Annotated in this window: 37 protein-coding genes and 1 pseudogene; 6 read left to right on the forward strand and 32 right to left on the reverse strand. The window is 62.8% G+C overall.

Features of this window, described 5'->3' with window-relative positions; genetic code table 11:
- The 3 genes from RTI28_RS27150 to RTI28_RS27160 all read left to right on the forward strand — a co-directional run.
- The coding region (locus tag RTI28_RS27150) for an RHS repeat-associated core domain-containing protein (RefSeq protein WP_316923364.1) at positions 1-1,224 on the forward strand (1,224 nt) is incomplete at its 5' end.
- 4 nt (positions 1,225-1,228) lie between these two features.
- Positions 1,229-3,925 (forward strand): RHS repeat-associated core domain-containing protein, encoded by a 2,697-nt coding sequence (locus RTI28_RS27155; RefSeq protein WP_316923365.1) that lies wholly within the window; start codon positions 1,229-1,231, stop codon positions 3,923-3,925.
- Positions 3,922-6,735 (forward strand): RHS repeat-associated core domain-containing protein, encoded by a 2,814-nt coding sequence (locus RTI28_RS27160; RefSeq protein ID WP_316923366.1) that lies wholly within the window; start codon positions 3,922-3,924, stop codon positions 6,733-6,735. Before RTI28_RS27155 ends, RTI28_RS27160 begins: the two co-directional genes overlap by 4 nt.
- Before the next feature lie 27 nt (positions 6,736-6,762).
- Here RTI28_RS27160 and RTI28_RS27165 read toward each other — a convergent pair whose 3' ends face one another.
- Together RTI28_RS27165 and RTI28_RS27170 are read right to left on the reverse strand one after the other, a co-directional pair.
- Complete coding sequence (locus RTI28_RS27165; protein ID WP_316923367.1) at positions 6,763-10,845, reverse strand: neuraminidase-like domain-containing protein; 4,083 nt, start codon at positions 10,843-10,845, stop codon at positions 6,763-6,765.
- Entirely contained in the window at positions 10,842-13,787 is a 2,946-nt protein-coding gene (locus RTI28_RS27170; protein WP_316923368.1) for an Ig-like domain-containing protein, read from the reverse strand. Before RTI28_RS27170 ends, RTI28_RS27165 begins: the two co-directional genes overlap by 4 nt.
- Before the next feature lie 279 nt (positions 13,788-14,066).
- Here RTI28_RS27170 and RTI28_RS27175 point away from each other — a divergent pair, with 279 nt between their 5' ends.
- Positions 14,067-14,288 carry a hypothetical protein gene (locus RTI28_RS27175; RefSeq protein ID WP_316923369.1) on the forward strand — a complete coding sequence of 74 codons (222 nt, stop codon included), beginning with the start codon at positions 14,067-14,069 and terminating at the stop codon, positions 14,286-14,288.
- Between the two features lie 29 nt (positions 14,289-14,317).
- Here RTI28_RS27175 and RTI28_RS27180 read toward each other — a convergent pair whose 3' ends face one another.
- The 11 genes from RTI28_RS27180 to RTI28_RS27230 are packed head-to-tail and all read right to left on the reverse strand — an operon-like array spanning position 14,318 to position 24,315.
- Positions 14,318-14,533, reverse strand: a complete 216-nt coding sequence (locus tag RTI28_RS27180; RefSeq protein WP_316923370.1) for a hypothetical protein — start codon at positions 14,531-14,533, stop codon at positions 14,318-14,320.
- A gap of 13 nt (positions 14,534-14,546) precedes the next feature.
- Complete coding sequence (locus tag RTI28_RS27185) at positions 14,547-15,050, reverse strand: DUF2514 domain-containing protein (RefSeq protein ID WP_316923371.1); 504 nt, start codon at positions 15,048-15,050, stop codon at positions 14,547-14,549.
- Positions 15,047-15,478, reverse strand: a complete 432-nt coding sequence (locus RTI28_RS27190) for a lysozyme (protein ID WP_316923372.1) — start codon at positions 15,476-15,478, stop codon at positions 15,047-15,049. Before RTI28_RS27190 ends, RTI28_RS27185 begins: the two co-directional genes overlap by 4 nt.
- Before the next feature lie 59 nt (positions 15,479-15,537).
- The gene (locus RTI28_RS27195; RefSeq protein ID WP_316923373.1) at positions 15,538-16,092 is read right to left on the reverse strand and encodes a tail fiber assembly protein; all 555 of its coding nucleotides are present in this window, start codon (positions 16,090-16,092) and stop codon (positions 15,538-15,540) included.
- Between the two features lies 1 nt (position 16,093).
- The gene (locus tag RTI28_RS27200; RefSeq protein ID WP_316923374.1) at positions 16,094-16,843 is read right to left on the reverse strand and encodes a hypothetical protein; all 750 of its coding nucleotides are present in this window, start codon (positions 16,841-16,843) and stop codon (positions 16,094-16,096) included.
- Between the two features lie 20 nt (positions 16,844-16,863).
- A complete protein-coding gene (locus RTI28_RS27205; protein WP_316923375.1) occupies positions 16,864-17,907 on the reverse strand; it encodes a hypothetical protein in 1,044 nt (347 codons plus the stop codon).
- Entirely contained in the window at positions 17,907-21,968 is a 4,062-nt protein-coding gene (locus RTI28_RS27210; RefSeq protein WP_316923376.1) for a DUF1983 domain-containing protein, read from the reverse strand. The genes RTI28_RS27205 and RTI28_RS27210 overlap by 1 nt, the downstream gene beginning before the upstream one ends.
- A 44-nt stretch (positions 21,969-22,012) precedes the next feature.
- Positions 22,013-22,471, reverse strand: coding sequence for a hypothetical protein (locus tag RTI28_RS27215; protein ID WP_316923377.1), 459 nt, complete (start codon positions 22,469-22,471; stop codon positions 22,013-22,015).
- Between the two features lie 30 nt (positions 22,472-22,501).
- Positions 22,502-23,098 carry a tail assembly protein gene (locus RTI28_RS27220; protein ID WP_316923378.1) on the reverse strand — a complete coding sequence of 199 codons (597 nt, stop codon included), beginning with the start codon at positions 23,096-23,098 and terminating at the stop codon, positions 22,502-22,504.
- 56 nt (positions 23,099-23,154) lie between these two features.
- The gene (locus tag RTI28_RS27225; protein ID WP_316923379.1) at positions 23,155-23,499 is read right to left on the reverse strand and encodes a hypothetical protein; all 345 of its coding nucleotides are present in this window, start codon (positions 23,497-23,499) and stop codon (positions 23,155-23,157) included.
- Positions 23,500-23,541: 42 nt separating this feature from the next.
- Entirely contained in the window at positions 23,542-24,315 is a 774-nt protein-coding gene (locus tag RTI28_RS27230) for an Mbeg1-like protein (protein ID WP_316923380.1), read from the reverse strand.
- Between the two features lie 145 nt (positions 24,316-24,460).
- On the opposite strand from RTI28_RS27230, the gene RTI28_RS27235 reads away from it, so the two are divergent.
- On the forward strand, positions 24,461-25,111 hold the full coding sequence (locus RTI28_RS27235) for a hypothetical protein (RefSeq protein WP_316923381.1): 651 nt from the start codon (positions 24,461-24,463) through the stop codon (positions 25,109-25,111).
- Between the two features lie 152 nt (positions 25,112-25,263).
- On the opposite strand, the gene RTI28_RS27240 is transcribed toward RTI28_RS27235, so the two are convergent.
- From RTI28_RS27240 to RTI28_RS27290, 11 genes and pseudogenes are all read right to left on the reverse strand, one after another.
- Positions 25,264-26,019 carry a C40 family peptidase gene (locus RTI28_RS27240; RefSeq protein ID WP_316923382.1) on the reverse strand — a complete coding sequence of 252 codons (756 nt, stop codon included), beginning with the start codon at positions 26,017-26,019 and terminating at the stop codon, positions 25,264-25,266.
- A gap of 1 nt (position 26,020) precedes the next feature.
- On the reverse strand, positions 26,021-26,770 hold the full coding sequence (locus RTI28_RS27245) for a phage minor tail protein L (RefSeq protein ID WP_316923383.1): 750 nt from the start codon (positions 26,768-26,770) through the stop codon (positions 26,021-26,023).
- Positions 26,771-26,779: 9 nt separating this feature from the next.
- On the reverse strand, positions 26,780-27,118 hold the full coding sequence (locus tag RTI28_RS27250; protein ID WP_316923384.1) for a phage tail protein: 339 nt from the start codon (positions 27,116-27,118) through the stop codon (positions 26,780-26,782).
- Positions 27,118-30,585 (reverse strand): phage tail tape measure protein, encoded by a 3,468-nt coding sequence (locus RTI28_RS27255; protein ID WP_316923385.1) that lies wholly within the window; start codon positions 30,583-30,585, stop codon positions 27,118-27,120. Before RTI28_RS27255 ends, RTI28_RS27250 begins: the two co-directional genes overlap by 1 nt.
- A 3-nt stretch (positions 30,586-30,588) precedes the next feature.
- Positions 30,589-30,906 (reverse strand): DUF1799 domain-containing protein, encoded by a 318-nt coding sequence (locus RTI28_RS27260; RefSeq protein ID WP_410479048.1) that lies wholly within the window; start codon positions 30,904-30,906, stop codon positions 30,589-30,591.
- Positions 30,903-31,286, reverse strand: a complete 384-nt coding sequence (locus tag RTI28_RS27265; RefSeq protein WP_316923386.1) for a phage tail assembly chaperone — start codon at positions 31,284-31,286, stop codon at positions 30,903-30,905. Before RTI28_RS27265 ends, RTI28_RS27260 begins: the two co-directional genes overlap by 4 nt.
- Positions 31,287-31,295: 9 nt before the next feature.
- Positions 31,296-31,642 (reverse strand): annotated as a pseudogene (locus tag RTI28_RS27270) (phage tail tube protein).
- Positions 31,639-31,983, reverse strand: coding sequence for a phage tail tube protein (locus tag RTI28_RS27275; protein WP_316923387.1), 345 nt, complete (start codon positions 31,981-31,983; stop codon positions 31,639-31,641). Before RTI28_RS27275 ends, RTI28_RS27270 begins: the two are co-directional and overlap by 4 nt.
- A gap of 68 nt (positions 31,984-32,051) precedes the next feature.
- Positions 32,052-33,050 (reverse strand): hypothetical protein, encoded by a 999-nt coding sequence (locus RTI28_RS27280; RefSeq protein WP_316923388.1) that lies wholly within the window; start codon positions 33,048-33,050, stop codon positions 32,052-32,054.
- A gap of 13 nt (positions 33,051-33,063) precedes the next feature.
- The gene (locus tag RTI28_RS27285; RefSeq protein WP_316923389.1) at positions 33,064-33,573 is read right to left on the reverse strand and encodes a KilA-N domain-containing protein; all 510 of its coding nucleotides are present in this window, start codon (positions 33,571-33,573) and stop codon (positions 33,064-33,066) included.
- 129 nt (positions 33,574-33,702) lie between these two features.
- Positions 33,703-34,116: a phage tail terminator-like protein gene (locus RTI28_RS27290; RefSeq protein ID WP_316923390.1), complete on the reverse strand. Its 414-nt coding sequence runs from the start codon at positions 34,114-34,116 to the stop codon at positions 33,703-33,705.
- Between the two features lie 117 nt (positions 34,117-34,233).
- Between RTI28_RS27290 and RTI28_RS27295 the strand changes: the two genes are divergently transcribed.
- A complete protein-coding gene (locus tag RTI28_RS27295; RefSeq protein WP_316923391.1) occupies positions 34,234-34,773 on the forward strand; it encodes an NUMOD4 motif-containing HNH endonuclease in 540 nt (179 codons plus the stop codon).
- On the opposite strand, the gene RTI28_RS27300 is transcribed toward RTI28_RS27295, so the two are convergent.
- From RTI28_RS27300 to RTI28_RS27335, 8 genes are all read right to left on the reverse strand, one after another.
- On the reverse strand, positions 34,770-35,444 hold the full coding sequence (locus RTI28_RS27300) for a hypothetical protein (protein WP_316923392.1): 675 nt from the start codon (positions 35,442-35,444) through the stop codon (positions 34,770-34,772). The two genes, RTI28_RS27295 and RTI28_RS27300, sit on opposite strands and share 4 nt — an antisense overlap.
- Position 35,445: 1 nt before the next feature.
- Positions 35,446-35,838 (reverse strand): hypothetical protein, encoded by a 393-nt coding sequence (locus tag RTI28_RS27305; RefSeq protein WP_316923393.1) that lies wholly within the window; start codon positions 35,836-35,838, stop codon positions 35,446-35,448.
- A 3-nt stretch (positions 35,839-35,841) separates the two neighbouring features.
- The gene (locus RTI28_RS27310; protein WP_316923394.1) at positions 35,842-36,219 is read right to left on the reverse strand and encodes a hypothetical protein; all 378 of its coding nucleotides are present in this window, start codon (positions 36,217-36,219) and stop codon (positions 35,842-35,844) included.
- 3 nt (positions 36,220-36,222) lie between these two features.
- Positions 36,223-36,657, reverse strand: coding sequence for a hypothetical protein (locus tag RTI28_RS27315; RefSeq protein WP_316923395.1), 435 nt, complete (start codon positions 36,655-36,657; stop codon positions 36,223-36,225).
- A gap of 47 nt (positions 36,658-36,704) precedes the next feature.
- Positions 36,705-37,682, reverse strand: coding sequence for a major capsid protein (locus RTI28_RS27320; protein ID WP_316923396.1), 978 nt, complete (start codon positions 37,680-37,682; stop codon positions 36,705-36,707).
- A gap of 3 nt (positions 37,683-37,685) precedes the next feature.
- Positions 37,686-38,276: a hypothetical protein gene (locus RTI28_RS27325; protein ID WP_316923397.1), complete on the reverse strand. Its 591-nt coding sequence runs from the start codon at positions 38,274-38,276 to the stop codon at positions 37,686-37,688.
- 312 nt (positions 38,277-38,588) lie between these two features.
- Positions 38,589-39,680: a minor capsid protein gene (locus RTI28_RS27330; RefSeq protein ID WP_316923398.1), complete on the reverse strand. Its 1,092-nt coding sequence runs from the start codon at positions 39,678-39,680 to the stop codon at positions 38,589-38,591.
- Positions 39,607-41,055, reverse strand: coding sequence for a DUF4055 domain-containing protein (locus RTI28_RS27335; protein ID WP_316923399.1), 1,449 nt, complete (start codon positions 41,053-41,055; stop codon positions 39,607-39,609). Before RTI28_RS27335 ends, RTI28_RS27330 begins: the two co-directional genes overlap by 74 nt.
- Positions 41,056-41,106: the final 51 nt, after the last annotated feature.

The following is a 41,106-nucleotide window of genomic DNA, read 5'->3' on the forward strand; positions in this document are numbered from 1 at the left end:
CGCTGCGCGTTGCGCTGCCTGCTGTGGAGCGAAGGCAAGCCCGAGGGCATCGCCAATGGGCAACTGCGCTACAGCTTCGACGATCCCCACGGCAGCAGCGGCCTGGAGCTGGATGGCCAGGCGCGGATCATCAGCCACGAAGGCTGGTACCCGTTCGGCGGCACGGCCTGGTGGGCGGCGCATTCGGCACTGGAAGCGAGCTACAAGACGCGCCGCTACTCGGGCAAGGAGCGCGATGCCAGCGGCCTCTACGACTACGGCCTGCGCTACTACGCGCCATGGCTGGCACGCTGGATCAACCCGGACCCGGCGGGCGATGTCGACGGCCTCAACCGCTACCGTTTCGTGCGCAACAATCCGCCGACCCTGGTCGATCACCACGGCCTCAACGCCGACGAGCGTCGCTACGAGATCCAGCCGTTCAGCAAAATGCCCAAGGCACAGGGGTCGACCGGTCGCATGGTGCCGCCGGCCGCCGACAGCAGACTCGCCGCTTTCGTCTACGACACCCTGTGGAGTGTGAAGAGCTACCTGAACAAGGGCGCGGGCAATCAGTACGGTGACATCAAAGGCAGCGACTACCGCTCGATGATTTTCAACGCCATGGCCCGGCAGAAACTGGGCGACGACCTCAGCGACCGCAATCTGGTCGAGCATGCCATGGCCACCGAGGCTGGCCTGTGCGACGACTTCACCCTGACCGGACTGTTCCTGATGGGTTCGGCGAGCGAGCGACCAGGCAACGCCCCGCTGTTTTCCGCCTCGCGAGGCGCGCACCGCTTCGCGCTGGTAGGCGATCACCGCGAACGTGACCCGCTGCTGTTCGAGTCCTGGGTCACCCTGCCCGCCATCGTGCCCTGGTCGCGCAGCCTGCTGGCCGAAGGTGCGGACCTGCCCGTCGACTACACCCCGCGCATGCCCGGCGAGCCCGCCTACGCCATCAGCCGGCAGCGGGTGCGGGACCTGCGCCAGGCGTTCTACGCGCAATCCCCCGCCATCGCCCCGGAGTATCTGCAATCGAGCCTCGACGCCGCCGTACTCGGAGGCCAGGTCTGGTCCCAGGTGTCCGCGATCGACGCGCCAGCGAGCGATCGCCTGGACGGCACCGATTACGCTGCCGCCAGCGTGCCGCTGACCCATTGGGCCAGTACCCGGCGCGCCCTCGACCATGCCCTGGCGATCCGCGACGACAGCTTGCGCGCCCCCCGGTTGCTGCGGTTCTGAGGTCATGAGCAGCTCGATGCATGCCCTCACCCCGGACCTGGCGGTCATCGACAGTCGCCATCTGCCGCTGCGTCACGTCGCCTATTGGCGGGCCGCCGCGGACCAGTCGGCGCAAGGTCGCGTCACCCTCGGCAGGCACGATCCGGCCAGGCAATCGCATACGCAATGGGACCCACGGCTGTTCGAGCGACTGCAGCGCAGGCAGGGCGTTGCCCCGAGCCAGGCCACCCTGCTGTCGCTGTCCGGTCGCAGGGTGCTGAGCGAAAGCGCCGACGCCGGCTGGCAGTTGAGCCTGCCTGGCGAGGCGGGACAGGTCGTGGAGCACTGGGATAGCCGCGAGAGCCACTGGCAGACCGAGCACGACGAGTTGCTGCGCCCCGTGCAGGTTCGTGAAGCGGCCAGCGGCCAGCCGCCGCGCATCGCCGAGCGCTTCAGCTATGCCCGGGACGTCGGCCTGAACCGCCGGGGCCGGCTGGTCCGCCACGACGACGATGCCGGCAGCCGACTGCTCGACGGCTACAGCCTGCTTGGGCAGATCAGCAGCGAAACCCGCCACTTCCTCGCCGCCCTCGACCTGCCCGACTGGCCCGAGACCCCGGATGCCCTGCTCGAACCCGGTGAAGGCGCCACCACCACCTTCGTCCACGGCCCACTGGACCAGGTGCTGGAGCAGACCGATGCGCTCGGCCACCGTCAGGCATTTCACTTCACCCCGAGCGGCGAGTTGGCCGGTGTGCAACTGATCCTGCAAGACGGCACGCGACACACGCTGCTCCAGGCCACCCGCTACAACGCCTTCGGCCAGATCGAAACCCAAACCGCCGGCAACGGTGTCGTCAGTCACTGCGAATACGATCCGGCCAACGGCCGCCTGACCCGCCTGCGCGCCAGTCGTCCCGGTCGTGCCCAACTTCAGGACCTGCACTACGGCCACGACCCGGTGGGCAATCTGCTGCGGATCGAGGACCACAGCCAGCCGGTCAGCCACTTCGCCAATCAGCGCGTCGAGCCGGTCAGTACCTTTCTCCACGACTCGCTGTACCAACTGATCGAGGCCAGCGGACGCGAAGCCGCCGGCGCCATGGTCGGCCCCGAACTGCCGAACCTGGCACCCGACCCCGGCGACGGCAGCCGCCTGCTCAACTACCGCCAGCACTACAGCTACGACGCCAGCGGCAATCTGCTGACCCTCGATCATGTCGGCCAGCACACCTATACCCGGACCATGAACGTCGCCGCGCACAGCAACCACGCCGTGCCCGAACCGGGTGACCCGCTCACGGCTTTCGACCCCAACGGCAACCTCCTCGCCCTGCAGCCTGGCCAGCCACTGCAGTGGAATGCCCGCAACCAGCTGCACGCGACCCGTCAGGTGCAGCGCAACGACGGACCGAACGACGACGAACACTACCGCTACGGCGGCGACGGCCTGCGCGTGCGCAAAGTCGTCAGCCGCCTGGTGTCCGGTCGCGCGCAGCGTGATGAAACCCGCTACCTGCCGGGTCTCGAACTGCACACCCGCCAGGGTGAGTCCTTCGCCGTGATCGCTACCCAGGCCGGGCACTGCACGCTGCGCTGTCTGCTGTGGAGCGCCGGCAAGCCCGAAGGCATCGCCAACGGGCAACTGCGCTACAGCTTCGACGACCCCCACGGCAGCGCCGGCCTGGAGCTGGATGGCCAGGCGCGGATCATCAGCCACGGAGGCTGGTACCCCTTCGGCGGCAGCGCCTGGTGGGCCGCGCATTCGGCCGTCGAAGCGGGTTACAGGACGCGCCGCTACTCGGGCAAGGAGCGCGACGCCAGCGGCCTCTACGACTACGGTTTGCGCTACTACGCCCCATGGCTGGCGCGCTGGATCAATCCGGATCCGGCAGGGCCGGTGGACGGTCTGAACCTGTTCCGGGCCATGCGCAACAACCCGATGACCTGGAAAGACAGCGACGGCCGGGAGCCCACACCCGCCGAGCTGGACCAAGCGGCGAGACCTGACCGCGGCGATGCTTCGGCGCCGATGGGCTTGGCCAGCAGGCTGAATATCCACGCCCTGCCCCATCGCGCGGTGCCCTACCAGGACCCCTTCGGCCAGCACTTCGACTTCGTCGCGGCTGAACTGGGAGACCGCTATCGCATCTACTTCGACAGCAACGCGCCTTCGGACAACCTGATCATCACCGCCCACGCCGGATTCTTTCCATGGACCGGAGATACCCAGGTTCCAGACGGGATGACGCTCGGCTTCTTCAACCCGCATGGCACCGAGCTGGCCGATCCGGGGCTGAGCAATGTGGCGCGGGGCAGCAACAAGGTGTTCGTCCTGATGCAGGGCAAGGACTTCGTGCCCAGGAAGCAGATGGCGCAGGTATTGATCCAGCAAGGCAACACCAAGGCGTTGTCCGGCAGCGAAAAAGCGCAATTCGCGCGGGACTACAGCCTGGAGAAATATGAACTCGACGATACCTCGACCGTCACCCGGGTGCTCAGCCTCAACAGGTCGGACCCGCAGGCACTCCAGTTCGATGTGCTGACGGTGCGCAACCGCAAGAAACCCGCCACCCTCCTCCAACGCCCCAGCCTGGGTGGCGTGTTCCGCGCGCTGCAGAAACATGGCCTTCACTACCGCGCCATCTACTGCCTGATGTGCCGCGGCGCCATCCATGGCAAACCGGGCACCTTCGATCCCAAGCAGGCCCGCGACGCATGAACAACCACACCACCGCCGCGGGCACACACGCCCTGACCCCCGAGCTGTACGCTGTCGATGGCCGAGGTCTGCTTCTGCGCGGGGTAGCCTGGCATCGAACTGCGCCCGGGCAACCGGCGCAACGCCGCGTCGCCCTCGCCCGCTACGACCCGGCCGGGCAATGGCAGCGCCAGTGGGACCCGCGGCTGTTCGAGCGCCTGGACCAGGGTGAAGCCGTCACACCGAGCCAGGGCGCGCTGATGTCGCTGTCCGGTCGCGGACTGCTCAGCGAAAGCGCCGACGCCGGCTGGCAACTGATGCTGCGTGGCGAAGCGGGTCAGGAGGTGGAGCGCTGGGACAGCCGCGACAGTCACTGGCAGAACGTTCACGACGAGTTGCTGCGGCCACTGCGGATTCGCGAACAGGCCAACGGACAGGCCGCGCGGGTCGCCGAGCGCTTCACCTACGCCCGGGAAGATGGCCTGAACCGTCGAGGCCGGTTGGTCCGTCATGACGACGATGCCGGCAGCCGACTGATCACTGGCTACAGCCTCACCGGCGAGGAACGCGGCGAAACCCGCCATTTCCTCGCCAGCCTCGACCTGCCCGACTGGCCCGACACCCCGGATGCCCTACTCGAACCCGGTGAAGGCGCCACCACCACCTTCGTCCACGGCCCACTGGACCAGGTGCTGGAGCAGACCGATGCGCTCGGCCACCGTCAGGCGTTTCACTTCACTCCAGGCGGCGAGTTGGCCGGGGTGCAACTGATCCTGCAAGACGGCACGCGCCACACGCTGCTCCAGGCCACCCGCTACAACGCCTTCGGCCAGATCGAAACCCAAACCGCCGGCAACGGTGTCGTCAGTCACTGCGAATACGACCCGGCCAACGGCCGCCTGACCCGCCTGCGCAGCAGCCGTCCGGGTCGTGCCCAGCTCCAGGACCTGCACTACGGCCACGACCCGGTGGGCAATCTGCTGCGGATCGAAGACCACAGCCAGCCGGTCAGCCACTTTGCCAATCAGCGCGTCGAACCGGTCAGTACCTTTCTCCACGACTCGCTGTACCAGTTGATCGAGGCCAGCGGACGCGAGGCCGCCGGTGCCATGGTCGGCCCCGAACTGCCGGACCTGGCCCCCGCCCCCGGCGACAGCAGCCGCCTGCTCAACTACCGCCAGCACTACAGCTACGATGCCAGCGGCAATCTGCTGACCCTGAGTCATGTCGGCCAGGAATCCTATACCCGGACCATGAACGTCGCCGCGCACAGCAACCACGCCGTGCCCGAACCGGGCGACCCGCTCACGGCCTTCGACCCCAACGGCAACCTGCTCGCCCTGCACCCCGGCCAGCCGCTGCAGTGGAATGCCCGCAACCAGTTGCACAGCACCCGTCAGGTCACACGCAACGACGGACCGAACGACGAAGAACACTACCGCTATGGCGGCGACGGCCTGCGCGTGCGCAAGGTCGTCACCCGCCGGGTGTCCGCACGCACACGACAGGCGGAAACCCGCTACCTGCCCGGTCTCGAACTGCACACCCGGCAAGGCGAGTCCTTCGCCGTGATCACCAACCAGGCCGGCCGCTGCGCGTTGCGCTGCCTGCTGTGGAGCGAAGGCAAGCCCGAGGGCATCGCCAATGGGCAACTGCGCTACAGCTTCGACGATCCCCACGGCAGCAGCGGCCTGGAGCTGGATGGCGAGGCACGGATCATCAGCCACGAAGGCTGGTACCCGTTCGGCGGTACGGCCTGGTGGGCGGCGCATTCGGCACTGGAAGCGAGCTACAAGACGCGCCGCTACTCGGGCAAGGAGCGCGATGCCAGCGGCCTCTACGACTACGGCCTGCGCTACTACGCGCCATGGCTGGCACGCTGGATCAACCCGGATCCCGCGGGCGATGTGGACGGGCTCAACCGCTACCGTTTCGTGCGCAACAATCCGCCGACCCTGAGCGATCCCCATGGCCTGAACCCCGAGGAGAGCGCCTATCATGTCGAGCCCTTCAGCCGCTACCCGCTGGTGCCGCACTCGGGAAGTACCCTGGACCCCGTCGGCACGCGCGCGCTGAACCTGAACGCCGACGACAAGCTCGTCGAACTCGTCTACGACACCCAGTGGAGCGTCAAGCGCTATCTGGACCGCGGGGCGGCCAACCAGATCGGCGACATTCTGCACAGTGGCGCCCAGTCGATGGCCTACGGCGAGTTGCTGCGCCACAAGGTGTCCGACGAGGTGTCGCTGATGGAGCGCGCGGCCCACACCCTGGCAGCGCGCGCGGGCTATTGCGACGAGTTTGCCGCGGTGGGGCTGCTGCTGCTCGGCTCATCGCCGCGCTGGAGCGGCACGCCGCTGTATCTGGCGCAGAAGCCGGGGCATACCTTCGTCGAGGTCGGCGACAATCGCGAGGCAGATTCGCTGATCCTCGATTCCTGGGTCATGTTCCCGGCGGTCCATCACCGCTCGCAGAGCCTGGATATTGCCAGCAACCTGCAGAACTACACGCCCAGCATGCCCGGGGATCCGAACTTCGCGATCAGCCGCAGCCAGGTGGATTTCCTCTATGAAACGCTGTATTCGGGCCGCGTCGACCTGACTGCCGACAGCGCCGCGCGGGACATCGAGTCCGGCATCAGTGGCGGCTTCGTCTTCTCGCAATGGTCGGCGATGCAGGACCCGCAGGCTGTCACCTACTGGGGCCAGGGCGGCGCGGGCGATGCCGCCAGCGTCCCCGAGCCCTTCTGGAACCGGCTGCAGACCACCCTCGGCCATGACCTGCGGCTGCGCAGTGTCCCGGGCATCTTCGAGCGGCTCCAGCGCCTCTGAGCGGGCGGCGAAACCCGCCCGCAGAGGTCAATCCCCCAGCAACTCCTCGACATGCGCGGCGAACTCCGGACCGCCGTCCAGCGCCGTGTAGCGCACCTGGACGATGATATCGGTGAGGCTCTGCAGCAGTTGCTGCTGGCGCTGCGACTGATGCCGCGGGAACTGCAGCTGCCAGTTGGACAAGGCACCCGTGCCCTCGAACGGCAGGTAGCGCTCGTCGTTGAAGTCGAGCTGGAACACGCCATGGTCGTCGAGCCCTCGGGACAGGCAGATGCTCTGGCTGGCCCGCGGGTTGTAGAGGATGTTGCTGGTATCGCTGTCCTGCTGGTCGTAGAGCGCGTTCATCGCCCGCTCATCGGCCTTGAGCACGGTGCGGCTGGCAACCTGGGTGAGCACCGCCTGCACGTCCTGATAGGGCCCGACCAGCGCCGGCAACGACACCGAGACGCTGACCAGCTGGCGCAGGTAGTGCCCCGGATAATCGCCATCGAACAGGCGCGGGGTCAGCTCGAAGTTCACCTTGCCCTCGCCGAGCAGGGCTTCCAGCGCCTGGTTCCAGTCCAGGTCACCACTTTGCCGGCTATCGAACAGTTCTTTCAGCGATACCGTGCGCACCAGTTCCAGGCGCCGTTCGAAGCGTTTCAGCCAGGCCGACTCCATGCGCAGCAGTTGCAGGCGCAACGCCTCGCCGGCGGTGAGGCCGTAATAGTTGTCGAACCAGACGTTGGGCTGGATGAAACGGGTCTGGTAGTCGCCCATCTCGTACTGCCAGCAGGCCTCGCCGTTCAGGCACAGGGCGACCACCGCGTCGTAGGCCTGGAAGTAGAAGGTCGACAGCTGGCTCAGCAGCCACTGGTAGAGATCGGCGTTGGTGTTGCGGGTCTTGAGGAAGCGGTAGTAGTCATGGGACTGCTGCTCGGCTTTGCTGGCCTGCTGCAGCTGCACCCTGACCATCTCGATCGCCGCGTGCTGGGCGGTGATCTGTTCGTCGATGGCCTCCAGTTCGGCGGCGGCCTGGTCGCGGTGCAGCAGCCATTCTTCCTGGCGACGGCGGTACTGTTCGGTGATCGCCAGGCGATCGCCGGCCAGGCGATCCATGCTGGCGATCAGATGGGTTACCCGCGCCGTGGCCTCAAGGGCATCGCCCATGCGGTTATGCCCGCCACCGAAGGCCGTCACGATGATCGAGCCCATCTGCAATCCACCCGCGGCCGCCTCCAGGGCGTGGCCCGCGGTGGCCGTCAGCGACGACTGCTGGTAAAGGGCCATGGATTGCTGCTCGGAGACGGAGAGGTTCTCCCGGGCCAACCGTTCGTAGTGGGCGCGGCGATGATCGACCACCCGCCTGCTGGCCTGCAGCGCCAGCAGGCTGGCGTCGGCCTGCTCCAGGGCGACCTCCTGCAACTGGATAGCGAACTGCGACAGTTCCAGGACATGCGCCTGCTGAAGTTCCTCCTGCAGGGCGCGGTCCTTCAGTTCGCGGTACTGGCGCACCTGCTCGCCGAAGCGGCTGAGGGTCTCCACCGCGCCCTGCAGCCTTGGCAACAGCGCGCGGAAACGGAACGGAGGGATCGGCGCCAGGCTGCCAACACTGCGCTGCACCAGGCCGCTACCGCTGTTCTGCGCGCGCAGCAGGTCCTTGGGATCGGCCAGCGGCGCGTACAGCGGCAGCAGCAATGGCTTGCCGTCGATGGTCAGGTTGTTGCGCAGGTTGTTCACCCGGCTGTGCAGCTCGTCCCAGAGGTCGAGCAGGTCGGTATTCACCGGCAGGCGAAAGCGCGGCGAATCGAGCAGTTCCAGCCATGGCGTGACGTTGCTGGCCCGATGCAGCGGCAGGCCCAGCGGCAGCTGCGCCTCGACTCCAGCAAACAGCGTGGCATCCGGCTTGGCAGCCTCCGCCAGGCTAACCGGCTGCCAGCGACCGATCATGCGATTGTCCGGTTTCGGCCCGAGCAGACTCAGGGCGCGGACATAGATCAACTTGGCCTCGTTCAGCGCATCGCGAGTCAGGCGGCGGTACAGCAGGTCGCCATAGGCCAGCAGGTTGCGCACGTAGAACATGAAGATCGCCTTGCGGTAGTGCACCGGCCGCGAATAGCAGATGGCATCCGGGTCGGCGATGCCCTCGATCTCGTAGTCGCCCATGCTCGGTTCTTCCAGAGGACGCACCGACCAGTAGAACGGGCTCGGTGGCGAGGTCGGCTTGATCCGTGCCTGCGGATTGAAGATGCGGTGCAGCCAGCGCTCGGCGGCCAGGTAGTCGAACTCGTGGTGCAGACGCCAGGCCACGGCGTGAGGAATGTGGAAGAACAGCTCCCAGAAATAGCGGCCATTGGCGCCATGGAAGTCCATCAGCGGCTTGTCCGTGCTGCCCGGCAGCGGTGCTTCCTCGATGTGCTGGGTGTCCCAGCTGATCAGGGCGTCCACCGAAACCATCGCCCGCGCCACCAGCTCGCGGGCGAACAGGGTGTTCAGGCGCACGTAGCGCAGGCCTTGCAGGCCAAGGTTATCCAGGTCCAGGTACTGGCCGCCGGCGTGATCCACAAACTGCGGCGGGCTGGGCAGGATGTCCGAGATGACGACTTCGTAATGGTTGACCGAAGCCACCCCGACCGCAGGCAGACCCAGCTCGATCACGAAGGGCTTATCGAGATTCTTGACGCTGTAGCGGATGGTGTCGGTGTACACGGAGCCGTTGAGCAAGCGCTCGTGGTCCCACTCAAATACCTCCTTGCCTTCCTCGTAGCCGGCCATCCTGAACCGCGTCCGGGACGGCCCCCAGTATCCCTGTGACAGGCTCGTGAAGCCTTTGAGCTCCAAGGCCAGCTTCCCTTCGGCATCGAGTCCCAGGGAACGGCGTAACCACAGCGACTGGTTGTACGGCCCGGGCACGGCATATTTGCCATCCAGTACATTGGTTACCTGAAGCCCTATGGGCTTGTCGGTCGCCAACGGATGCTGCAGCGCCTGCGGACGCTCGACGAAATGCCAGATGCCCTGGAGTAGCTGCTCGAGGTACTTGTCGCGCGCCGCCGGGTCGCCCACCTCGCCTTGGTACAACAAGGTGAACCGGGTATCCAGCACCAAGGCCTCGAACAGCGACGTGTCATTGGCGGTAAAGGCAAGGATGATCTTTCGGGCGCTGCGGTCCGCTTCATTGACATAGGCAACGAACTGACTTTTCACCCCGAAGGCGTCGTCGAGTTCGAGGTCATAGCTCATGGGCACCGACCAGGTGCCCTCCAGCGAGCGGTAGGACAGATTCACGCTGTAGCGGTCGACGCTCTCATGCAAACCCGGCACCTCGGCGCGTACCGCGGGCAACGGTTTCTGCTCCCGGCGGCGCTCGACCCAGGCCACGTAAAGGCGGCCTTCGATCATCAGTGGCCGTATCTGCAAAACCTCGTGCCCCTTGGGAATCTCCACTGGCATCCATTCGCCCCAGGCGGTGGGACTGAGGTAGTCGTCACCCTCGGCCCGCACCGCGTCGGGCTCGCCGAAGCGCACCGCGGCCTTGCGCCAGAACCAGGCATGGGGCTCGACGTTCTGCCGACCGATCAGGTAGTAGTCGGAATTGCGGAAGTCCTGGCCGTCGACATAGCCACTGACTACCCGCAGGTTGCTGATCCGCTCGAACTTGTCCAGGTAGTGTTGCAAGGCACGCTGCACCGAGTCGTCGGAGATACGGCTCTGGTTGGTGTCGTTGATGAACTCGCGAAACGCCTGGGTCTGCTTCAGGCGCAGGCCTGGTTCCAGGTAGTTCTCCGGGTAGTCCTGGAGCTTCTGGTTGGCGCCCCACACCGTATATTCGCTCCTGGCCACGCGCCATTCTTCCTGCTCGCGGCCTTCGAGCATGCCCAGGTAGCCGGGCTCCATACCGTTGAAAATGGCATGGATGTACTGCTGCAGGCTGGCCATGCCCATGGCGATGCGGCTGGTATCGACCTGGGCGCTGACCTGGTTGTCGATCAGGAGGAACTCGTAGAGGTCCTGCTCGGTGACCAGGCCGCGGGCGCCTTCGACCGGGTGTTGCGGGACGATCTGGCCGAGGTAGTAGGCAACCAGGGCGTCGCGGTGGTCTTCGGCGAGGGTGGCGAAGAGCGGGTTCATGAGTCTTCTCCCTTGGACATGTCTTCGGTGACTTCGAGCTTGGTCTCGCCGATCAGCCAAACGATGTCGGCGGTCTCACGCACCGTGTCGATCTTCGCGAAAACCGGCAGCTCATCCGGTTTCGGGATGGTGACAACTGCCGCAAACCCCTCCGGGGCTGGTAAAAACGACCTATCAACACCGCTGGAACCGCAGAAGGTCACGAATTGCCAATAGTCATCCAACTGGGTGAAAAGCCGGCCCTTCCGAGGATTGATTTGGGTCCCAACCTCATAAAGATTTCCTGCATCTGCAACCCACATGTCGCAGACAGCCATTTCCCAGACGTTCACGTCCCGCTTCCATTGAAAATACGCAAGCCCGATGGGCAGGTTACCCCTCGCCCGGATGGGGGAGTTGCGGGTATCGATATCCACATAGGTCCGCCCCTGCGCATCGGTAGGCCCACCACTTAGAAACTCGATGCTGCCATTCTGGGTTTTATCCGCAAGGAGCACTACGCCCGCCAACGGTCCGGTGGCGTCGCGCAGTTCAATGTGACAGCGAGACACCTCCTCTATATCGGCGACATAGAAAGTTGAGTAAGAGAGCACCCCCGATTCATTGTCAGGTACCACGCTCAGCGTGGCATCGCTGATGATCCGCTCCGCCGTGAAGACATTCGATCCCGCGAACTGCACGCGCTTGCTCAGTTCACCAACGGCATGGAACGCGCAGCTCGAGCCCAGCTTGCCAGCCTCGCCCGTGAACGAAGGCACATACAACAAGAGAGAATCGTCACCGACGTGCTCCAACTGCACCTCGACCGGTTCACTGGCCCCGTCCAGGGTCGCCCGCAGCGCCCGGTGACCTTCGCGAAAGCTGGGCGGAACAGGGCCGTTGCGCCGGCGTAAAATTCCGGACAGTCCGGCCGTGGTTGCCGAGGCGGCAGAGCCGCGGAAGAAATGCAGTTCGCTTTTCTCCAGATCCAGCAGATAGCGCAGGCCTACCCAGATCTGCAACGTGGTACCGAGGTTGGAAGTCACATGCAGGCGCATGTGGTTGTTGGAGGGATCGCTGTTGGGCAGGAACGCCGCGTTCGTGCAGTCAATCCTGAGAGTGACCTTGCCTTCGGCGTCGCAGTGGAGGGTTTCGCCAAGAGGCGGGTCGAACACCACGCCCAGCGCAACGGGATCCGCATAGTTTTCCAGGGTGAAGGTCAGGCGAGCACCATCGTCGCCTGCACCGTCGATACGCTCGGCAAAGACCAGCAGGTCGGAAGACAGCCCGGGGTCGACCGCGAATATCACCCTTGCGGCGTCCGCCAGTACGATACCGGGGCTGTCCGGTCCTGGCTGCGCAGCCAAACGGGTATGAGGCACCACCACCTGAACCTTGAAATCGAACTGTTCACCTTCCTTCACCCCACGCACGGTGATCAGCCGTTCGCCCAGATCCTCCTCGCGGAAGAATCGCTGGTAGCCTGCCGAGCCATCCGCGCTGGTGTAGGTCGTGGCCAGCAGCTCTTCGCCAGCCCACCAGGTCACCGGATAGCCCGCCGCCGCCGGCTCCAGGCGCACCCGGAATGTTGCCGGGCGAGCCTGATGCAGGCTGTAGTACTGCTCGGCAGGTTCCGTCTCCACCAGGGTCGGCAACGGGTGAACCGTAGTCCGCGCCGACGACAGCGGCTTGAGGTCCTTGTGGTCGAACCGGGCGTTGATGGTCAGCGTCACGTCGCCCGGCTCGGCAGCCAGGTAGGTGATGACGGCGATACCGTCGGCATTGCTGATGCTCTTGGCCGGATCCTGGACGAAGCCACCGAAGTCCGTCGACCACAGCACCGTCACATTGCCCTTGGGGCTGCCATCGAGATTGACCACCCGGCACCTGGCGGTGGTGGGCTGGGTGGCGGCGATCGGCCCATCGAAACGCACGTACTGGAAATACAGCTGTTCGAGGAAGGTCACCGGGTCGAAGCTTTCCTGTTCTCCGTTGACAGGTAGTTCCGCCATCACCGTCGCCACCCCGGAGGACAGGCTGCGCAGGCGCGCGCTGGCGAAGCCTTCGCCATCGGTGCGGGTCTGCGGCCGTTCGAAGATGCCCAGGTCAGTGCTCCACTGGACGATCTGGTCACGCCCCGGGTTGCCGTGCTCGTCGAATACCCGCAGGTGAAAATCGACAGTCTCGAGGTTGCCCGCCAGTGCCTCGTCGGGCTGGCGCACGGGGTCGGAGATATACAGTGACTCCAGGTCGCAGTCGATATGGACCAGCGGCGCGAGGATCTGCCGGTCGAGACCGAAACGGGCGATCACCTGAGCCGCACCCATCTCCTCCCCGGCCTGCAGGTCGATCCAGACCTGGCCATTGACGTCGGTGCTGCTGGACGACGGCGCGTCCAGGCGTGACAGGTTGGTCTCCCAGGCCACGCTGATGTTGGCCAGCGGCTCGCCCAGAAAGTTCTTCACGGTCAGCAGGCAGCGCGCCTTGTCGTCCGTGCGCGCCACCAGGCGCTGGGTATCCACCACGATCCACGACGCCTCGCTCTGGCCCAATTCGCCCTGGATCGGCACCGCCGGTGCTTCGAGCGCCGCGGTCAGGCTGCTCAAGGCGCCTTCGGCGGCCGAACGATAGGCCTCGCGGCTGCTGTTGCCGCGCAGCGCGCCCAGTTCCACGGCCGCGGCAGTGCCCAGTTGCAGGGTTGCGCAGGCCAGGCGCACACGTACCAGGTGATCCATCTGCCGCACGCTGGAGATCAGGCCATTGGCACTGATCTCCAGCGCGGTCTCGAGAATGTCGCGGATGCCGAAGCCGGTGAACTGGGCGATCTTGCCGGCGGCATCCTCGCGGATCAGGCGCAGGTCCTCTTCGCTGAGATCCGGCGGCAGCTCGCCGACCAGCTTGAGGTAGTCCAGCAGTGCCTGTTCGGCCTGGCGGGTGAACTCCAGCAGATGGCGGTACTGCACCAGTATCGCTAGAAGCCCACTCAAAGCCACGTCTGACGTGGCTCATGCGCCTAATCTGTCTAATATGGATTCGTCTTTTTTGCTTGGTTTCGCCCAGTAAACCCGTGACTTACAGCAAGGGTATTAGACAGCCCAAGCCATGCCTCTCCGGCGTTCTGCCGACCTATAATCACGTCGTTTCATCATTCGTCGGTGACTCATATCCTGCATTCAGGACGGCCAACCATTCGGAGCTTGCCCCCTGCCTGCTATTCTGTCTTGACCTTGGAGGGTCAAGACATGGTCACCGACAAGAAGACATTGCTTCTTCTCTCGCGCTTAGCAGATGCTCAATTGGCGCTCGCAGAGTCAATGAGGGGCATCACATCATTAGATCAAAGCTATCCAACAGCGGCTCTTGAGAGAATTGCTGAAGCGTTAACACTGGTGGAAGCATCGCTGCTGGAGATCGCACAGTGCAAATCAGGTAATCGCTCAAATGGCGCCACCAAACTCCACTGACATGCCGATATGCGCTCAGCTCATCCCGTCTACTGAAGCGAGCGCTCAGCCAAGCCCAAGACCTGCAACTGGAAGTCGCTCAGCGCCTGCATCAGAAACTCAGCGTCCTGCCGAAGCTGCTCAACCCTCTTAGGGTCACCCTCCGAGTCGACAGCCTCTCGATAGAGACGCAGAGCGTCTGCGGCTTTCTGCGTCAACTGTTCAGCATCCCTGAGCCTATTCGCCAGCTCATTGAAATCCGCCATGACCAACTCCCTTTCAGTTCATGACAGAATTATAAGACGTCTCGCAGGCCAGACCAGCTATTCGAGCTGAGTCATACGCTGCCGCCAGCTCTCTATTCGTGTCGACAGACCGCTCGAGCAGTTCGGAGAGCACCATTGCGGCGCGGGCGGCTGACGTGCTTCTTGCGACAGCGGCGGAATCCGGACCGGTGCAACTGACGGAGGCGGAGAGCTTGCTGGCTTCGTCGCGCAGCCGCTGGCCAGCAGCATCAGCGTCAAGAGCGCTGGCATCAGCGGTCTTCTGTTCTTTCTGTGCATGCTCTCTCGCCTTCTGTTGTGCCGTCTCGCGGCGCTGTTCTTCATGCCGCGCAGCGGCCTGGGCCTTCGCTTCTGCGGCGCTGTCGGTGCTGTCGCGCTCCGCCCAGCGGGCCTCCCACCCTGCCCGCTCAACGATCCGGCCGTGGTCGTATGCAGCCCAGTACGAGACCGCGATCAGCAGCAGCGTAACCGCGGCGCCGATAGTGCGACCGGTGATCACGCCGCCTCCAGGAACAGATCGCGCTCGGCGGCGCGCCTCCGTACCAGGCCCGGCAGGACCTTGCCAGCGGCCTTGTTCCAGCGCGGGAACTGCTCTGCGGCACCGAGGTAGTCGCCGGAATTGAGCAGGCGCAGCAGCGTCGACGATTCAAGGTTCGCCGCTCCCAGGTTGTAGGTGAAGCAGATCAGGGCATCCCACTGGTTGCTGCTCAGCGGCACAGTGACCAGGCGCTGCACTTCCGGCTCGAAGCGCTGCACATCGTTCAGCAGCATGCGCTCGGCCTGATCCCTGGTGATCGACATGCCAGCCTTCACGCCACGGGTCGCCCCGTAGCCGATTGTCCAGACGCCGGCGGAATCTTGGTACGCATGCAGGCGCAGGCCTTCAAACGACTTGATCAGACTCAAGCCGCGTTGCGATGTACGCATCAGGTTTTCTCCAGGCAAAAAAATACCGGCTCAGGGCCGGTCGATGGGTTGGGTGCGAATCAGGCCGGTGGTGCCGGCCAGTCGATTTCAGTGGGGTAGCCAGGCTGATCCTGCAGCCGGTTCAGCAAGACCCGGTAGCGCTTCCACTCTTTCAGCAGCGCGAGCTCGGCCTCGGTGGCTTCGTCGAGGTCGACGGCATCCTGCAGCGGCACGATCGCGGCATCGGCCGCTGCACGGCGGCGAGAGGTCTCGGCCTGCACCTCGAGGAGCTCATCCTCTGGCGTCGGCGGAACGGGTTCAGGGATCTCCGGCGGCGGCAGGTCCTCAACGCTGACGTGCAGCGTGATGCTGTGTAGAAGGTCTGCGGGCTCCCCCTCTTTCTCGACGCTGACCGCGAGCACGCCGTCGACGAACGACATGGCAACAGAGGCGCCGGCGTCGAGCTGGTTGATGACGTAGCCCCAGCCCTCGGGTGGCGGCGCCATGCCGAGCGTGCCGTGGACCAGGTACTGGCCAGGCCCGGGGTGATCGATAGTGATGTCGGATTTGCCGAGCGATGTGATATCGATGATCGAGCCATCACCGAGGATATTGATTGCTGCTCTCGTTGCCATGTCAGATCGCCTTCAGCGTGCCGTCAGCGGCGCGGGTTGTGTTGTTGGTGTGATAGATCATCGACCAGTTCGTGGTTGAAGACTGGTCAACAGCGATAGTCTTGAATGCCAGGCGGTAGCTGTTGATCTCCTGCGCAAAGATGGTCGTCCACCGATTGTCGATGCCCGCGCGGATGTTGATCAGCGTGTAGTACCCGGCGCCACCAGGTGGCGAGTTTGTTGCGAGACCGGAGCTTCGGAACTCGGTATTGCCGACGACGTGGAGGTCGGTGCTGGCAGGAGCAGCGCCCAGCAGTCCGCCAGAGCCTACGGCCATGACGTTGCCGGTGCCGGTCCCCACCGTCCTTGTTGCAGCGTCACCCAGGCCGAGGTTCGCTCTTGCTGCAGCAGCGGTTGTAGCCGCGGTCCCGCCCTTCGCAATCGGGACGATGCTCTCAGTTGCCACCGCACCGAGGCTGGCCAGCGTTCCGCCCCACTGTTCAACGATCTGCCGCAGCCGGTCAGCAGACTCCTTCACGTAGCCTTGCATGGGAGCGAGGCCATACGCACCGCCGGCGACTGTGGCGCCCTGATACGCCGGCAAGATCGACATGACAGTCGCGCTCGCGATGTTCGTCACTTCGTACCAGCGGCCATCCGGACCTTGAAATGCATCACCCACCCGGCTGTTCGCCGAGAAGTTCGTGCCTACACCGGTGATTGTTGTTTGCCCGGCAGTAGCCGTGACTGTTCCTACCCGATACCAGGGCATAGAGCTTCCTCTTGAATTGGTTACAGGGGGCGCATTGGGCGCGCAGCAAAGAGCGTGCGGCCGTTCGCGGTAAGCGGATTGATGCCAGAGCCGTTGTCGACATACATCTGGAGGATGCCGCGGTTGCCGGGCCAGAAGCCGCCGAAGTTCGCGCGGATTGGCTGCGTCGTTTGAATGATGTTCGTGCAAGAGAACAGCGCGTTCGCGAGCACGTAATCGTCGTAGCTGCCGGTCCATGGCATCTGCTGGCTCGGTGCGTACCAGCTGCCACCGGTGAGCGCGGGGCCGGCTTGGACGAACGAGTTACTCGCCGGCTGACTATTGAGACTTGTGATGTTCATTGTTGTGGCAAAAAGCAGCACGCCAGCGCCATCACGAACGCTCGCACCGTATTGCCCCGGCGATGTCACCCCAGCCTGCTGGCTTGAGCAGAACCACTTGATTGTCATGAACTGATTCCACGCAGCTCCGTGCGCTGAAAACGGCCAGGCTTTGAGGCGAAAGCCGGTCCAGTTTCCCGGGCCGCCCTTCACCGAGAAGTTCCCGACCATCATGTAATCGGCCGCATTCAGGAAAACCAGGGGGCGCTCATATGTCGTGATCGCCGCCGGGAAGTTTATGTCTGCCCACTGAATGAATGCGGGCGACTGCTGCCCGAACTGGAACTGCCCGCTATAGCGAACCGTTAACGCACGGTTCACAGAGTCGATCTGCGTCAGGATGCTGTTGTTTCGCGTCCTGATGCCGTATGTCCCTGCGCCCCCCGCAGACTCCGCACCGCGAGACAGGATCATCACCTGCCATGTCGCGGTCTGGGGCTGCCGGAGCTGTAGGCTCCCCGTCGAGTACCAGGCGGCGGGCGAATACGTGTACTCGCCACGGTCTTCGAGCGAGTCAACGACAACGAACGATTCGGCATGAATCTCCGGGATCGAAAAGTACTGATCGAAGGCGCCATTGCCGGTGACCGTCATCATCTTGAGTGAACGGATCGGCGTGACTGTCGTGTCGAGCGTGACGACCCCGGAAGCATCGCGCGTCCGGAGCCCGTATTGAGCCGCCATCAGGTCATCCTCCCCACTGCCGTCCGCTCGATGCCGTTGATGTCGTAGACGTACAACCCACCGTTGTTCAGCAGCGTCGAGCCGTTTGCGTCTTGGCCGCGCAGGATGAACGTGCCGGCAGCGAAGTTGATTTCCAGCAGCGGAAGGCCTTGCGAGTTCACTGCAGCGGAGCGAATCGTCATACCGGCAACAATTTGCTGGATAAAGGCCGTGCTGATGATTGCAGTGTTGATGAAGACCTGGCCGCCCTGAACAACGAATGGCAGGGTAAGTGCTCCGGTCGACTCATCGACGATCGCGAACCGCTGCGCGAACGCGAGAATCTCCGATGTTTCCCCATTCGCACCCAGCGCCAGGCCTGCCATCACCGTCCTTCCGCCAGAGACTTTGCCGTCAACGCCGACCACTGCCTGACTGACCTGTTGCACCGATGCACTGAGCTGATTGGCAGACTGGGCAGCATCCTGGCCGACTTGATTGATCGAAGCCTCCAGCGTTTCGGATTTCCGCGCCAGCGCTTCATTCGTGCCGGCTTGTACGCGCACCTCCGATGCGAACGCAGCCKTGGCAGTCTGGGCAGCATCCTGGCCGACTTGATTGATCGAAGCCTCCAGCGTTTCGGATTTCCGCGCCAGCGCTTCATTCGTGCCGGCTTGTACGCGCACCTCCGATGCGAACGCAGCCGTGGACTGCCACGACTCGATCGCGCCGCGCAGATCACCATCTCCGTCGTCGTCGCGACCGATGGTGTGCACTGCTTGGACTGTGGTGCGTAGTGAGCCGATCGATTCCGCGGCATCCGACTGGGCTTGCTCGACGCTCTGGATCTTCACTGCGTTGTCGTGGATCGCGGCCTCGCTCGTCTCGATACGCTGAGTCAGTGCGTGATCCATGTCAGCCAGTGCGGCAAGCTCAGTACCCACCGCCGCGGCACTGTCGTCGAACTCCGACTGCAGCAGATCAAGCCTCGATGCCGTGGCCTGCTGGTCGTTCGCAACGACTTGCTCAAGCGTGGTGATTCCAGCCTTGTTGCCGGCAACCTCGGCGTCGAGGCTCGTCAGATGCGTTGCCACCGCCTCGTTCTTGCCTGCTTGCACGCGCACCTCGTCAGCGAAGCGCGCCGTGGACTTCCAAGAGTCGATCGCGTCAGCAAGGTCGCCCTCCCCGTCGTCATCGCGCCGTGACGCCTGCAGCGCGTTGAGCTGGCTGGCCGAGGCAGTGACCTTGCCATCCAGCTCGGTGATCGCCGCCTCGTGCCGCTGAACCTGAAACGCGAGCGCGTCGACTGTTTCCGTGATGGTGCCGACATCCGACCAGTACTGCGGATCTGGCGGCGCGGCGCCAGCGGGGACCGCAGCGCGAGCCTGGAACAGGCGCTGGCCAACCCTGACCACCTCGCCCATGGCGTAGGCCTTGGAGTCGTCGTACGCGAGCGCATCGGTCAACTCGTCGATACGGTCGTACAGCTCTTGCTTTGCGTCCTCGATTCGGCCGTTGACCGATTCAGGGCCGTCTCCGGAGATCTTCTCGATCTCCTCGCGCAACGACTGGTACAGCGCGCTTTCGCCGATCTGGCCCTTGAAGTACTCCTCGTATTCAGCCTGGTTGCTGCTGACTTGGCCGTTCACGCCGACGCCAGCCGGGAACCACGGCCCAATGTTGCCGGAACGATCGACCAGGCGCGCCCAATAGAAGAACGAGGCGCCCGGCACCAAGCCGTGAAGTTCGTGCTCTGCTTGCGGGTATGAGTAGTCGCCGAGCTTGAGCGCGTCGTCCCGGCTCGTCGTCGCGCTCTGCCAGATTTCTGTCCGCTGCGTGTCCTCGGCACCTGGCGGGAAGCCCCAGTTTAGCCGTGTCCCATACACCAGCGGTTTGGCAGTCAGGAATGCAACTGCCGGCGGCACACCCTCCTTGCCTTTGAGCTCCGTGAGCATCGAACTGCGCCAGATCGACGTGATGTCGAAAGCGCTCACGGCGCGAACGCGGGCGAGATAGGCACCAGCGTAGATGCCGACGACGTCGACGCTGGTGGCGCCGGTACGCTGCAGGCGGATCCAGTTGCCGTTGTCTTTGCGCCATTCGACGTCGTATGCGACAGCCGCCTCAACTGCCGGCCAGGCGATAGTCATCGTGCTGACTGCAATGCCCTGGTCGACCGCATGAGCGGAGGCCAGAGAAACGCTCGCCGGCGGCGGTACCGTGGTCACAGGGATCACGCTGATCGGGCGCTCGTCTAGCTTGGCGCCGGTGTCGATTGCCGCGAACTTGCTCGGATTGAACTCGAGCGCAGTGATCTCGAACTGGCCCTCTGTCGTGCGCGTGCGCTTGAGCACGCGGAACAGCTGAACGGCCAGGTCATCGTAGTCGATCGCCCACTGCAGTTCTGGCTCGGGCTGGAGCGCGTAGGCAGTGGTCACGGTCACCGACCTGCCCGCCACCGATTCGACAGTGCGGCCCTGGGCGGTGCCGTTGGGCAGGTTTACGATCAGCCGGTCACCGGGTTTGATCGGTGTGTCGCGGTCGAGCGTGATCACGCGGCCTGCTGCAGCCGAGATCCGCCCGCCGTTCGGCCTGCCGGCAACGAGCTCGTCAGCGACCGGGATGACGTAGCCCGGCAGCACGTTCGCACCTTCCATGCCGGTCTTGAAGGTGACGGTCCGATCCTGGTTGTTGCTGATCAGCGCCCATTTCCCCCGGCGCTGGGCCTCGCTTGCGCGGGTGCAGCCGATGGTCGAGATCTCAATCGGGCGGTCGCGGTACCGACGCTGTAGGGCCAGGTCGGTGACCGGGATGACGTCCGTGTCGTAGTTGTTGGCCGGGTTGTCGTAACTAACCAAGGCACGGCTGTAGTGGGTGGTGCGCTCGGCGCCGCCATAGACGAAGTCGCCGTCGATCACGTTCGCGCGAGTGAACACGTAGTCGATGTCCTGCGCGCGGGGCATGTCGGCCTGCATGAACAGTTGGCCCTGGGCCCAGTAGGTCATGCCGCGGTAGATGGCAGACAAGTCGCGCAGCAACGTCCAAGCCTCAGTCCGGCCCTGCAGGTTGATGTCGCACAGGTACCGCGGCTCCATGCCGCCTACGCCGTCCGGGACGAGTTGGTCGCAGTACTGGGCGATGCGGTACATCTCCCACTTGTCGACCATCCACGACTGGATGCGCTTGCCCAGGCCGAAGCGGTCTTCGACACAAAGGCCGTAGGTGGCCCACACCGGGTTGTTCGTCCAGGCCTGCTTGAACGTACCGTCCCACACGCTGGTATAGGTCCTGGCCACCGGGTCATAGTTGGTCGGCACTGGCCAGCGCCGCGCTTTACAGTCGACGGTAACGGTAGGGATGTTCTGGAACTGCTGGGCGTCGAACTCGATGTAGAGCAGCGCAGTGTTCGGATAGCGCAGCTTCTGGTCGATGATATCGGTGTAGCCGGCGACGGTCATCGTGTCGGCGATCGTGCCGCTGTTCGCGTTGGGCGTGAGCCGGCGAACGCGGAACATCCAGCCCGACGTCGCTGCTGGCAGATCCACGCGCACGGACCGCTGGTAGCCGCTGGTGGTCTTGCCGTCGACGGCGCCTCGGTGAGCCTCAACGTAGGGTCCGCCGTCGGTGGATACGTCAATTGCGTACTCGATGCGGTAGCCGTTCGTGTTGCTGCCGCTGTCCTGCTGGGCCAGGCGTGGCCACGAGAACCGCACGCGCACCGCGGACAGTTGGGTATTGCTCAGCGAGCGCACGAAGGGGTTGTCGCTGCGCAGCTCGACATTGGTGGTCGTCTCGCTCTCGATCGCCGGGATGCCCTGGATGTAGTCCTGCTCCACGCTGCCGCGGCGCCACTCCCACTTCACACCCGGGAAGTTGATGTTGCCATTGGAGTCGACGATGGGGGTGTTGTCCAGGTAGATGTCCCGGTCAGTCGGGGTGCCTTCGAACTCACCCTCGCCGACCGCGATCAGCATCTTGGCGATGTTCGTGGATTGCAGGCTGTCCGGCGCCTCTACGGGGGATTTCGGCTTGCTGCTGCCGCCTTTGGCGCCAGCGATATCAGGGATAAGTGCTGAGCCCATATTTCCTCCAGGCGCAAAAAAGCCCGCTACTCGCGGGCTTCGAACTAGTTGGTGATATTTATTTTGACCGCTGACTCTGGCACTCCATAACTAGAAGCAAGACGCGCCGTCGCCTCTTTTAGGCTAATAAACCCAGAAAACTCTGGCTCTTTTAGATAATGGCTCGCCTCTACCAGTGACCACACATCATCATTGACATCTGCATAATGTTTAAACCCAGACTTTGAGTACTTCATGCCCTCTTTAAAGTCACGCTGACTACCTGTTACCTGCCAGAAACCATGCAGAGTCAATGAAGAGCCAGGGCTTTGTAGTTTAACTATCATCTCATTAACCCTGGCAAGCCACTTGAATCGACTGGGCCTGCCATTGTAGTGATCCCATTCAACTAAAAGGATATAGGAAAAGTCTCTATCTTCCGGCACGAAGTCCAGCTTAAAAGTCCCCGACTTGATGTAGGAGTCAGGAAATAGTCCATCATCAATTACAATTAGCGCTCGCATATCACCTCCCGTGTGAAGGGAGCAAGATACCTAGCTTTTGTCTTCCGCGTAAATCGACGCAGAGATAATCGCCCCGCCCCACCGGCGCTTGCCGATGCAGATCGGGACAGGATTGCCGCTTGCGGTTGTGTTCTTCGCGCTGCCGAAGGCGTAGCTCGGCAGGTTCTCCGGGGCAGCGCTTTGCGAGAGCCCTTTGGCCTGGGGGCTGAGCATCTGGATGACACCGCCTAGTGCAAGCGATGCGCCAAGTGAGTGCCCCCAACCCTGCATCCCCGGCACGAAGGATGAAGCAACGAAGATCACGGCCCCGATGATCGTTTGAAGCAGGCCACCACGCTTGCTTCCACCGATCACCGGGACAATGCGTAACTCTTGAGTGCCGCGGCGCCCCAGATCATCGGGTCCGACGTTTTTCCGGTTACGGAAGACAGCAAAGCGAATTCCGAGGCTATCCAGGCGCTTGATCTCCTCCAGAAAGCCAGGGAGCGTGGCGCGCAACGCCTTGAATACCTCCCACCCTTCGCCGCTATCGAGCAGGCGGCGATGGATGCGCCCGAACTTCTGGGCGAGCGAGCCGGAAAGCATGATTGTCGTCATCGGGGCGTAGTGCACTACCGTTGCTGCCATTTGATTTCTCCACGCATAAAAAAGCCGCCCGTAGGCGGCTAATGAATAGTGCTGGCTCAAAGGCAGGATTTGACCGCACCCTCGATCGCTGAACGCCCGACACCAGGCATCCATGGCACTCGTTGATAGAACACAACCGAACTCCCTGCTTCGGCCTTGGAGACCTCAAGCAACTCGTCGGTAAGATTCACTGCAGCAATGACAAGGCGGTATCCATTCTGAGTTTCAGACATGGTTGCTTCTGATCGAGCGTCCTGCCATTGAGGGAAGACGCAGAGCGCGTACTCTCGGGGCGATTTCTTTGTCACGGCCTTGGTCGTGGGAGAATTTCTTTTCAGGTCGCTTGGCGATACACACCCCGCCAAAATCGCCAGCCCCAAAGCGCAAATCAAAACTCGCATGTGATCCCTCCTTGATGATGGCGGGAATCTACCATACCTCAATCACAGTTGCGGTTTCTGGAGCACCTGAACGCCTTCTCGGGTCGAAGAGTGATTTTCATACGAGGCCATTGTAATGAGGCAGTTCGCAAGCAGCTTCATAGCATGCTGAGAAAACGGATTTTTCTTATTGGTGCATCCAACCGACGTATACAGCTGGGTAGCCTCTCGACCTAATATTCGGCCGAGCTTGAGAGGGTCACCATACTCAACGATGCTATAGCGCTCGTTTTTAAACGGCGGACCATCAGAATGAAACACAGGGCTACCATTGAAGGAATAGGCCTTGACGTTTGCCCTATTGAGGGAAACATGGATCGCGATACCGCCCCCCAAGGAATGACCCACAACTGTTATTTCTCTTGGGGAATATAAGTCCCGCACCTGGTCAAAAACAGCCAGCGCATAACCATTCTGTCGCTGGAAAATAGGGTTATTTCCACTTTTAAAGTCGGCCAGGGAATCTGTACCGCGGAATGCGAGAATATAATTTTCCTGATCGTTTTCTTTATACAGAGATGCGAAGAAGCCCATTCTCTTCTCTTCGAAATCTCTCACCCAACGGTAGCGGCCTGAGACATCGAATTGATCTGCGTCTTTATAGACATTGTAAGCAAGCTGTGCTGGCCCCACGGAGTGGCTAGCCAAACTTCGGATTTGATCACTCCAACCTGATGAGTGATCACGGCCAGCCTGCTTCACTTGCGACGAGTTGGTGCATCCCACAAGAGAGGCCAGGATGACCAATAGCACACTCGCGATCCCTTTTTTAAACATTGGCATGCCCTCCCTGAGCCATAGTGAATCATGGATCAGGTATAGCAGTACTTACCACCCTGTCCACCCATCCAGCGTGGATGCAAAGCCAGTAACCAACCCGGCGGCGGCCGTAGTAGCGTTGTGCCTCTTGCAAGGAGGCACCATGACCAGCGACCAACAGCCAAAATGGCAATATCAGATCGGTCCCGGACCAGATCTCACGCGAGAAATCGGGCAGATCATTGTCAACTACTCAGAGTGCGAGCGCTCTATATTCGACATCTTCAGAAATATCATGAGCCTCAGCGACCACGATGCATACCTGCTCGTGCGTCACGCGAATGTCAACGCAGAGAAAATGCTAGCCGTGATCAAGACAGAGATAGCCAGAGTCAAGCCTGCAGTCTTGGTGGAGCCCATCAAAGAAGCGCTGGACGCATTCAAGTCTGCGATTGAACACCGAAACATTGTCGCTCATTGGCAATGGGCCGTGACCGAAGGCGATACCGGATTAGCGTTTAACGCTATCAAGTCCAAACCCAACGAGCGCCAGGCTGGCAAACCGTTCGAACTGTCCGAGCTAAAGGCGACCGCCTGGAAGCTTGCAAAAGCTGCAACACTCCTGGCGAATGCCGCAATCATGATGTTCACCCGCAAGCCTGCATCGCTGTCTCAGGGAGCTTGGGCTCCAAACGGCTACTCTAATCGGACCGTTTTGGACGAATGGATGATTGAAGTCGCTTTGGCTCGCATCCAGGAGCAGCTTCAGAATGTGGAGGATCAGATCCTGCAAGATGCTCAGCCATCATCTTGATAAAGAGAGTTTCGAGAGCCCTCTCATCAAGATATGAGTTGAGATCTATAGAGCAGTCAACCCTCAGATAATCGAGGTACGCCATGCCAGTACGGATCACGCACTCCGAAAGTCTCCATGTGGTCGCCATTGGCATGCTTGCTCCCTTGTGCTCATTTGGAGTCTCGATGACGCAACACCAGGCGCGTCCGATCGAGCCAAGGCCCGCCGAACACGATGATTTCCGATGACCTGCCGTACAGGTGGTGCAGCAGGAAAGGTCCAGGCCCGAAGATCTGCGGGTGCCGCTCTGGCAGTTGCACGTCAGCGCCCAGGTAGATGCCTGCGTGGTTCGGGTGCGCGGTGCGCCCCACGGCCATGACGATCATGTCGCCGCGCTGGGGCTGGCTGACTTGGTAGAAGCCAGCGCCCTCGTAGGCCTGCTCGTACAGGCTCGGCCCGTCAGAGCTCTCCCACCAGCCGTCCTCGCGCGCGTAGATCGGGAACTCAAGTCCCCACTCGCGCCGATACCAGTCGGCGCACACCTGCCAGCAGTCCCACACTCCATGCACGAACGGCCGCCCCAGCAGCGGCGTGTCGCCGGTAGGGGCTATGGTGCGCAGGTCGCCCTCGGGCCACGACAAGATGTGCCACGGCAGGCCGGTGGCTTCGCACATCGCCAGGTCGCGTGGTGACGGCCGGCTCGTCGCATCTGGATGCGAGTGCACGATACCGATCACCTGCCCCTGGTCTTCCGCCTCGGCGAACTGCTCTGGCGCAATCCTGAACTCCTCGGTCGGCTCGCTGGCCACGTTCGCGCATGGAAAGTAGACCTGGCGCCGCCCGACGGCCAGCAGCAACCCGCAACACTCACGCGGGTATTCCGCCGCGGCGTGGTTCTGCACGGCGGCAAGGATGTGTTTTCGCATTTCAGCTCCGGGCAATGAGAGACACGGCGGGGAAACCACCGAAGGGGACAGGGTTGCCGGCCCCGTGCCGGACGATGCAACCGCTATCAAGGCAGCCATTGCACTGGTCCTTTGCAGGATCGTCGGTCGGGTTGCCGTCCATATCGTAGTGAGGACCGGTGTAGCCACAGTTCGGACCGCGGTACCCATTCGTCATCGCCCAGTGGCAAAGCTGGGTCATCTGCCGGCCGATCGTCTCGCCACCAACATCGCCAGGGCTGGCCAGCTCCCACGACACCTGGGTTCCGTTCTCGGAGACCTTCTGGTCGATGAACCAGATCTCGATGCTCTCCTCGTTCGGGGCGGCCTCCGGATTTCCGTCTGGGAAATTGACCGCATCCAGGTACCGCTTCAGCGTGTGCCGAAACGTCAGCTGGAATTCCAGCAGGTCATCGAACGCCAGGCAAAGAGCAGTGATGCGCCCGTTGACGTTGCCAACCGACAGCGTCGGGCGCACAGCGGTACCGTCGGAGTTCGCGCTGATGCCATCGATCTGCATGGGCCAGGCGCTGTACTCCTCGCCCTGCCACCAGATCGACTTTGCCGGCAACTGATCGGCGTCAGCGCCGGCCGCCGCCAGTTCTTCGGGTGTGTGTGGAATGGCGTGCCCGTGGAACCGCAGCACATCGGCGCCGAAGTCCGAACCGTCTAGTTCGAACAGCAGCACCTCGCTACCTGGCTCCAAGAGCTGGATATCTCGAATGAATGACATGGATGGTCCTTACGGGTGGTTCGCCCGCTGGAAGGTGGCAGTCACCTTGAACCGCCCTCCGCCCACCGGCGTGGGCTTGGGATCGATGCAGGTGAACAGCCCCAGGTCGCCGAGCGGTGTGGTCCAGAGGAACGCCTTGGCGCCGGCATGCCGGTCGAAAAATTCCATGACCTGTCGCACCGTAGCCTTGGTGCCGGTCACCGTGACCGGATAGCTGTCTTCCTTGTTGTTGGGGCCGTCGCCGACAACCTGCCGGTACCCGCCACCGAACCGCGATTCGAGCACCCGGTACTTGATATCCGGCGTCTCGCCTCTGGAGGTCGACCAACGGAATGCCTCGATAGCCATCAGCCCCTCCGATTCACGTTGCGATAGCTGACACCGCCTGGGCGCCACGAGTCAGCCACAGCTCTTTCGGCCGCGGCTTGCATCTGCTTCTGCATGTTTTGCTGCAGCAGTGCTGGATTGAGCTCGCCGCCCTGCCCGCTGGTGTCCTGAGTGTTGACGCTGACCGATGCGCTCACCTGGATGGAAGTGCCGCTTGTGGACGCACTCGAAATCTGCCGCGGTATCGGCAGTGGCGTCACCAGACCACCGTCGGCATAGCCGCGGTTGTTCAAGGTTTCGAGGTAGCCCAGCATGCCTGGCTGGCTCACAACTTCCCGGCGAAGCACGAACTCACCGGCATGGACGATACCGGCCGGGTCATACTTGCCGCCCTCACCGGTGTAGCCGCCATCCGAAAACGTCGGGGTGTAAGTCATGCCGGATGAAGCGCTACCCAGCCCGTAGTCAAACCCGCCCGAACCAGCAGCACCGGCGGCCCCTGATGCGCCCGTCGAGGCTGCGGCGCCTCCTCCTCCGAACCAGGCGCCCAGCGCAGTGCCAGCGATACTGGACAGCAGCCCCGAGGCCGCTTGCCTTGTCGCGATCCGCGCCATGTCAGCAATGATCGACTTGGTGAAGTCGGCGAAGGAGAACTTGCCGGTCATGGCGAAATTCACAACCGCGTCCTCCATGCTGCTGAAGGCGCTGGTGAACAGTGACTTCGTCTGCCCAGCGACATCCCGGGCCTGGTCCAGGTAGTTCTGGAAGGCCGAGGATGCTCCTTTGCGCCAGTCGCCCTGCGCAGCCGTCATAGCGTCGTAGTTGGCGATGGTGGTTTCCTGCAGGTCACGCTCGGTCTTGTTGAGGCTGGCCAGCTTCTGGTTGTACTCATCAACGCTCATGCCGCGGGAGCCATCGCCATACTGGTTGGCCAGGTCCAGGCGCTGCTGATTCATGCGATCGACGATGCCGTTCTGCTGGTCCTGCAGGCCGCGCTGGCGATCGCCCAGCCCAAGGCCGTCGGCGGCACGCTGCCCTTGCAACTGCAGCGCCTTGACCTGCTGGCCGAGCGCGTCGGTGTAGGTCTGGACTGCCCTGGCCTGCTTGGCAAGCCTGCCCTGCTCATTGGTCGCCAGCACGGACAGCTCGGCATCAGCATCCTTCTGCGCCTTGACCATGGCGGATCGTGCGTCGGCAATCTTCTGGTCGAGCTGAATGCGCTGCTGGGCGCTGGTGCTGCTCCGGCCCTTGGCTTCCTCCAGCGTCCTGATCTCTGCCTCGTAGGCGTTGGTGACCTCGGCCTTCTCCTGCTCGATCATTGCGATACGCTGGGCGGCGTACGACTCCTGGGAGATCAGGCCCGCCTTCTGCGCTGCATCCAGTTCCTTCTGGTGGTTCTTGTATTCGGCAAGGACGGCGTTCAGAGCGTTCTTCTGGTCGTTGACGCCAGAGAGGTCGACCGATGCAGTCCGGCCAGCAGGATCCTTGAATTGCTGGGCGATGTGAGCCTCGGCTCGTGCGATCCGCTCCGGTTTCAGTCGCTCGTCGTTGGGGTTCTTTTCCCTGATGTCGTCGAGTGACTTGCGGTACTCCTTGAGCTTGTCGGCGCGCTTTTCCGCATTTGTCCATGCGGACTTCTCCAAGGCATCAACCTTGCCGATGGCAACAATCGCCGCCTGCTGCTGTTGAGCATCCAGCGCGCGAGCGCTTGCGATCGCAGCAAGCGTGTCCCGCTGCTGGATAAGCCCCTTCAACTCAAGGTTGGCGTTGGTCAGCTTCTTCTGCGCATCCGTGTCGTCCTTGTCGGCATTCACGGCGCTCTGTGCCGCAGCTGCTTGGCGCTGAAGGTCGACGATGCGGCTGGCAATATCCTGATCCCGGCCAACATCCTTGAGCGCGTCTGCAGTGGCGGACACCTCACCTTTCAGCGCTTTCCATCCGCGCTCCCAGATGGAGAGGTTCTCGGTGACCTCCTTGCTACGGTTCTTGATGGTGTCGACGTAGGTATCGGTGAGCAGCTTGGCCGCTCCGATGGTGTCTCCCTGCTCCTTCAGCGCAACGATCTGAGAGTAGGTCGTTGCGGTCAGAAAGTTGTACTGCTCGTTGAGATCCTTGGCCGCCGCCACCGGATCCTTGCCGATCTTCACGAACTCGGCCACGGTCTCCTCAACCGCCTTGCCGGTCGCCGAGCGCCACTCCAGAGCGGCTTCGGTGATCTCGACGAAACTGGCCGAGGCCACCTTGCCGCTATTCGCCAGCTGGGTGAGCACTTCTGCAGCAGCACCAGTGGTGCCCACCGTAGCAGACACCTGTCGCGCCATGCCGGACAGCTGATCAGCTGTAGTGCCTGCCGCATTGCCGGTCAGGATCAGCGCCTTCTGGAAGCCAACGGCCTCCTCGCTGCCCGAGTAGTAGGCGTACCCGAGCACACCCGCCGCCGCGGCGGCGACAGTGAACGGATTCACCAAACCCAGGACGTAGCCGCCGAGCGCCTGGATGGCAGGGCCCACACCACCGAACATGTCCTTAAGCTGGCCGCCCTGTTGCAGCAGCACCTGAAGCGGGGCCTGACCGCCCTGCAGGGACACCACGATATCGGTGAACTGCGCCGGCACGCCGCGCAATGCAGCAGCCGTCGCCTTTGCCGTCATGCCGGTCTTGTTGAGCGCGGTATCGGCGCCACCCAGGGCCGTGCGGGCCTGGTCGATCTTCGTCTGGTACTCGCCGAACGTCTCCGCATCGAGCGCCCCGCTGGAGCGAAAGCCCTTCAGCTTCTGCTCCATTTGGTCCAGTCGGCTCATCGCAGCGACGGTCGGATCTATCTTGCCCAACAGTTCCTCAAGGGCCTGACCTTCGTCTCTGTGGGCGCCTGCCGCCTTCTTCGCAGCATCAGTCAGGCGTTCTTCGGTGGCGAGGATGGCCTGAGCGCGACTGTTGATCGCCGCCTGGCGGTTGGCATTGTCCGAAAGGACGGCGTTAGCCTGAGCGGTGACTTCCGCCGTTTGTGCGGTCGCACGGTTCAGGGTCTGGACGTGCTCGCTGGCTTCCAGAGAAGCCCTGGCCACAGCCAGAATCCGGGCCTGTTGCTCGTCAGCGGACTCCGCAGCCCGCCGTCCGGCCTGAGCGCCAGCATCAGTAGCAGTCGCCAACGTCTCCTGAACCTTTCCCGCCTGCGCAGCTTCAGTCCGAAAGGCGGTCATGTTCGCCGCGGCGCTGCTGAATGCCGTGGATGCGCTGGTAACAGCACGCCCCACGGTGGCCATCTGCTGCGCCAGCTCCGACTGCTTGGCGTTGAGCGATTGCAGTTCCTGCACGATCTGACGGGTGTCACCCTGCAGGCTGCCCAAAGCAGACTCCCAGGCCCTCCCCGTCTTGCCCGCTGACTCTTCGCTGCGCTTGCCAGCGTCAGTCAGTTGATCGAGGTTGTCCTTGGCCTCGACGGCATCCCCGGAATCGATCTGCAGGCCGAGAGATGCAATGGTGGTCATGATCTACTCCAAGGATTCGGCCATGACGGCCAGGGCCTCGACCTCCATCACGCGGAGATCGGGGAAAATGTCAGTGAGGTCGCGGCGCTTGATGCCGAGCATTGCAGCTGTGGAGGGAATGGCGGTGTAGTCGAGGCCCGAAGGACCGCCGGGCCCCAGACGCCACTGGGTACCCATGGCATCGAACAGGCGGAAGGCTGGCCAAGCGTCAGGCCAGACCTCCACCTCTTCCTCCTCGATGTCATCCGGGATCAGGCCCAGAGCCGCCAGTTGCTCGGCGGACGGGCCTCGCTCGTAGCAGGCCCTGGCCGCCGCCCTCAGTTTCCCAGGCGGGCCGGGTTGTAGGCTGCCTGGAAAGCGTCGATCACCGCCTTCGGGGCGCCGGTGCAGGTGCGCACCAGATCGACGATCGCCTCCTGGCTGAACTCATCCTCCAGATCCCAGCCGGTGACGATTTCACCCAGTTGCTCAGCCTGCAGGGCGATCTCACCGGCGGTGACCTCCTCCCAGGAAGCCCCGTCCCTCTTCGTCTGTTCCGCCCAGGTATCGCGGGCTTTGTTCCAGCGATCGAACAGGGCAGCCAAGGCCACCCGGTCCATGTAGCGGAACTGAAAGTTCACAGGTACCGACTCGGCACCGATGCGCGGCACCTGCACCTCGGCGGAGAAGGTCGGGTTCTGGGCAATCTTGATCTTTGCCATGAGGGCTCCTTAGCCAGCCAGGTAGCGCAGTGGGCGGCCCGACAGGCCGACGCTGATGGTGCGGGTCATGACGTTGTTCCGCTCCATGGTTGGGGTGGTCGTGATGCTGACGTAGCCTGGGTAGAGGATCTGGTCACCGTTGCGCAGCTTCAGGCGCACCACGGTCAGTTCCTTCGACTCGTCGAAGTCCTCTGATCCTCGACGACGATCGCCAGGCTCAGCGGGTTGCGGTTGGTCGGGAACTGCCGGTCGTCATCATCTTCCAGGTAGCCGATGGTCGCGAACTGCTGCTCACCGCCAGACGGGGTGAAGCCGGTTACCTTGGAGATCTGCACCCAGTCGGTGACCGGGATCACAGAGCCCAGGCCAGCGCCTGGGGTGTAAATCTCGGTACCCAGTCGGTGACCGGGATCACAGAGCCCAGGCCAGCGCCTGGGGTGTAAATCTCGGTATTGGAGGTGCTGATGCTGCCCAGGCCGAAGCTGTCGGCCAGTGAATTGACCACGCGCGCCGCTCGGTCGGTGAGCTTGGCCCAGCCGGAGTCGATCAGAACGACGCTTTGCGCAGTCAAGCTGTGGCCTACAGCGCTCAGGACTGGGGGAGCAGCATTGGTGATTGCGGTGAAGGGGACAGCGGCCCCCAGGGTCGCGGCGATCTCAACGATAGCGCCGTTCGGCAGCGGGAAGCGTGCGGCCATGGTGTTTTCCTCTTGGGTAGAAACGAAAAAGCCCGCACGCGGCGGGTTTCATCTGATATCTGACGGGGTTAGCGGCGATACAGTAGACCGCCTGGGTGGAGTTCTTTGCGGATCACGTCACGCACAGTTTCGAAAGTGCCGATCTTGGAGCGCAGCTCCAGGCCAATGCCGCTTTCAGCAGTCTGGCTGTTGAGCGGCCTCAGGGTCTCAGAGGCATTACCCTTCTCGATGGCGCACTCCATGTCGGCCTGAGTCTGACCATCTTTGGTCTCTCCGCGGGCAGGGTCGATGCCAAGGCCAATGCCAGTGCAGACGTATTGGTCATGGGAGTTCTTGGCCGTCGTCACCGCGAACTTCTCGGCGCCCACCAGGCACTGGGAGAGAATCGCTGTCCCTCCAGGCTTCCAGTCCGTCAGCGCATCACTCAGTGCATCTTCACCCCCATCGCTGCGGTAAATCGCTTTCTCCAGCACGCCAATGCGCCCCGCCAAAGCATCATCCGCTAATGCGCGGGCGCTGGCTTCGTCAATGATCTGCGCTTTGGCTGCGAACTGATCAACGAAGGCCTGGTTGATGAAGACCTGGTCACCCGCAACCACGAACGACTCAGCGGCTGGTTCATGTGCTGTCGAGCAGCTGATGCGCGCCATGACGTTGCCATTATGGGTAATGGTCATACCGTCGCCATTAATGGTGATGCTCGAGCCGGACCGCAACGAGGTTCGGGCCAGGACCTCCTGCTCAGTCTCGAGACGCCGGTACGTCAGCGTGGTGCGGATATCCGAGCCGTCGCGGTCAAACGAGATGTCCTCGGTCGATAGCTCAGCACTTTCACGATGTTCGGCGGGGATGCTCATCAGTTGCTCGCCAATGAACTTGTAATGCTCGATCGCGCTGACAGGCAGGTCGTTTTCCGGCCACCTGCCTGCCGTAACGGTGATCAGCTGGGGTTCGCTAGGCAGTGACCCGGCACCGACACTTTCTCCATTGATCTCGATCGAGCCCGCCTTGAAGTCAAGGCGCATGCCCGAGACTCCTGGCACATAGTTGGCACTTTGCATCTGCATACATGCTCTCCATTCAGGCCGCATCTAGGCCAAGGGTCATTTGAAGCTGGTCACGCCAGTATTCGACATGTTGCTCCAGGCATGGCTTCTTGTTGCGCCACCGGGCAAGTTCGCGGCCACTCAGGCTTGCTACCTCCTTGGCATCTTCCAGGGCTCGGCAGGCTCGGTCGAATTTCTGCTTTTCGTCCAGTTCGCCGCGCAGCAAGGCATCGATGTGCAGGTCGCACCAGACGGCAAACTTCAGATCGAGCCATCGAGCAAATGCAACCGCCAGCTTCGGGTGAAGCCATGTGCCGCCGCCACGATCCGAGCGCGCCTTGCTCGTTTCTACAAGTGATCCAGCGTCACATGTAAGCGCTTCGGCAAGCGCATTGAGGTATTCCTTTGTCTCGCACTGCTTCAGCCAGTCAACCGGCCGCTTGCCAAATCGCTTGGCCACATCGGTGGCATTGATCCAGCCATCACTGTTGAAGCGAACAGCTTGGCCTTGGTAGTGAAACGGAATTACATTGCTCTCGATCATCTAAAGCACCTCGTTCATCAGGCGAATAGATACGCAGCCGGGGCGGACGGATGAACGAACATCCACCGTTCGGCTGTACGGGCCTAGGCTGCGTGTTTGGTTAGCCGCCAATAGGGGCCGTTGAAAGATTTACTGGTCCGCTATGCCGCGGTAGGTGAAGCTGGCCGGGACCGTGTAGGTCGCCGACTCGGTGATGGTTGGCCCCTGATCGACCGGCTCGGTGACCATGCCCTCGAAGCCGTTGCGGCTCAGCTCAGAATCAACCCGGAACAAGGCGCTGAGCTCTTCGACCAGCGCTTCGGCAGTCGCCAAGGCGTGGCCTGCCGGGCAGGTGATACTCACCTGGTACAAGCCGGTGTACTCGTAGGCGTCGCCACCGAGGTAGTTGCAGGTGGTGGAGCCCGGCAGTTGGTAAGCCTGCAGATAGGTTTCGCCCTGCCGGGGTGAAAATTCCTGCTCGAAATTGGCGACCCGGATCGGGCGAGCTGAGGCCCAGGCCATCAGCTTGATCTCTATGGCCTGACGGGCTCGTGCATGGCTCATGCTCTTTTTCCTTTAGAATGGGGCCGTGCGGCTAGCTTTAGCGGGCGAAAAGGCTGATTCATCACCGGCCCTGCCGCACGCCTACAAGTGATGATTTCTCTTTGATGGAGAGAAGCCATGCAAGAAGTCTGGAAAGCCATTCCTGGTTATGAGTGCTATTACGAAGTTTCTGATCAAGGCCGTGTTCGCTCGCTAGATCGCCGAACAACCGATCGCCTCGGAAGGCCGTTCGTGCGATATGGCAAGGTGCTCTCGCTCAACACCGAGGCCAAGGGATACAAGAGCATCCGGCTATGCGTTGAAACGAAGCATCGGATTTTCAAAGTTCACCGCCTCGTCGCGTATGCGTTCCTACCTGCTCCCTTGGAAGAGCAGCAGATCAACCACATCAACGGAGTCAAGGACGACAACAGGCCGGAGAACCTCGAATGGGTCACCCCAGAGGAGAACATGCGGCATGCGTTTTCAAGCGGCCTGGGGCGCTCAAGCCTTGGCGAAAAGAACACGAGAGCAATCCTGTGCTCTGATGATGTGCGCAATGTCCGCCAAATGAGCGCCGAAGGTGTTTCATGCGCCGCGATCTCCCGCCATTACCAGGTCAGCGAGGCAACCATCCGACAGATACTCAAAGGCAGGAACTGGGCTCATGTAGCCTAAACGCGATTCGCTGCAACGGCCTTTTCAACAATTTCCTGGAACCTCGAAAGCGTCACTCGGACCATCCCGTGCGGCGCTTGTGTTGAGTGCCCATATTCCAAAGGCACCGCGTAGATTAGATTGTTCACGATGTAGGCCGTCTGGCCGATGGTCAGCGCTTGCACCCGGGTAATGAGCTCGGCAATCGTTTGGCTGCCCGAGGGGTCGATGCGGTCGAGCTCTTCGGTCGCCGGCGAATCGATGGAGAACTGCCAGTTGCCCCGAAACCGTCCGCCGACGTAACCCTGGCCAGCCACCAGGCCATTGGTGGCGAAGTTCTGCTCGCGCTCGGTCTTGGTCAGAGGCTTGGCGTACTTCACGCCCTTGCGCAGCCTGCCGGCCTTGGTGAAGTTGTCCTGGTTCAGGTTGATCAGGGTGTTGCGGATCGCGACCTTGAAGTCGTAGTCATCCGCGGCTTTGTTGGCCTTGGTCCGGTAGGCCACGTTGGCAGCCCAGATCTCCGGGTTGCCTACCGGCGACATGCGGATAACGCTGCTGCCAATCTCGATCACGATCTCGCGAAAGGTAGCGTCCAGGGCTTGCTCTGCCTGTTCGGCGAATGCCCGGATAGCCTCGGCGAAACCGCCCTGCTGCCCACCGTATCGCTGGGTCATGTGTGAGCCGCGCGCCATATCACTTTCTCAGTTGGATAGTAAAAGTCGCCTGGGCCGGATCCTCGGACACATTGAGCGCACGGTAGCCACTCACCTGGTCGCCGATCTTGGGCGTAGCCACAATGTCGGTGACAGCTCCGGCCTGCCCCTCGAACAGTTCGTTCTGGAGCACCAACAGCTTCACGTCCTCGATTTGGATCCGTGAGCCGTCGATTTCCTTGGCCAGGTAGCTACCGAACACACCGCGGCCCGTGTAGTAGGTGGTCGACGCCGGCACCGTGCCGCCGATCTCGGGGTCGTACCCACCTTTAACGGTGCGAGACCCAGCCACAGGCTTCACCGTATCGGCCAAGCCTTCAGGGTCATCGAACGCCTCCGCCAAGTCGGCCTGGATTTCTTCGCGCATGCCCATGAGTTAGGTCCTCCTGAGCATCACGGTGCCAGAACGACGGATCCATGGTGCGATGAGGTCGATGGCGAAGTTCTCGCCTGCAGAGCGATCAACGGAGCCAGCGACATAGGTTTTGCTGGTCGAAGTTCCAGCCTGGGCGGACACCGTCTTGCTCTGCACTTCGCGCTGGGTGTCCTTGTAGAGCTGGCCGGCCGCAGCCAGCTTGGCCACCTGCGCGCCGGCACTGACGATGGCGCCCGGCACCGGACTTGGCACCGTCCGTTTGATCTTGGCCGTCAGCCAGGCGTTGGCCATGGCCACGGCAAGGACCGCATCACCGGCGCCGGCCCAGCCCTGCCCGAGTGCATGGTCGACGTCAGCGACGGTGATGAAATCGGTCATGGCTTATTCCTTCGACGGGATCAGGGCCTGCAGTTCTGGCTTGTTGAGGGCTGGGTCGAAGGTGATGCCCTGGGCCGCCAGCCACTCCTTCAGCTCCGGCACCTTCATCTTGTGAGGGTCGGTCTCGGCGCCACCCTCCTCCTCGATCGCCTTGTCGATCTCGGCCTGGCTGCTGACCGGGGCGTAGCCGTTCGGTGGGTAGGCCGAAGCCTTGTAACCCTCTGCCACCCACTGGGCGACGGTAGGGCCATCCAGGCGTAGACCTTCCTCGATCTCGCTCACGCTGATGCCCTGGCGCTGGTAGGCCTCGCCGATGTGCGGGGCATTCCCCTGCACGGACACCGAGGTCGCGCCGTCGATCACGCCGAAGAACTGATCCAGGCGGCGATAGCAGGTGCCACGCTCGCTGCCCGGGGAGTTGGTGTAGATGACTTTCATGCTGATCTCCTGCGCAGGGCGCCAGGCCGGCACCCCGCATCATGGGGTCAAGGGGTGGCGGTGCCGCTGATGACCGCGGCGAACGGAACCTGCTTGCGGTCGAAGACGCGCTTCCAGTTGGCTGCGGAGGCGTACTGGACGGCGCTCGGGCTCAGGTTGCGGTTCTCGCTACCCTGCCAGCTGAAGCCGGCCGGCTGGAGAATGTAAGTCTTGCGCTCCCACAGGACCTCGGCACCACCGCCGTTGCCGCCATCGGCTTTGCGCTGCATCTCGACCGGCATGTGCGGGTCGCCCTCGCCGTAACCGAAGGCGCCTTGGCCGAAGAACAGCGAGAGGAACTGGCCCGGCGCATAGGTCAGGGCGTCATCCATGAACACCGGCTTGCCCAGGTAGGTGGCCAGGATGATCTTGCCCTGCGAGTCGCGCAGGTACTCGATCATGTCCTGCTTGACCATCTGGTTCATGACGACCGAGTGCACGCCGATGGCGCCGAACATGTCGGCGGCGTCGCCGGCGGTGAAAGCGGCATCTTGGAATGCGTTGGCACTGATCGAGGCGCCGGCGTCCTTCACCATGTCACCACCGTTCTGGGCGATGTTGGCCGCGATGATGCCACGCCCTGCGCCCATCAGGTAACGCTGCCACTGACGGGTCCAGTAGGTGCCGAAGCGGTTACGGATGTGCTGCATCGGCTCGGAGTTGGCCAGTTCAGCAGTCAGGTCGGAGACGCCGTAGCCCTTGTTGAGGTACAGCGTCCGGGCACGCATGCTGCCCTGCTCGGCCTTGCCGACGGCGCCCAGGTCGTCAGGGTCATCGTTGGAGATGTTCGGCGCCTCGTCGGCATCGAGATCCTGCCAGTAGCTGATCTCGGAAGTGCCTTGGCCGTTCTTGGCGATATTGTCCAGGGTGGCCGAGCGGGTGATGATGCCCGACTCGTAGACGGCGGTCTTCTCCGGAGAATTCACCGGCTCCAGAGTGCCGTAGTAGTCGGCAACGAAGATGTCCGACAGTTGAGTAGATGCCATGGGTTAGGTCCCTCGGGTGGCTTGGAGTTTTTTGTAAGCGTCGGGGTTGTCCCGGGCGATCGCAGCGCGCTCGGCCTCGGTGTACTCGCCCCACTTCTTCGTGGCCTTGCCACCGTTGTCGCCGGTCTGCCCGGCACCCTGAGCCCTTGGCCACAGGTGGGTAGCGGTTTCGCGCAGCGATTCCGCCCATTCGAGGGGAGACAGCGGGGTCTTGCCGTCCTTCCCGTACACGACTTCGCCGGCACGGTCGGTGGCAACGGGCTCGCCGTCTTCGCTCAGTTTGAAGGTGCCGCGGGCACGGAGGATGATGTCCTCGGCAGCCTCGGGCAGCGCGCCGGCCTTGATGGCGGCAGCGCGGATGGAGTCAGCCAGCACCTTGTCGCTGTACTTGGCAGCGAAGGCTTCGGCCTTGTCAGCACGTTCGTTGGCGGCCTTGACCTGCTTGTCCAAGTCGGTGCGCAGGCGCTCGGTGCGGCGGCTGATGACCTCGTCCAGCTTGCCCTCGGCGATCAGCTTGGTCTCTTCGTCCTGGCCGGCCTTGGCCAGCAGGCCCTTGACTGCTTCGATGTCCAGGCCGTCGAACTGGCCTTTCAAACTAGCCGCCCCATCAGGTGAAGAGCAACCCTTGTTCAGAGCTATTGTTGCATGAGCTCTGGCGGTAAGTTTAAGCACCCGCAGCCTCAGCACATGCTTCAGAACAAACGCCACTCTGGCGGAGAAAGATGGACAATTTGCTTTCACGTAACGCTTCAGGTCGCGGAAAGCCCTCATCCTATTGCGCCTAGACGTGCTAGTAGGAAACTCCGTATAGAACATCGAAATGAGGTGATGCATCACGATTCTGCTATCCGTCGGGCTCATACCGTTGAGCATCGCCAAGGTCCTTAAAAGCTGTAAATCGCCAACTTACAACCCTGCGGCCTCGAAAGCGAGCGGCTCCAGCTCCTTGAGCTGGTCCAGCGTCAGCGGCTTGAAATTCTTGTCCAGCTGCAGCGCGGCGAAGCGCTCAGCCGTTAGCCCGCCGTCGCGGAAGAGCTTGCCGCGCACAGGCCCCAACGCGGCATCTTGGAAGGCCGCGGGCTGCGTTTTAAGCCACTGGTAGTAGCTGAGGCTTGCCGAAACCTGCCCGCCGCCATCCGCACCCACGGCCGCCCTCGTGGCGCCCTGCCCGAACAGCGTCGACAGCCTGGTGATCGGCGTGATGGTGGTTCGGCAGTGGATGTGGAACGGGGGCACAGGCCCCTTGCCCACCTCAAACTCGCGGCCATCCAAGCTCCGGCATTGCACGCTGGTCTTCCGGTCCAGGGTGGCGACGATGCGATAGCCTGGCACCACCTCGGCGTTCGCCTTGAGCGTTTCCATGCGTGCCGTGGTGGACCCATGCTGGACTGCGGTCTGAACGACTGCTCGGGCGCTTCGGTTCGTGACCGCCAGCACGCCGTCCGTGAAGTTCTGCGCGGCGGTGCCGCGAATGGCCTGGGTGATCTCGGCGTTGGTCTGGCCCTGCACGACCCCCATCCGGATGGCGTTGGTTACCCGGTCCGACTCGGTGCGCGTCCATCCGCTAAGGAAAGGCTTGAGCAACTTCCCGCCATCTACCCCAGCCACCTGCAGGGGCTGCGCGTTGATCGCCGCCCTGAGCAGCGAATCTGCCGGCATGGCCGCATCGATCAGCAGCGCCTTGGCCAGGCTGCGGCCCTCGAATGCGGCCTCGTACTGGGCGATGTCCACCAGGTCGGATTGCATCCGGTCGCTGAAGGCTCTGTAGATCTCCAGCAGTTTGCCCCCTACCCGCCCCAGGAACTCTTCCAGTCGGCTCCGGCCGTAGGTGGTCAGTTCCTTGCGGGTGAGCTGGTCACGTACATGGCTGTCAGCCCGGCGCAGGTAGGTTTCGAACTTCTTGACCTCCCCCGCCTTGAGCCGCTCAAGCAGTACCGAGTGGCGGCTTACCTGCTCCAGCAGCTTTTCGTCCGCTGTTTGCTCCGGTTTCGTCGCCATCTTCGTCGTCCAGGTTTACGCCACCGCCGTGGTCGTCGCCGATCAGTTCGGCCTCTTCGTCGTATGGGCGCTCGGGCAGCTTGCCGGTGGTGAGGTACTGCCAGTAGGTTTCGGCGCTGATCGTGCCGGCCATGACGCTCTTCTGCAGTTCTGCCAGCACCTGGGCGTTGACCTCGGGGATCACAAACTCAGGCTTGACCGTGAAAACCACCTCGTCGGGGTTGAAGCCGGTCCACTCTGCGGCGTACCGCAGGGCCTGCTCGATAGCCTCCGCAGCCGTGATGACGATGCTGTGCAGCGTGGCGTGCTGGTCGTTCTGGCGGGTCTTGCGTGCTTCGCCTGATTCAGTACCGGAGACGTCCATTACCTTGGCGCCTGCCTCAAGAGCCGCGTTCTTCTGGTCCTCCATCGCCGTGCGGACAGCCTGGATGCCGGCGCCTTGGAACTCCAGATATCCGCACGCCCCTTGTGGCCCCAGGTCCCAGGCCGCCGATGGCCCGGTAACGCTCAGCTCCACACTCTCGTCCAGACCGGACACCCAGGGCTGCGGGTGGCTGGTCTGGTGCAGTGCGGTGAAGTAGTCGGCACTGAGCTGGTATGACTTCAACGCAGCTCGTGCCATCGTCAGCAGTGGGATCTCGTCCACGCCAGGAGAGTTGTCGGTGGAGCCACAGTAGATCACCGGGATGTAGTCCAGGCCACGCACCAGGTTGTTGCTGCCATCGACAGTGCCCAGCGGGCGGTCGTCTTCGATCAGCTCCCCAGCCTCGTTGCGCACGCCAGTGCGGCAGACCGCGCCGTCCATGTAGAACTCGCGGTAGACCGTCTCGCACTCGTGGCTGTAGCGATCCTGCTCCTTGCGCCTGAACTCGCGGAAGACGGACAGCACCAGGTCCTGGCGGCCACCTTGGTCGGCGGTGTCCCAGTTGATGGCGTTGCGCACCGCGTAAGTGGCGAAGTACGGCTTGCCCGCGTCATCGATGTTGACCACCAGGGGCACCCGGCCATGGGAAATGGCTTGGCGCACGATCCGCAGGAACAGTTGGGTCAGGCCGAAGCCATCAGCCGTGGCATTGTCCTCCAGGCCCTTCAGTCCCGCGGGTAGCTTCACCTCGGGCATCAGGCGCGAGACCAGGCCCATCATCGAGCGCAGCGAGTCTCGCACCCAGTGCTCGTACTGGGCTCGCGCCGTGTAGTTCTGGTAGAGGTAGGCATTGCCCTGCCCGTCCAGTTTCTCGGCCTCGGTCATGCCGCTCGGCTTAGGCAGGTTGCGCGGGTTGCGCTTGATAGCGCCCTCGCCCTCCAGGGCGTCGTCCATCATCCGCCACTCTTCAATATGAGCGTCGTAGTCTGGGTTGGTCGATTGAACAGGCATTACGCCAAACCTCCGATGCGGCGAGTGCCGGCGGACTGAGTCTTGATCGGG

Origin of the sequence: Pseudomonas sp. zfem002, from assembly GCF_032621685.1 — a bacterium.
Taxonomy (GTDB): Bacteria; Pseudomonadota; Gammaproteobacteria; order Pseudomonadales; family Pseudomonadaceae; genus Aquipseudomonas; species Aquipseudomonas japonica.

Coding starts and splice junctions, on each gene's coding strand:
- RTI28_RS27155 (WP_316923365.1), top strand. CDS start 1,229: ATGAGCAGCTCGATGCATGCCCTCACCCCGGACCTGGCGGTCATCGAC.
- RTI28_RS27160 (WP_316923366.1), top strand. CDS start 3,922: ATGAACAACCACACCACCGCCGCGGGCACACACGCCCTGACCCCCGAG.
- RTI28_RS27165 (WP_316923367.1), bottom strand. CDS start 10,845: ATGAACCCGCTCTTCGCCACCCTCGCCGAAGACCACCGCGACGCCCTG.
- RTI28_RS27175 (WP_316923369.1), top strand. CDS start 14,067: ATGGTCACCGACAAGAAGACATTGCTTCTTCTCTCGCGCTTAGCAGAT.
- RTI28_RS27180 (WP_316923370.1), bottom strand. CDS start 14,533: ATGGCGGATTTCAATGAGCTGGCGAATAGGCTCAGGGATGCTGAACAG.
- RTI28_RS27190 (WP_316923372.1), bottom strand. CDS start 15,478: ATGCGTACATCGCAACGCGGCTTGAGTCTGATCAAGTCGTTTGAAGGC.
- RTI28_RS27195 (WP_316923373.1), bottom strand. CDS start 16,092: ATGGCAACGAGAGCAGCAATCAATATCCTCGGTGATGGCTCGATCATC.
- RTI28_RS27200 (WP_316923374.1), bottom strand. CDS start 16,843: ATGCCCTGGTATCGGGTAGGAACAGTCACGGCTACTGCCGGGCAAACA.
- RTI28_RS27205 (WP_316923375.1), bottom strand. CDS start 17,907: ATGGCGGCTCAATACGGGCTCCGGACGCGCGATGCTTCCGGGGTCGTC.
- RTI28_RS27215 (WP_316923377.1), bottom strand. CDS start 22,471: ATGCGAGCGCTAATTGTAATTGATGATGGACTATTTCCTGACTCCTAC.
- RTI28_RS27220 (WP_316923378.1), bottom strand. CDS start 23,098: ATGGCAGCAACGGTAGTGCACTACGCCCCGATGACGACAATCATGCTT.
- RTI28_RS27225 (WP_316923379.1), bottom strand. CDS start 23,499: ATGCGAGTTTTGATTTGCGCTTTGGGGCTGGCGATTTTGGCGGGGTGT.
- RTI28_RS27230 (WP_316923380.1), bottom strand. CDS start 24,315: ATGTTTAAAAAAGGGATCGCGAGTGTGCTATTGGTCATCCTGGCCTCT.
- RTI28_RS27235 (WP_316923381.1), top strand. CDS start 24,461: ATGACCAGCGACCAACAGCCAAAATGGCAATATCAGATCGGTCCCGGA.
- RTI28_RS27240 (WP_316923382.1), bottom strand. CDS start 26,019: ATGCGAAAACACATCCTTGCCGCCGTGCAGAACCACGCCGCGGCGGAA.
- RTI28_RS27245 (WP_316923383.1), bottom strand. CDS start 26,770: ATGTCATTCATTCGAGATATCCAGCTCTTGGAGCCAGGTAGCGAGGTG.
- RTI28_RS27250 (WP_316923384.1), bottom strand. CDS start 27,118: ATGGCTATCGAGGCATTCCGTTGGTCGACCTCCAGAGGCGAGACGCCG.
- RTI28_RS27255 (WP_316923385.1), bottom strand. CDS start 30,585: ATGACCACCATTGCATCTCTCGGCCTGCAGATCGATTCCGGGGATGCC.
- RTI28_RS27265 (WP_316923386.1), bottom strand. CDS start 31,286: ATGGCAAAGATCAAGATTGCCCAGAACCCGACCTTCTCCGCCGAGGTG.
- RTI28_RS27275 (WP_316923387.1), bottom strand. CDS start 31,983: ATGGCCGCACGCTTCCCGCTGCCGAACGGCGCTATCGTTGAGATCGCC.
- RTI28_RS27280 (WP_316923388.1), bottom strand. CDS start 33,050: ATGCAGATGCAAAGTGCCAACTATGTGCCAGGAGTCTCGGGCATGCGC.
- RTI28_RS27285 (WP_316923389.1), bottom strand. CDS start 33,573: ATGATCGAGAGCAATGTAATTCCGTTTCACTACCAAGGCCAAGCTGTT.
- RTI28_RS27290 (WP_316923390.1), bottom strand. CDS start 34,116: ATGAGCCATGCACGAGCCCGTCAGGCCATAGAGATCAAGCTGATGGCC.
- RTI28_RS27295 (WP_316923391.1), top strand. CDS start 34,234: ATGCAAGAAGTCTGGAAAGCCATTCCTGGTTATGAGTGCTATTACGAA.
- RTI28_RS27300 (WP_316923392.1), bottom strand. CDS start 35,444: ATGGCGCGCGGCTCACACATGACCCAGCGATACGGTGGGCAGCAGGGC.
- RTI28_RS27305 (WP_316923393.1), bottom strand. CDS start 35,838: ATGGGCATGCGCGAAGAAATCCAGGCCGACTTGGCGGAGGCGTTCGAT.
- RTI28_RS27310 (WP_316923394.1), bottom strand. CDS start 36,219: ATGACCGATTTCATCACCGTCGCTGACGTCGACCATGCACTCGGGCAG.
- RTI28_RS27315 (WP_316923395.1), bottom strand. CDS start 36,657: ATGAAAGTCATCTACACCAACTCCCCGGGCAGCGAGCGTGGCACCTGC.
- RTI28_RS27320 (WP_316923396.1), bottom strand. CDS start 37,682: ATGGCATCTACTCAACTGTCGGACATCTTCGTTGCCGACTACTACGGC.
- RTI28_RS27330 (WP_316923398.1), bottom strand. CDS start 39,680: ATGGCGACGAAACCGGAGCAAACAGCGGACGAAAAGCTGCTGGAGCAG.
- RTI28_RS27335 (WP_316923399.1), bottom strand. CDS start 41,055: ATGCCTGTTCAATCGACCAACCCAGACTACGACGCTCATATTGAAGAG.